The 56,557-nt window shown below is 67.2% G+C and carries 50 protein-coding genes (1 of these 50 cut by a window edge); 22 read left to right on the top strand and 28 right to left on the bottom strand.

Translation table 11 applies throughout. The features are described 5' to 3' along the window. From AC3G88_RS23730 to AC3G88_RS23715, 4 genes are all read right to left on the bottom strand, one after another. On the bottom strand, positions 1–617 hold the 5' portion of the coding sequence (locus AC3G88_RS23730) for a hypothetical protein (RefSeq protein WP_488894059.1). The gene continues 544 nt to the left of window position 1, outside the view; the window shows 617 of its 1,161 coding nt (coding positions 1–617); the start codon lies at positions 615–617; its stop codon lies beyond the left edge, outside the window. A gap of 13 nt (positions 618–630) precedes the next feature. Continuing rightward, positions 631–1,329: a C39 family peptidase gene (locus AC3G88_RS23725; protein ID WP_488774122.1), complete on the bottom strand. Its 699-nt coding sequence runs from the start codon at positions 1,327–1,329 to the stop codon at positions 631–633. Next, positions 1,326–1,739: a hypothetical protein gene (locus AC3G88_RS23720; RefSeq protein WP_400396767.1), complete on the bottom strand. Its 414-nt coding sequence runs from the start codon at positions 1,737–1,739 to the stop codon at positions 1,326–1,328. Before AC3G88_RS23720 ends, AC3G88_RS23725 begins: the two co-directional genes overlap by 4 nt. A 175-nt stretch (positions 1,740–1,914) precedes the next feature. Then, positions 1,915–3,483 (bottom strand): hypothetical protein, encoded by a 1,569-nt coding sequence (locus AC3G88_RS23715; protein WP_488774123.1) that lies wholly within the window; start codon positions 3,481–3,483, stop codon positions 1,915–1,917. A 696-nt stretch (positions 3,484–4,179) separates the two neighbouring features. On the opposite strand from AC3G88_RS23715, the gene AC3G88_RS23710 reads away from it, so the two are divergent. The 4 genes from AC3G88_RS23710 (at position 4,180) to AC3G88_RS23695 (ending at position 7,915) form a co-directional block, all read left to right on the top strand. Further along, positions 4,180–4,962 (top strand): GntR family transcriptional regulator, encoded by a 783-nt coding sequence (locus AC3G88_RS23710; protein ID WP_029050775.1) that lies wholly within the window; start codon positions 4,180–4,182, stop codon positions 4,960–4,962. Positions 4,963–5,061: 99 nt separating this feature from the next. Then, positions 5,062–6,078 carry a tripartite tricarboxylate transporter substrate binding protein gene (locus AC3G88_RS23705; protein WP_488774124.1) on the top strand — a complete coding sequence of 339 codons (1,017 nt, stop codon included), beginning with the start codon at positions 5,062–5,064 and terminating at the stop codon, positions 6,076–6,078. Beyond that, entirely contained in the window at positions 6,075–7,394 is a 1,320-nt protein-coding gene (locus tag AC3G88_RS23700) for a 3-isopropylmalate dehydratase large subunit (protein ID WP_488774125.1), read from the top strand. The genes AC3G88_RS23705 and AC3G88_RS23700 overlap by 4 nt, the downstream gene beginning before the upstream one ends. After that, a complete protein-coding gene (locus AC3G88_RS23695) occupies positions 7,391–7,915 on the top strand; it encodes a LeuD/DmdB family oxidoreductase small subunit (RefSeq protein WP_488774126.1) in 525 nt (174 codons plus the stop codon). Before AC3G88_RS23700 ends, AC3G88_RS23695 begins: the two co-directional genes overlap by 4 nt. On the opposite strand, the gene AC3G88_RS23690 is transcribed toward AC3G88_RS23695, so the two are convergent. Continuing rightward, complete coding sequence (locus AC3G88_RS23690) at positions 7,890–8,645, bottom strand: phosphoribosyltransferase (protein WP_400395336.1); 756 nt, start codon at positions 8,643–8,645, stop codon at positions 7,890–7,892. The two genes, AC3G88_RS23695 and AC3G88_RS23690, sit on opposite strands and share 26 nt — an antisense overlap. 341 nt (positions 8,646–8,986) lie before the next feature. Between AC3G88_RS23690 and AC3G88_RS23685 the strand changes: the two genes are divergently transcribed. Then, positions 8,987–9,151, top strand: coding sequence for a hypothetical protein (locus AC3G88_RS23685; protein WP_194946549.1), 165 nt, complete (start codon positions 8,987–8,989; stop codon positions 9,149–9,151). A gap of 65 nt (positions 9,152–9,216) precedes the next feature. On the opposite strand, the gene cynS is transcribed toward AC3G88_RS23685, so the two are convergent. Both cynS and AC3G88_RS23675 read right to left on the bottom strand, forming a co-directional pair. Beyond that, positions 9,217–9,660 carry a cyanase gene (gene cynS / locus AC3G88_RS23680; RefSeq protein WP_066737728.1) on the bottom strand — a complete coding sequence of 148 codons (444 nt, stop codon included), beginning with the start codon at positions 9,658–9,660 and terminating at the stop codon, positions 9,217–9,219. 59 nt (positions 9,661–9,719) lie between these two features. Beyond that, positions 9,720–9,860, bottom strand: a complete 141-nt coding sequence (locus AC3G88_RS23675; RefSeq protein WP_488774128.1) for a hypothetical protein — start codon at positions 9,858–9,860, stop codon at positions 9,720–9,722. A gap of 564 nt (positions 9,861–10,424) precedes the next feature. Between AC3G88_RS23675 and AC3G88_RS23670 the strand changes: the two genes are divergently transcribed. The 7 genes from AC3G88_RS23670 (at position 10,425) to AC3G88_RS23640 (ending at position 17,194) form a co-directional block, all read left to right on the top strand. Next, positions 10,425–10,550: a hypothetical protein gene (locus AC3G88_RS23670; RefSeq protein WP_029050781.1), complete on the top strand. Its 126-nt coding sequence runs from the start codon at positions 10,425–10,427 to the stop codon at positions 10,548–10,550. A 71-nt stretch (positions 10,551–10,621) separates the two neighbouring features. Beyond that, positions 10,622–10,927: a hypothetical protein gene (locus AC3G88_RS23665; protein ID WP_488774129.1), complete on the top strand. Its 306-nt coding sequence runs from the start codon at positions 10,622–10,624 to the stop codon at positions 10,925–10,927. 835 nt (positions 10,928–11,762) lie between these two features. Further along, a complete protein-coding gene (locus AC3G88_RS23660; protein WP_488774130.1) occupies positions 11,763–12,704 on the top strand; it encodes a helix-turn-helix transcriptional regulator in 942 nt (313 codons plus the stop codon). 195 nt (positions 12,705–12,899) lie between these two features. Continuing rightward, positions 12,900–13,448 carry a cupin domain-containing protein gene (locus AC3G88_RS23655; protein WP_488774131.1) on the top strand — a complete coding sequence of 183 codons (549 nt, stop codon included), beginning with the start codon at positions 12,900–12,902 and terminating at the stop codon, positions 13,446–13,448. 107 nt (positions 13,449–13,555) lie between these two features. After that, entirely contained in the window at positions 13,556–14,746 is a 1,191-nt protein-coding gene (gene gmd / locus AC3G88_RS23650; RefSeq protein ID WP_488774132.1) for a GDP-mannose 4,6-dehydratase, read from the top strand. Continuing rightward, positions 14,739–15,728, top strand: a complete 990-nt coding sequence (locus AC3G88_RS23645) for a GDP-L-fucose synthase family protein (protein ID WP_488894058.1) — start codon at positions 14,739–14,741, stop codon at positions 15,726–15,728. Before gmd ends, AC3G88_RS23645 begins: the two co-directional genes overlap by 8 nt. A 17-nt stretch (positions 15,729–15,745) precedes the next feature. Then, positions 15,746–17,194: a hypothetical protein gene (locus tag AC3G88_RS23640; RefSeq protein ID WP_488774134.1), complete on the top strand. Its 1,449-nt coding sequence runs from the start codon at positions 15,746–15,748 to the stop codon at positions 17,192–17,194. Positions 17,195–17,495: 301 nt separating this feature from the next. On the opposite strand, the gene AC3G88_RS23635 is transcribed toward AC3G88_RS23640, so the two are convergent. Further along, entirely contained in the window at positions 17,496–18,899 is a 1,404-nt protein-coding gene (locus AC3G88_RS23635) for a polysaccharide biosynthesis protein (RefSeq protein ID WP_488774135.1), read from the bottom strand. A 310-nt stretch (positions 18,900–19,209) separates the two neighbouring features. Here AC3G88_RS23635 and AC3G88_RS23630 point away from each other — a divergent pair, with 310 nt between their 5' ends. The 4 genes from AC3G88_RS23630 to AC3G88_RS23615 all read left to right on the top strand — a co-directional run bounded on the left by AC3G88_RS23630 (position 19,210) and on the right by AC3G88_RS23615 (position 23,630). Further along, positions 19,210–20,481: a glycosyltransferase WbuB gene (locus tag AC3G88_RS23630; RefSeq protein ID WP_488774136.1), complete on the top strand. Its 1,272-nt coding sequence runs from the start codon at positions 19,210–19,212 to the stop codon at positions 20,479–20,481. A gap of 116 nt (positions 20,482–20,597) precedes the next feature. Continuing rightward, positions 20,598–21,218, top strand: coding sequence for a putative colanic acid biosynthesis acetyltransferase (locus tag AC3G88_RS23625; RefSeq protein WP_488774137.1), 621 nt, complete (start codon positions 20,598–20,600; stop codon positions 21,216–21,218). 37 nt (positions 21,219–21,255) lie between these two features. Beyond that, positions 21,256–22,401 carry a glycosyltransferase family 4 protein gene (locus tag AC3G88_RS23620; RefSeq protein WP_488774138.1) on the top strand — a complete coding sequence of 382 codons (1,146 nt, stop codon included), beginning with the start codon at positions 21,256–21,258 and terminating at the stop codon, positions 22,399–22,401. A 2-nt stretch (positions 22,402–22,403) separates the two neighbouring features. Further along, positions 22,404–23,630 (top strand): glycosyltransferase family 4 protein, encoded by a 1,227-nt coding sequence (locus AC3G88_RS23615; RefSeq protein WP_488774139.1) that lies wholly within the window; start codon positions 22,404–22,406, stop codon positions 23,628–23,630. Between the two features lie 73 nt (positions 23,631–23,703). Here the strand turns inward: AC3G88_RS23615 and AC3G88_RS23610 are convergent, their stop codons facing one another. After that, the gene (locus tag AC3G88_RS23610; RefSeq protein WP_488774140.1) at positions 23,704–24,462 is read right to left on the bottom strand and encodes a ChbG/HpnK family deacetylase; all 759 of its coding nucleotides are present in this window, start codon (positions 24,460–24,462) and stop codon (positions 23,704–23,706) included. Positions 24,463–24,774: 312 nt separating this feature from the next. On the opposite strand from AC3G88_RS23610, the gene AC3G88_RS23605 reads away from it, so the two are divergent. Genes AC3G88_RS23605 through AC3G88_RS23595 form a run of 3 tightly spaced genes read left to right on the top strand, consistent with a single transcriptional unit; the run spans position 24,775 to position 28,588 of the window. Continuing rightward, complete coding sequence (locus tag AC3G88_RS23605; RefSeq protein WP_487522993.1) at positions 24,775–25,860, top strand: polysaccharide biosynthesis/export family protein; 1,086 nt, start codon at positions 24,775–24,777, stop codon at positions 25,858–25,860. 20 nt (positions 25,861–25,880) lie between these two features. Beyond that, positions 25,881–26,342, top strand: coding sequence for a low molecular weight protein-tyrosine-phosphatase (locus AC3G88_RS23600; protein WP_153948729.1), 462 nt, complete (start codon positions 25,881–25,883; stop codon positions 26,340–26,342). Then, entirely contained in the window at positions 26,342–28,588 is a 2,247-nt protein-coding gene (locus AC3G88_RS23595) for a polysaccharide biosynthesis tyrosine autokinase (protein ID WP_488774163.1), read from the top strand. The genes AC3G88_RS23600 and AC3G88_RS23595 overlap by 1 nt, the downstream gene beginning before the upstream one ends. Before the next feature lie 167 nt (positions 28,589–28,755). On the opposite strand, the gene AC3G88_RS23590 is transcribed toward AC3G88_RS23595, so the two are convergent. Genes AC3G88_RS23590 through AC3G88_RS23575 form a run of 4 tightly spaced genes read right to left on the bottom strand, consistent with a single transcriptional unit; the run spans position 28,756 to position 33,433 of the window. Further along, positions 28,756–30,387 (bottom strand): hypothetical protein, encoded by a 1,632-nt coding sequence (locus AC3G88_RS23590; RefSeq protein ID WP_488894057.1) that lies wholly within the window; start codon positions 30,385–30,387, stop codon positions 28,756–28,758. Positions 30,388–30,430: 43 nt separating this feature from the next. Further along, positions 30,431–30,859 carry a hypothetical protein gene (locus AC3G88_RS23585; RefSeq protein WP_488774142.1) on the bottom strand — a complete coding sequence of 143 codons (429 nt, stop codon included), beginning with the start codon at positions 30,857–30,859 and terminating at the stop codon, positions 30,431–30,433. Further along, complete coding sequence (locus AC3G88_RS23580; protein WP_488774143.1) at positions 30,859–32,802, bottom strand: ricin-type beta-trefoil lectin domain protein; 1,944 nt, start codon at positions 32,800–32,802, stop codon at positions 30,859–30,861. The genes AC3G88_RS23585 and AC3G88_RS23580 overlap by 1 nt, the downstream gene beginning before the upstream one ends. A gap of 49 nt (positions 32,803–32,851) precedes the next feature. Continuing rightward, positions 32,852–33,433, bottom strand: a complete 582-nt coding sequence (locus AC3G88_RS23575) for an SCO family protein (RefSeq protein WP_488774144.1) — start codon at positions 33,431–33,433, stop codon at positions 32,852–32,854. Positions 33,434–33,580: 147 nt separating this feature from the next. Between AC3G88_RS23575 and AC3G88_RS23570 the strand changes: the two genes are divergently transcribed. After that, a complete protein-coding gene (locus AC3G88_RS23570) occupies positions 33,581–34,600 on the top strand; it encodes a glycosyltransferase family 2 protein (protein WP_488774145.1) in 1,020 nt (339 codons plus the stop codon). On the opposite strand, the gene AC3G88_RS23565 is transcribed toward AC3G88_RS23570, so the two are convergent. From AC3G88_RS23565 to AC3G88_RS23555, 3 genes are all read right to left on the bottom strand, one after another. Next, positions 34,573–36,522, bottom strand: coding sequence for a serine aminopeptidase domain-containing protein (locus AC3G88_RS23565; RefSeq protein WP_488894056.1), 1,950 nt, complete (start codon positions 36,520–36,522; stop codon positions 34,573–34,575). The two genes, AC3G88_RS23570 and AC3G88_RS23565, sit on opposite strands and share 28 nt — an antisense overlap. Before the next feature lie 101 nt (positions 36,523–36,623). Further along, positions 36,624–39,011: a polysaccharide biosynthesis tyrosine autokinase gene (locus AC3G88_RS23560; protein ID WP_488774147.1), complete on the bottom strand. Its 2,388-nt coding sequence runs from the start codon at positions 39,009–39,011 to the stop codon at positions 36,624–36,626. A 60-nt stretch (positions 39,012–39,071) separates the two neighbouring features. Further along, positions 39,072–40,634 (bottom strand): mannose-1-phosphate guanylyltransferase/mannose-6-phosphate isomerase, encoded by a 1,563-nt coding sequence (locus tag AC3G88_RS23555; RefSeq protein ID WP_488774164.1) that lies wholly within the window; start codon positions 40,632–40,634, stop codon positions 39,072–39,074. Positions 40,635–40,954: 320 nt separating this feature from the next. Between AC3G88_RS23555 and AC3G88_RS23550 the strand changes: the two genes are divergently transcribed. Continuing rightward, positions 40,955–41,989, top strand: coding sequence for a DUF1839 family protein (locus AC3G88_RS23550; protein ID WP_488774148.1), 1,035 nt, complete (start codon positions 40,955–40,957; stop codon positions 41,987–41,989). Between the two features lie 83 nt (positions 41,990–42,072). Here the strand turns inward: AC3G88_RS23550 and AC3G88_RS23545 are convergent, their stop codons facing one another. The 11 genes from AC3G88_RS23545 to AC3G88_RS23495 form a co-directional block, all read right to left on the bottom strand. Further along, entirely contained in the window at positions 42,073–42,801 is a 729-nt protein-coding gene (locus tag AC3G88_RS23545) for a Crp/Fnr family transcriptional regulator (RefSeq protein ID WP_400397499.1), read from the bottom strand. Between the two features lie 392 nt (positions 42,802–43,193). Then, positions 43,194–45,758, bottom strand: a complete 2,565-nt coding sequence (locus AC3G88_RS23540) for a glycoside hydrolase family 2 protein (RefSeq protein WP_488774149.1) — start codon at positions 45,756–45,758, stop codon at positions 43,194–43,196. Beyond that, positions 45,755–46,741 carry a DUF1839 family protein gene (locus AC3G88_RS23535; RefSeq protein ID WP_488774150.1) on the bottom strand — a complete coding sequence of 329 codons (987 nt, stop codon included), beginning with the start codon at positions 46,739–46,741 and terminating at the stop codon, positions 45,755–45,757. Before AC3G88_RS23535 ends, AC3G88_RS23540 begins: the two co-directional genes overlap by 4 nt. Further along, positions 46,742–47,704: an amino acid--[acyl-carrier-protein] ligase gene (locus AC3G88_RS23530; protein WP_153948706.1), complete on the bottom strand. Its 963-nt coding sequence runs from the start codon at positions 47,702–47,704 to the stop codon at positions 46,742–46,744. 10 nt (positions 47,705–47,714) lie between these two features. Continuing rightward, on the bottom strand, positions 47,715–48,914 hold the full coding sequence (locus AC3G88_RS23525) for an acyl-CoA dehydrogenase family protein (protein ID WP_488774151.1): 1,200 nt from the start codon (positions 48,912–48,914) through the stop codon (positions 47,715–47,717). After that, positions 48,911–49,162, bottom strand: coding sequence for an acyl carrier protein (locus tag AC3G88_RS23520; RefSeq protein ID WP_092603394.1), 252 nt, complete (start codon positions 49,160–49,162; stop codon positions 48,911–48,913). Before AC3G88_RS23520 ends, AC3G88_RS23525 begins: the two co-directional genes overlap by 4 nt. Positions 49,163–49,265: 103 nt before the next feature. Next, positions 49,266–50,669: an undecaprenyl-phosphate glucose phosphotransferase gene (locus AC3G88_RS23515; RefSeq protein ID WP_488774152.1), complete on the bottom strand. Its 1,404-nt coding sequence runs from the start codon at positions 50,667–50,669 to the stop codon at positions 49,266–49,268. 105 nt (positions 50,670–50,774) lie between these two features. After that, positions 50,775–51,434 (bottom strand): phosphatase PAP2 family protein, encoded by a 660-nt coding sequence (locus tag AC3G88_RS23510; protein ID WP_488774153.1) that lies wholly within the window; start codon positions 51,432–51,434, stop codon positions 50,775–50,777. A 427-nt stretch (positions 51,435–51,861) separates the two neighbouring features. Next, a complete protein-coding gene (locus AC3G88_RS23505; protein ID WP_153948710.1) occupies positions 51,862–52,125 on the bottom strand; it encodes a hypothetical protein in 264 nt (87 codons plus the stop codon). 95 nt (positions 52,126–52,220) lie between these two features. Further along, positions 52,221–52,769 (bottom strand): DNA-binding response regulator, encoded by a 549-nt coding sequence (locus tag AC3G88_RS23500; RefSeq protein ID WP_488774154.1) that lies wholly within the window; start codon positions 52,767–52,769, stop codon positions 52,221–52,223. 271 nt (positions 52,770–53,040) lie between these two features. Next, positions 53,041–53,859, bottom strand: a complete 819-nt coding sequence (locus AC3G88_RS23495; protein WP_488774155.1) for a helix-turn-helix transcriptional regulator — start codon at positions 53,857–53,859, stop codon at positions 53,041–53,043. Between the two features lie 509 nt (positions 53,860–54,368). Here AC3G88_RS23495 and AC3G88_RS23490 point away from each other — a divergent pair. After that, the gene (locus AC3G88_RS23490; protein WP_488774156.1) at positions 54,369–56,168 is read left to right on the top strand and encodes a methyl-accepting chemotaxis protein; all 1,800 of its coding nucleotides are present in this window, start codon (positions 54,369–54,371) and stop codon (positions 56,166–56,168) included. Between the two features lie 113 nt (positions 56,169–56,281). On the opposite strand, the gene AC3G88_RS23485 is transcribed toward AC3G88_RS23490, so the two are convergent. Beyond that, positions 56,282–56,557, bottom strand: a 276-nt coding sequence (locus AC3G88_RS23485) for a hypothetical protein (protein ID WP_488894055.1), incomplete at its 5' end; no start/stop codon positions are given.

The raw sequence follows: 56,557 nt of genomic DNA, 5'->3' as shown, positions 1-56,557 counted from the left end.
AGCGCGCCGTTGACGAACACTGCGCGGTCGATGCCGAAGCCCACCTGCAGGCCCCCGGCATCGAAGCCACCACGGGATTCCTCAAGCCGCGCCTGCGCGACCGGCTTCCACTTGGCCATCTGCTTGCGCGCATCGGCCACCGGCGCACCGGGATCCCGCCCGGCCAGTGTCATGGCCACCGCGAGCGGATCCTCAGGGGGGTGATGCCGGGCCACGCTGGCCTTGTCGACCGGAACCACTCGCGCAGGCGCTTCGGCGACCGCTGCGACGACTACAGGTTCTGAAACGGGTTCGGAAATGGATGCTGCCCTGGCGGCGACATGGTCCGGAACAGTCGGCACGCCTGGCAATCGGGCCACCACGGAAGGCGGATCGGCCGCGGGTTCAGCCAGTGGCGCCAGTGCCGCCAGTTCGGTGGCGGCCGGCAGCGCGACCATGTCGATCGCGGTCGGAATCGCCACGGCGGCGCTTTCCGCGACGTCGGTGCGTTCCGTGGCCAGCGCGCCGGCGCCGGCCTGCGCATTGCCAGCGCAGGCCAGGCCCGCGCCCAGCAGCACGGCAGCGGTGGCTTGACCGGCTGTGCGTCTGGGCGCGTTGGAATTGCTTGTCTGGGCCATGATGTTCCTCAACTCAAAAATCAGAGGCGCCATGCTTGGGCATGACGGTGAAGAACAGGTTGTCTCGGGGTACTCCCATCCAGTAAGGGCCGCTCGGCGCGACACGCCAGTCCGCGGCCATGTTGAATCGCGCCTGTTCGGTGCGGTTGTGGATCACGAACAGCAGGCTGCTGTCCCAGATCTGTTCGAAGTGCGCGCGCTCCAGCGCACGCGTGCCGCGCGCCGGATCGCCAATCAGGACACGGTCGCCCTTGACGCCCTTCACGACGACGAAGTGGTGATAGCCGTTCTCGACGATCAGCACGATCGCCGGAATCTGCGCCTCCTCCAGTTTCGACAGCGGCATTTCGTAGCCGTCGGCCTGGAAGCCGCGCGACTCCAGGAACCGCTTCATGTCGAGCAGCGAAAAGCCCTCGGCGCGGATCTTCGCCTGGTCGCCGTTGACGTACATGTTGGCGAAGACCGTCTGCTCCGACGTCGGGACGTTGTACTGGTACGTCAATAGCGTGGCCACTGCCGCCGAGCCGCAGCTGAAGTCGTACTGCTGGCGGATCGTGGTCCGGAAACGCGCCTCGCGCAGGCTGGTCACCGGCACGTAGTACGAGTTGCCCTGGTCGCCCGGCACGCGGATCGTGTCGGCGTGGGCGGCCGCAACGCCGCCCAGCACCGCCATCGCGCAAGCGGTCTTACACAACAGGCGGCGCATGATCATTTGAACTGGACGTTAAGAATGGTCGCGTTCTGGATCAGTACGTTGTTGCCCGTGTTCTGGATCACGGTGGGCAAGCCCGAAGCGTTCGAGAACGATCCTTCCGACACGATATTGCTGCCGGAGAATGTGTTGATGGCCGCGTTGTCGCCAACCGTGCCATGCAGGCGCATGTCGTTGACCACCACTTCGGCGCCACCGCGCACATCGTCGAGTTTCTCGGTCGCCACGGCCGCTGCGGCCGTGCCAAATATGTTCAGTTTCGGACCTGTGGCCGCGCCCGTGTCACGGCTTGCGACCGCTACGGCCGTGGCGGAAGCCTCGGCGCTGGGCGGCCCTGCATTGGCCTGCATGAACGGCCAGGCCAGTAAGGCTGTCGAGAGTGCCACGACAGCTGGGCGATGCGATCGCATGGTGCGTCTCCCCTCGTGCTCCGTGGACATGGCCCCCATCCGGGCCATGACTTCGGACCTGCAGGCTTTCGACATGACAGCGCAAACGCAACCGCGCGCCGCGCTGTCCTGTCATTCGATCCTGGCGGGCCGTGCCGCTCCGTGCGGAGCGGCACAGACCACGCGTCAGGACGGCTTACTTCCCAACTTGCATGTTGGCCTGCACATTGACGCTTTGTTGCACCAGCGATGCCATGCCGCTGTTCTGGTTGGCGATCATGATGCCCGCGGCCGATTGACCGACACTGGTCATGGCGTTGGACATGTTGAAGGTACCGGCATCGACGTAGTTGGTGCCGCCAGAGCCGCCAGCGCCACCGACCGCACCATTGCCGGTACCGCCCGTGCCGCCCTGGCCAACACCGCCAGCACCACCCACACCGCCAGCGCCCGAGGTGGCGCCCACGGCGCCGTTGCCGGCCGTGGCGCTGCCGTTCGAGGCCGAGGTCGATGCACCACCGTTGGTGGAAGTACCGCCGGCGCCGCCGTTGCCGGCCAGGCTGGTTTGCGCACCGCCGTTGCCGCCGGTACCCGAGCCAGCACCGCCCGTGGAGGCGCCTGCCGTGGCGGTTCCAGTACCGCCAGCGCCGCCCGTGCCAGTGCCCGCACCGGCGCTTGCCGTCGCCGCTGCGGCGCCGCCTGCCGCGCCTGCACCGCCCGTGCCCGTGCCGGTTGCACCCGTGCCAGTGCCAGTGCCAGTGCCCGTGCCCGTACCGGTGCCGGAACCCAGGCCGCCAGCGCCGGCCGTTGCCGTACCGGTGCCCGCATTGCCTGCGCCACGGTCATTCGACTGGTTCGATGAGCCGCTGCTGCCACCAGCACCCAGGCCGCCGCCCAGGCCTGCGCCCAGACCGCCACCCAGGCCGGAGCCGCCGCTGCCACGAGCCGAGCCACCGTCGCCGCCCGCGCCGCCACGCGACCCGGAGCCTGCGCTGCCGCCCGCGCCCAGGGCAGAACCGCCACGGCCGCCAGCACTGAGGCTGGCCGACAGGGCATCGCCGCCATAGCCGCGGCCGCCGCTGCCGGCGCCGCCAAGGCCGGACGCCGCGCCGCCGGCGCCGCCGGTGCCAGCCGTCGAGCTGCCATTGCTTGCGGCACCCGCCGTGGCGCTGCCGTTGGTGGCCGAACCGCCGCTGCCGCCAGCGCCGCCATTGCCGCTGGCGCCGCCATTGCCGCCATTACCGCCCGTGCCACCGTTGCCCGTGCCGCCCGTACCATTTCCGCCTGCGCCGCCCGTCGCGCCGTTGGCGCCACCGCTGTTCGTGGCGTAGTTGCCGATGTTCGAGATGGCATTGCCTGACACCGTGCCGCTCAGCCTGCTGACAGCCAGGGCCCGGCTGCTGTTGAACGAGTTGGTGAAGTTGGCGGTTGCGGAGCTGCCGTTGGCGGCAGCCGCGTTACCGTAGCCGGACATGTCCTGGTCGGTACGGTTGCGCGAGTTCGTGGCGGTCGACGTCCGGGTGGACGTCCGGTTCGACGTCAGCGTTGCCGTCCGTGTATCGGTGCTGGTGGTGGTGCTACGGTCGGAGTTGTCCTGAGTCGCAGTGGAATTCTCGTTGGCGTGGTTTCCCGGTCCGGACTGCGTGGAAGTCGCCGTGGCCGTCTGATCGTTGCCGCCTCCGGTGGTGTTGTTGTTCGTCGGATTCGCCCAGGCCGTGCCTGCAAAAACCAGGGTAATCGCCGACGCAAGTAAAGTCTTTTTCATACGAAGCTCCCAGGAAGTTTGTACTGCGGCTCAGCCTCCGGCCGGCGCTCTCGAGAACATCGGCTGGAGGTTCAGGTCCGGCACGGTGACCAGACCAGCCTCCCCTTGCGCATATTCAGTGCCAGCCCGCAAGCACATCGCAGAATTCTGTTGAAATACAACGGCTCCCGGACGCGCTTGAAGGAACTTTCGGGATGGATTCGCGCCTATCGGCCCGCGCCGGCCTGTGCTTGGCAGTAGACATGTCACAGGGCTGTGACACCGGTTCCGGCCGGTAGTCGGCCAGCATCCAACACCCCGCCGAAAACCCGCCTTCATTCAAGGAGTTAGCGCGCACCTTCCCGCCAACCCACATGGCCACGCGGCGTAACGGCCATGAAACAGGCGGCCGGCGATGATCTGTACGCCGCTCTCGGGCCGCCGCGGTCATTCAGGGGTTATCCAGAGGTCATCCATGCGGCGGCACATGGACAGGGGGCCCGCGGGTTGCCCGCACAGGCAACCTGCACGCGACGGGAATCGCATGGATCAGGCAACGTTTCTTGCGGAACCTGGATGCTGCGACGGCCGCCGCCTTTAAATGTGTCGTAACACAGTAGCCGGGACGCCGCAGCGGTGTTTCATGCTAGGCTCTATGTCTGATTTACAGTACATTAGTCGCGTCAACACTTGTTAGCGCATTCGCCAGGGCAAACCATGAGTGAAGCCGTCGTCCCCCTGTATCACCAGATTTACGTGGTGCTCCGCCAGCAGATCGTGGAAGGCCGTTTCGGCCAGGGTCCGCTGCCTGGCGAGATCGACCTAGCCAAACAGTTCCATGCGTCTCGCGTGACGATGCGTCGCGTGTTCGACCGCCTGGTGCAGGAAGGCCTGGTCCGCCGGCACCGCGGTCTGGGCACCTTCGTGAACCCGCACCCGGTCAAGCCGCAGGCCGCCGAGGAACGTGTCACCAGCCTGCTCGGCACCATCATCGACATGGGCGAGAAGACGGCGGTCAAGGTCATCTCGATCGACGAAGTGCATGCCACGCCGGAAGTGGCCGAGGCACTGCAGATCCAGGTGGGCGACCCCGTCATCAAGATCGTGCGCGTGCGCCACTACAAGAGCCGGCCGCTGTCGCACATCACCACGTACCTGCCTGCCGACCTGGGCCGCCCGCTGGCGCGCAAGGACCTCGAGTCCACGCCGATGCTGCGCCTGCTGGAAGCCGCCGGTGTCGAGCTGGGCCGCGCGTCGCAAGTGCTGACCGCGCGCCTGGCCGATGTCGTCGTGGCGCCGCTGCTCGACGTCCCCGTGGGCGGTGCGCTGCTGGCGGTACGCCGTGTGGTGCTGGACAAGGCCGGGCGCCCGGTGCAGCTGCTGATGGGCCAGTATCGTCCCGACCGCTATGAGTACCGGATGGAACTGTCCCCCATGGGCGGCGGCGACAGCGCGAACGTGTGGGTGGAAAACGAAACCCGCACCGGCCTGCGCGACTGATCGCGGCGCAGGGATATCCCCGCGCCCCAAAGCCTTTTCCGGGCCAGACATTTCGGGCCATACTGCGCACTCCAGATCACACTGCGAGGAGCCTTTGTCATGCCAGTCATTCGCCCGGGCGCGCATCATCCGGCCCGCACCCCCACCCGACCAGGCCGCCGCCGCGCGCTTGCGCTGCTGGCCCTGGCATCATTGCTGGCAGTGCCGGCCGCCCATGCGGCCATTGCCGGCGGCAAGCCGATCCGCATTCTGGTGGGGGCTCCCGCCGGCGGCACCACCGACACGCTGGCCCGCACCATCGCGCAGGAACTCTCGCAGACGCTTGACCAGCCCGTGGTGGTCGAGAACCGTCCCGGCGCCGGCGGCAACATCGCCGCCGACATGGTGGCCAAGAGCCCGGCCGACGGCACCACGCTGCTCATGAGTTTCACCAGCCATACGATCAACGCGTCGCTGTACAAGAAGCTGCCGTTCGATCCGATCGCGGACTTCACGCCGATCACGCTGGTGGCCAATGTGCCGAGCGTGCTGGTCGCCACGCCGAAGCTGCCCGCCAACAACATTCCCGAACTGATCAGGCTGGCACGCGCCGAACCCGGCAAGCTCAATTTCGGCATCGGGTCGGTGGGCTCGTCGGTGCATCTGGCCGGCGACATGTTCAAGATGATGACGGGCACGTACATCGTCAATATTCCGTACAAGGGCACCACCCCCGCCATCACCGACCTGCTGGCCGGCCAGGTGGACCTGATGTTCGCCAGCACCATCAACGTGGCGCAGCATGTCAAGGCCGGCAAGCTCAAGGTGCTGGGCGTGACCAGCCCCACGCCGCTACCGCAGTTTCCCGGTGTGCAGCCAATCGGCGCGACCGTGAAGGGCTTCGAGTCGAGCGCCTGGTTCGGCCTGTTCGGTCCGGCCAACCTGCCGCCCGAGATCACACAGACGATCTATCAGGCAGCACGCCATGGCCTGGAACAGCCAGCCGTGCGCAAGCGTCTGGAAAACGACGGTGCCCAGCCCAGCGCCATGCCGCCCGCCGAATTCGCCAATTTCGTGAAGCAGGACGTCAAACGCTGGGCCACGGTGGTGAAGTACTCCGGAGCCCAGCCGGAATGACCCTGTCCAGCGGCAACGCCGTCGACCCCCTGCAGCTGCCGGCGACGCTCGCGCAAAAACTGGTTGCGCGCGCGGCCGGCACGGCCCATGTCACACCGGGCAGCATCGTGATGTGCAAGGTCGACCTGGCGATGTCGCACGACTCCAGCGGGCCGCGCCGCGTGGCGCCGCTGTTGCGGGAACTGGGCGCCCGGGTGTGGGACCCATCGCGCTATGTCGTGGTCACCGACCACTATGTACCTGCTGCGGACCCCGATGCCGAAGCCATCGTGCGCTTCACGCGCGACTGGGTGCGCGAGGCCGGCATCCCCCATCTGATCGACAACCAGGGCATTTGCCATCTGGTGCTGCCCGAGCGGGGCTTCGTGCTGCCGGGCCGCTTCATCGTCGGTGGCGACAGCCACAGCCCCACCGGCGGCGCCTTTGGCGCGTACATGTTCGGCGTGGGCGCCACGGAAATGGCCGGCGTACTGGCCACGGGCGAAATCTGGCTGCGCGTGCCGCAGACCATCCGCCTGGACTGGCACGGCAAGCTGGCCGAGGGCGTCTGCGCCAAGGACATCATGCTGTTCCTGTGCGCCACGCTGGGCCTGGCAGGCGGCCGCTACGAGGCCATCGAATTCACCGGCACGGCGATTGCCGCCATGCCGATGCAGGAGCGCATGACGCTCACCAACATGTGTACCGAACTGGGTGCGCAGACGGGACTGATCGCGCCCGATGCCACGACCATGGCGTGGCTGGCGCAGGCCGGAGTGGCCACGGCAACGCTGGCGGCCATCGACCCGCGCCAGTGGCGCAGCGATGCCGATGCGCCGGTGCTGCTGACGCATCGCTTCGACGCCACGACGCTCGTGCCGTATGTGGCCGCGCCGCACAGCCCGGCCAATGGCGCGCCCGTGACGCAGGCTGCCGGTCAGGCGATCGACATCGCCTATATCGGCGCGTGTACCGGCGCCAAGCTCGAAGACCTGCGCATGGCGGCAAGCGTGCTGCGCGGGCGCAAGGTGGCTGCCGGCATGTCGCTGCGCGTGGCGCCGGCGTCGGCGCGCGACCAGCAACTGGCCCTGCACGAAGGCACGCTCGGCGTGCTGCTCGATGCCGGCGCCGAACTGCTGCCGAACGCCTGTAACGCCTGCGCCGGCTACGGCGCCAGCCGCTTTCCGGCCGGCAGCCGGGCGATAGCCTCGACCGCACGCAATTTCGCGGGCCGCATGGGCGACGCCGGCAGCGCGGTCTGGCTGGCATCGCCGATGACCGTGGCGGCCACCGCCGTCACGGGCAGGATCACCGACCCTCGGACGCTGCTGGCATGACCGTTGCACCCGATTTCTCCCATCCGCCCGCAGGACGCATCTGGCGCTTTGGCGACGATGTGGATACCGACGCCATGGCGCCGGGTCCGTACATGAAGTCCGGCCTCGACGAACTGGCGCGCCATTGCCTGGAGAACCTGCGCGCGGACTTTCCCACGCATGTCCGGCCGGGCGACATCGTGGTGGCGGGCACCAATTTCGGGATGGGATCGTCGCGCGAGCAGGCCGCGCAGGCGCTCAGGCATCTGGGCGTGGCCGCCGTACTGGCCCGGTCGTTCGCGGGCCTGTTCTACCGGAATGCGATCAACATCGGCCTGCCCGTGCTGGTCTGCCAGCAGGCCGATACGCTGATCGATGCCACGCGCGTCACATTCGATCTCGACGGCGCGCAAGTGCGGCTGGAGGACGGCTCCCGCGTGGCATGCGAACCGGTGCCCGACTTCCTGCGCGCCCTGCTGCATGCGGGCGGCCTGGTGCCTCACCTGAAAGTGCGCCTCAGCGGGCAAACGGGCCGTCCCTGAGCGGCAGATCGCCACGGGGCCGTGCCGCCGGGTGCGGCAGCGTGGACGCGCACCGGGCCTCGCGCAGCAGCGTCATGGCCTCGTCGTCCGACGTCTGGGTGAAATCAAGATAGAACGCACCGACCGCGCCGAAGCTGGCGGGCGTGTTGAGGCAGACGACTTCGTCGGCGACTTCGCGCAGCGTGTCGAGCCCCTGCGCGGAGCCCACCGGCACGGCGGCCACGATACGCGCCGCCCGCGCCATGCGCGCGGCATCGAGCGCGGCACGCATCGTCGCGCCCGTCGCCACGCCATCATCGACCACGATCACGCATCGGCCTGCCATTGCCACCACAGGGCGCCCCTGCCGATAACGCTGCTGGCGGCGGCAGATCTCGCCAAGCTGCCGTCCGCGTTCTGCATCGAAGGCACCCGATTCCACCGCCCGCTGCACCCAGGGGTCGTCGTTGATGACCGTATGCGGGCCGTGGCCGCTGTCATCCCCCTCCACCACGGCACCGAGCGCCAGTTCGGGGTAGCCCGGTGCGCCGATCTTGCGGACCAGCAGGATGTCCAGCTTGCCCTCCACAGCCAGCGCCACCTCGTGGGCGACAGGTACACCGCCACGCGGCAAGGCCAGCACCAGCGGCGGATCTCCGTCGGCACGACGCGCATAGCCAAGTTCGACCAGGCGGCGGCCCAGATACTGGCCCGCCTCGCGGCGGTCGGCAAAGCAGGGCGGCAGGCTCATGGCGGGCTCCCGCATCAGATGGCGTGAAAGTGAATGACCGCTTACGAATCGCTTGCGGCGCGCGTTCCACAGCCACTATAGACCCCGGGCGTGCGGGCGGCGGGGGATTTTCTCTGTCCGGGTTGCGTCGGCCGGCTGCGCGGTTTGTTGCGCATACGCCGCTATCACGGCGATAGGCGCCGGCGATTGATCCTGTAACTGGAACAGTCTTTTCAGCGTCCGCCCGATGATCTCGGCGCGATGGTTCCGTACGATTGCTGCGGGGCGACAAATTCCGCCCGACCACCAATCCCGTGCAACGCGGCGGCCCACAAGCCGCCCCCGACTGAGTGAGCGTTATCGTGAATCCGCAACACATCTCCCGCCCTGACGACGTGGCCGATCGCACCGAGGCCGATCTCGACATCCCGTTTGGTTCGCTGGAAGCGGCCGCCATGGCCGAACTGCCCTACACGTTCCGCCCGACGGGCACGTGTGCGCGCTACTACCAGGAATACTTCGGCTGAATCGGGGCTGGCCTTGCGCCGGCAATGGGGCAAGGCCGCGCAAGGCGGCCGCCCCCCGCCAGGCTTCAGTAGGTCTTGTAAGGCAGGAACTTCCCGGACATCTCGATCCGCACGCGGTCTCCGTTGGGATCGGCCTCGCGCTGCAGGTCCATCCGGAAATCGATGGCGCTCATGATGCCGTCGCCGAATTCCTCGTTGATCAACGCCTTGAACGTGGTGCCGTACACGCTGATCAATTCATAGAACCGGTAGATCAGCGGGTCAGTGGGTACCTGCGTCGGCAGAGATCCTTTATAGGGAACGGTTCGCAGCCACGGCTCCGCCTCGGCGGGCAGGTCGAAGATCTCCATCACGGCGCGTGCGCCGGCCTCGTCGAAGGTCATCTGGCCCAGGCAGGCGGCGGTCGTCCATTCCTTGCTTTTGCCCACGCGGTCGGCCACCTGGGCCCACGAGATACCGCGCGTTACCTTGGCTTCGATGATGAGGTCGGTCACGTCCTGGCGATTCATGTCGGTTGCTCCGGTCTGGTGTGAATGGTGTTTCCCGGAGAACCTGCGCGCCGGCGCGGTTAGGGCGACTGCGTGCGCTCGATGACCGCTACGGCATCGGCCGGGCCATCGTCGAACCTTGCCCGTGCGAACTGGGGCACGGTAAGCGGGCTCAGCCCTTCAAGTGCCTGCAGAACCAGCACGATGAACATGACCGGCATGACGTCCTCCCTCCGGGAATACGGCAAACAGACTGGCGCAAGCTTCGTGCCATCGCTCCGGCACGTACTTTGGGATATTCGGCGGGTGCGATGACGCATCGTGGGGCGTTCGACATCGCGCCGCCACCCCCGATGGCGCGGCGCACGCACCGCCACGGGGAACCGGCAACGCATCCGGCATGCCCCAAGCGTACCCGTTTCTGCGGAGAACGTCGCGGACGTCGCTTGCGATGACACGAGCCGCCAAGGCGTGCGAGGCGCCCTCGCAAACGGATACGGCAGCGGCCGACACCGCAGCGGACATCGCCGAATCTTTGCAGGACTCATTTCCGATGTAACGCCACATTACCTGCTGCTGACCCGTCAGACATCTTTCGGACGCCTACGTCACATTCCTGCAAACCCTTGCCCTATAAGCCTTTGCGGGTGGCATCGGCGTGCACGGGGAAACTGGCCGGGACCGGACCGCATGTGAGACAGGCTTACAAGTGCAACCGCGTTCGCACAGTGTGCGCCGCTAGAGTGAACCCGTGTTCAACGCGAACCGGATACGGAGTCCCTCTCATGAAACGCGCAATTGCCCTGGCCATCCTGCTGACCACCACCAGCGCCCTGCTGTCGGCGTGCATCGTGGTGCCGCCGCGTGGCCCGCACTATCACCACGACTACTACCGCGGCGGGCGCTACTAAGTGAATCGCGCCTGACGATCGACCGCTTGCTTCCCTCATATTTCCGGCGCCCTCGCCTCAAGGAGATCCACATGAAACGCCAGATCCTGCTTGCTGCCACCGTCCTTGCCACGGGTGGCGTCTTTGGACTGCTGTCCCCTGCCGCGCAGGCCCACGGGTACTACGACAACCCGCCCCCGGCCCCGCGCCACGAGGTACGGCCGGCACCGCGCCCGGGACAGGTCTGGGTGCCGGGACACTACGACCGCGCCAGCAACGGGTATGCGTGGCGTGGCGGCTACTGGCAGTCGGCGCGCCACGGCCAGCGTTATGTGCCGGACCGCTGGGTGCATGGCCCGCACGGCTGGTACAAGCGCCCCGGCTACTGGGGACGCTGATGTCCGGCAACGCCGGATAAGTCCGCGCATGCGCGTGCCCGACCGTTGATGCCGCGGACGATCATGGCAACCGATACGGCATCAAGACAGCGAAGCGGGCCGGACCCACGGGCATGGGGTCCGGCCCGCAACGCTTTCCGGAACGTGCCGCAGCAGCCACCCCGGGCAGGTTGAAGGCCGGGAGACCGCAACGGTACAACGCGATTTTCTTTCGTGCCGAGGCACGATCCGCCCTTCATCCTTTTGCACTAGTCCGACGGAATCCCCACCAAAGTCGCAGCGGAAAATACTGACATCCGGAACATTTTCGAGGGGTTTCAGCAATGCGTCACCAAACACCATTTCCGTTAATGCCACACCCCCCAAGCGGGTGAGTTTTTGATATTCACCACACCATTTTCATTCCGATCGGTTGCATGCGTGAAACAACTTGCCGGCATGATGTATCAATCGTGAAACCCCTGTGGCAGAGCCGGCTGGATGGCTTTGCAAATACTTCTCCAGCCATATGCACGATCCAGGCAATGGATTATGAGGTGGAGTGCATTACATCTCCACATCAACCCCAACCCGTGCGCTTGCATTCGTACCAACCAGCCCATAAGATGAATTTAAGTTTCGATTTAGGAGCGAGATTTTCTTTCGGGTTAAGGTACGGGTCATACTTCTGGTCGCGCGGACAAGCCCTTCTAACAAGCGGGCGTCGACAGACACGGAAGCACGGGGTTACAGCTGAAGCAAGCGGTGCCATCCACGGTGGTCCGCACAGTGCAGCGGTGTAGTTCCCACACGCAAAGCGTCCCGCATCTCACCCACAAACGGGGAGTCAAGAAGAATGAACGCCTTGCTGATCGAGGAGCATCCGCTGCTCCGGCTCGGGCTGCTGCAGATGCTCGAAACCATCCAGGAATCCGGACATGTACTGGCGCTGGCGCCAGCCGACATCAACCGCCTGGAGATCCCGCACCGAAACGCCGACCTGTTGGTCTTCGGCATGCCTGCCGACCAGGCCACCGGCTGGGAACAGCTGGAACAGGCCCGGGAACGGCTGACGCCACAGCGCATCCTGGTTCTGTCCGACAGCCTTCCGCTGCATGTGCCATCGCCCGACGCCGCACGCGGCATCTGCGGCTGCCTGCCCAAATCGGCATCGCTGGCCGTGATCGAGGCCGCCATCCGGCTGGCCATATCCAGCGTGCAGGGACTGATGTTCGCCGGTGACGCCGCGGCACCGCCCGTGGCCTCGCGGTCGGCCATGCCGGCCACCACGTCGCTGGCGTCTGCGGCCCCGCTGCCGCTGTCGCCAGTCACACCGCAGGACGCGGCTTCGCCATCGGCCTGCGCCAGTGCCATGCGTGCCGCAGTGGCAGTCCGCGACCTGACCAGCCTGCGCCCTGGCACACCCATCGCCGCGGCGCCCGTCGCGCCCGCCCACGGCCTGCCGATGGCCGAGGAAGAGCCCAGCTACGACGAAGCGGAGATGCTCAAGATCACGCCGCGCCAGTACGAAGTGCTGGTGCTGCTGGCGCGCGGCTATCCGATCAAGACGGTCAGCCGCATGCTCAATATCTCCGTGGCCACGGTGAAGAGCCACGCCTGCACGCTTTACCAGCGACTCAAGGTGCGCAACAAGGGCGAGGCGGTCTATGCGGCTCTGCAGCGCGGCGCGACGCTGGAGTGGGTCAATGGCGACCCGCATTCCGCACGCGCGGCCAGCGCACGCAAGCCGCTTTCGCGCCTCGATGACGCTTCCTTCGAGACCGGCCTGCCTCTCTAGAAGACGCCGTCGCGCTACCTCAACAGTCGGGCGCCGGCATCACGCGGCGCCCGCTTTGTTTTGGGACCACGCATGGCGCGGCGTTTCGCCGACGGTCCTGTTTCATGCGTGCGTTTTCGCACATTTCCACCTGGCGTGATCGGCAACGATTGCCTCTCGCCCCCACGGCGGCCCAACGTGACAGGAGGAACTTCCATGCTCGGCAGCCCCAAAGCCGATCCGCGACATCTCCCACACTCTGGCGTCTTCGGCCATACCAGCGCCATGCCGGACCAGCCGAGCCCGATAGAGCCCACCTGGATTCGTGCTGGCACGCCCGTCACCCGCTGCCGCGATCACTCCGCGACGCACGACGGCGGCGCGTGGACCACGATCTGGGATTGCACGCGCAGCAAGTTCGACTGGCACTATCAGTTCGACGAAGTCGTCGTCATCCTCGAAGGCAGTGTGCGGGTCACGGACTGCCATGGCATGAGCCGCACCCTTTGCCAGGGCGACGTGGCGTATTTTCCGTACGGCTCCTCGTGGGTGTGGGAGGTTGACCACTACGTGCGCAAGATCGCCTTTTGCCACGCCTCGATTCCGCCCGGAATGCGGCTCCCGGTCCGCGTGGCGCGCCGTCTGGCGCGTGGGCGGCACGGCAAGGCCGGGCTGCTTGCGCGCTTTGGCGATCGGCTGGCCCCTGTGCTGCGTCGCACGGGACGCGTGGCCGCCACCGTCGTCCTGATGGGAGTGCCGCTCTGAGGCCGTACTGCGCGCGGGAGGGCCGGCCGACTATGTGGGATACCAGACAGTGACACCCCTGCGCCGCCCATAGAGTCCATCCCATCCGCAACCAACATGTGACGGTCATGGGCGCAAGCGATCTGGAAAAACTCGACAATCAGGCGGCGCAGCTGCCGCGTGGACGCAACGGTACCCGTCGCGCGCTGATCACTGGTATCACCGGCCAGGACGGCTCGTACCTGGCGGAATTCCTGCTGGAGAAAGGCTACGAGGTCCACGGCATCAAGCGGCGCAGTTCGCTGTTCAACACGGATCGCATCGACCACCTTTACCAGGACCCGCAGGCGGACAACCGCCGGCTTATCCTGCATCACGGCGACATGACCGATACGGCCAGCCTGGTGCGCGTGGTGCAGCAGTCCCAGCCCGACGAGATCTACAACCTGGCCGCGCAAAGCCATGTCCAGGTGTCGTTCGAAGAGCCCGAATACACCGCCAACACCGATGGCGTCGGCACGCTGCGGCTGCTCGAGGCGATGCGCATCCTGGGGCTGGAAAAGGACACGCGGTTCTACCAGGCGTCCACGTCCGAACTCTACGGCCTCGTGCAGGAGATCCCGCAGAAGGAAACCACGCCGTTCTATCCGCGCAGCCCGTATGCGGCCGCCAAGCTGTACGCCTACTGGATCACGGTGAACTACCGCGAGGCCTACAACATGTACGCCTGCAACGGCATCCTGTTCAACCACGAAAGCCCGGTGCGCGGCGAGACGTTCGTCACGCGCAAGATCACGCGCGCGATCGCCCGGATTGCGCTGGGGCTGCAGGACACGCTTTATCTGGGCAACCTGTCCGCGCTGCGCGACTGGGGCCATGCCCGCGATTACGTGGAGATGCAATGGCTGATGCTCCAGCAATCCGTGGCGGAAGACTTTGTCATTGCTACCGGCGAACAGCACAGCGTGCGCGAATTCGTGGCATGTGCGGCGCAGCGCCTGGGCATCACGGTCACGTTCGAAGGCAGCGGCGTGGACGAGGTGGGCATCATTTCGGCGATCCACCACGATGGCCGGCAGTTGTCGTCCCGCTGCAAGGTGGGCGATGTGATCGTGCGCGTTGACCCCCGATACTTCCGGCCCACGGAGGTGGAAACGCTGCTTGGCGACGCCACGCGGGCTCGCGAAAAACTGGGCTGGACGCCGCGCATCAGCTTCACGGAGCTGGTCAATGAAATGATCGAGGCGGACTTTCTTTCCGCCCGCCGCGATGCGCTGGTCAAAATGGCAGGCTTCAGGACATACGACCACCATGAATAAAGATATCCAGAGAATCTTCATCGCAGGCCACCGGGGCATGGTCGGCTCCGCCATTGCCCGTGCACTTTCCACGCGCGATGACGTGGAACTTGTCTTGCGCACGCACAGTGAACTCGATTTGACCGACCAGCTGGAGGTCCGGCACTTCTTCGCGACCGAGCGGATCTCCCAGGTCTACCTGGCGGCCGCCCGCGTCGGGGGCATCCACGCGAACGATACGTACCCCGCCGAATTCATCCAGCAGAACCTGATGATCGCGGCCAATGTGATCCACGAGGCGTGGAGCAGCGGCGTCAACCAACTGCTGTTCCTGGGGTCGAGCTGCATCTATCCGAAGCTTGCGGCGCAGCCCATCCAGGAATCGGCGCTGCTCAGCGGACCCCTGGAGCCCACCAACGCGCCGTATGCGGTGGCCAAGATCGCCGGGATAATGCTGTGCGAAAGCTATAACCGCCAGTACGGCTCCGACTATCGGTGCGTGATGCCCACGAACCTGTACGGCCCGGGCGACAACTACCACCCCGAAAACAGCCACGTCATCCCGGCACTGCTCCGGCGCTTCCACGAAGCCAAGCTGGCGGGTGCTTCGGAAGTCAGCATCTGGGGCTCGGGCACGCCGTTGCGCGAATTCCTGTACGCGGACGACCTGGCGCGCGCATGCGTGCACGTGATGACGCTGTCGAGCCAGGTCTACCGCAAGCATGCGGGCGCACCAGGCTTCCTCAACGTGGGCACCGACGAGGAAGTGACGATCCGCGACCTGGCACTGCTGGTTGGCAAGGTGGTCGGCTTCGAGGGGAACATCCGGTTCGACACCACGCGCCCGGACGGCACGCCGCGCAAGCGGCTCAACAGCAGCCTGATCAATGCCACCGGCTGGCGACCCCTCATGGCGCTGGAGACGGGCCTGCGGATCGCGTACCAGGATGCCCTGTCGACCAAACGGCTGCCGGAATTCCTCGCAATGGAAACCCCCGCATAGCAAGTAGGGAGGACATCATGCGCCTGTCGGCCGGGTCCCTCTGGGACATGTTGCTGGCGACGACGCTGTTCGGGATCGTGGGCTATTGCCACGCGATCTCGAACATCGATTCGCCGATGCTTCTGCTGTCCACCCTGTTGCTGGCGGCGACCGTCGTCATGCACTGGATGGTCCACGCGCGCGAGCGCGAGCCGTCGCTGGGAGACTCGGGGGTCCTGCTGTTCGAGATCCTGTTCCTGGTCGTGGCGCCCGCGGTGCAGCGCGCCTACTTCGACGGGCAGATGGTGAACACCGCCACGCTGTCCGAGGCGCCCGCCGTGGCCACCAACCTGCTGTGCACGCTGTTTATCATGGTGTATGTCGGCGCGCGCTGCTACATCGCCAGGCGCGACCGGTACCAGCGTCCGCGCCCGGGCCCTCGCCAGGCGCACCCCGCCCACCACGGCTACGCGGCACGGTTGACCGTGCCGCGCGGCTTCGTCCTGGCTGGCGTGGCCGCCGTGGCGGCAGCACTTTCCTGGCAGTCGATCGACCTGCGGGCGCAGTCCGAAATCATCGAGGCTACGCCGCAGTACCTGCTGCAGCAGAAGTTCCTGTGCTTCCTGCCCGTTCCCGCTTTGCTGATGCTGGTGAACGTAAAGGGCTGGAAACTGCTGCGCCAGCCGTTCTGGCTGCTGTTGGCCCTGTTCCTGCTGGTCTGCGTGTTCTTCGCGCAGAATCCGCTGATCGAGAAACGCAACGCCATCGGCCCAGTCTACCTGGGGCTCATGCTGCTGGTGGTGCCGTGGTTCTCGCGCACGTCACGCCGGCAGGCCGCCACGCTGTTGTTGCTGACCGGCGTCTTTTTTCCGTTGCTGTCGGTCTTCACTCACGCGGACATGACGTCCTGGCGTCCTACCGACGTGCTCGACCCCTGGATATACTTCGAGCACTTCATCGATCTGCATTACGACGCCTGGGCCAATATCTCCACCGTGCTCGAAATGGTGAACATGAACGGCGTGCGCTATGGCGAACAGCTGCTGGGCAGCCTGTTGTTCTTCGTGCCCCACACGCTATGGGAAGCCAAGCCGCATGCCACCGGCATCGATATCGGCCAGTTCCTGATGGTCTACTACAAGCTCGAATTCGATAACCTGTCGGCGCCGCTGATCGCGGAAGCCTATATCGACTTCTCCGTGTTCGGTGTCATTGCCTACGCCGTCGGCCTGGCGTGGTGCGTGCGCCTGCTCGACCGCCTGTACCGCGCCGATGGCCCCGTGGCCCGGCCCGCCGGTATCTATTTCGCCCTGTTCCTGATCTTTGCGCTGCGAGGCGCCTTGATGATTGCGGTGGCCTACGGCAGCGGCGCCGTGCTGGCGTTCATGACGATCGGCTGGTTCGTCGGCGGCAGGCGGAAGCGTCGTGTCCCGCGCAGCCAGCGCGTGCAACTGCCACGAACACAGCCGGCCCGCGCTGCTCACTGACATCGGCCGGGCGGTTCGCTGCCCGGTGGCTTCGCCAGCCTCGCTGCACCCAGACAAACAAAACGCCCCGCGGCATTCGGCACGACGGGGCGTTCTGCATTGGCTCTGGGGTGTTTCGTTGCGAATGGCGGATCATGACCGGCCACACCGGCCGACCGTTCCCGGCCGGCCATTCGCGACGGCACTGGCGCCGAATACCGTGGCGGGCGGCTCCTGCCGCTCCTCCCGCTCCTGCTACACGGGACCCGGGCCTACGACTGGCCTGGCGCCCTCCTCTCTGCGCCTTGCGCTCGCCGCCAGATCAGTGCCTTCCGGCAAGTCGGCCGCGACGGATCAGGCCCACGGCCCGCGTCGGCGTCATCCAGAGCGCGGTCACCGCATTGGCGGCGATCAGGATGGCAACGATGTTCGGAAAGTTCACGGCGTGGCAGGCGTAGAGCACGATGCAGCCCACGGAGGCGGCCACGAACTCCATCGTGCCGATGTTGCCCAGGCTGCCGAATGCCTGGCCGCCCATCAGCACGGGCGTGCTCGCGGCCGAGGTCACCAGCACGGCAAAGTACACGGCACACAGCGCCGCCAGGCCATTGGAGATTACGTACTCGTGGGCGGTCCACAGCGATACCGCCGCGCTTCCGGCCACGGCCGCGACGGCAATGGCCAGCAGGCCGTAGCTGATGTAGCACGTGGCCAGCCTGCGGTACGTGCGCGACACCCAGCGCCAGTCGCCCGCCAGCATGTTGCGATGGATGATGGGCCAGAGCGGCTGGTTGATCATGAAGACGAAGCTGTGCAGCAGCATGATGGCGCGGAACAGCAGGGCCAACAGCGCGGCGTCGCGCGGCATGCCCATTTCGTAGCAGAGCAGCACGGTGCCCTGCTGCAGGAACGCCACCGCAAGCTGGGCCTGCACCAGCGCACGCGTGTTGCCGGCCAGTTCCCGGGCGAACGATTTCCCGGGATACGAGTGTGGCCGTCCGACGCGTATCAGCACGGTCGTCATATTGAACACGCGCAACAGGATGAAGCCGAGCTGGCTGGCCACGAACAGCAGCGTCACGTCCACATGTTCCTGGCCGGGTTCACGCGCGAACGTCACCAGCAGGATGAACACGACGTTCAGCACGCTGCCCCCCGCCGTGATCAGGTTGTTGACGTGCTGGCGATGCTGCCCCTGGTTCACGGCTTCGCCCACGGACAGCACGGTCAGCATGGCGTAGCAGATCAGCGCCGCCGTGAACAGACCGTAGTGACTGGCGGAGAACAGGTTAACGCCGCTGGACTCCAGCGTCGGCCGCAGGATCAGCACCAGCGCCACCACCGATGCGAAGATGGCCGACAGGCCGCCGACCGACACCGCCAGCACGCCCGGAAGCAGGCCCCCCTTCTTGTCATCGGCGGCGATCGACGTGATCGTGGGCCAGACGCCGATCGCCACGAGCGACAGCCATGCCGAGATGCCGAAATAGACCATCATCGCGCTGAAATCGTCGGGGGCCAGCACCTTGGCAAACAGCGGGATACTCACCACCTGCAGCCCGATGCTGCACGCTTTGGACACCATCGAGCTTGCGACGGCCAGGCGCAACGCCCGGGTAGCCTGGCGCGCCCGTTCGGTCGCGCCCTGATCGCGGGAATCGCTTCCCTGAGGCGATATACCCATGGTCGTATCGCTCTCGAGCAGCCCGCCTTTTGTTGTCGTCACGCACGCCTCCGCATTGCCAGCAACCGTTGCACGCCCGCCCCGAATGGCCTGTGCGGCACATGCTGGAGCGTGGACTTCCGCAACGATGGAAAGTCCCGTCGCAGTGGAGGGTAGCCGCTTGCACCTCACATCTCTGTTCGCTCCCCCACAGGTGCGCAGCGCCGGGCACAGAGCGTGCGGCCTCGAACATTGCCGACGGCATGCGCTGCGTAGACTGCGAAGCTGGCTCGCCGAGCGGGGGTAGGCGCGCCCGGCGCAGTGCCATCCACGCCCCCCGCGTCCGCCGCACGGCGCCAGGACAGAACAAGCGATGAAAATCCTGCTCTATTGCCTCAACTATGCTCCCGAACTGACCGGCATTGGCAAGTACACCGGCGAGCAGGCGGAATGGCTGGCCGCCCGCGGCTACGACGTGCGGGTCATTACCGCACCGCCCTACTATCCCGCCTGGAAGGTCGATCCGGCCTACGCCGGCCTGCGTTACCAGCGAGAGATGCGCAATGGCGTCGACGTCATGCGGGCACCGCTCTGGGTTCCCGCGCGCCCGAGCGGCCTGAAGCGCGTGCTGCACCTGGCGTCGTTCGCGCTGACCAGCATCGGCTGGCTGGTGCGCCAGGCAAAGTGGCGCCCCGACGTGATCTTCATCGTCGAGCCGCCGTTGTTCTGCAGCCCCGCGGCATTGCTGTTCGCACGGCTGACCAATGCCAGGATCTGGCTTCACATCCACGACTACGAAGTCGATGCCGCGTTCGAACTGGGCCTGCTCAAGGGCAAATGGCTGCGCCGCATGGCCACGGCCCTGGAACGCTTTGTACTGACGCGCTTTGACCATGTCTCGTCGGTCTCGAACGCGATGGTGGCCCTGGCCAGGCGCAAGGGCGCCGACGAAAGCCGCCTGACCATGTTGCCGAACTGGCTGGACCTGCAGGGCCTTGCACGCCGCAGCGACGCCGACTACCGCAAGCGGCTCGGCATCCCGGCCGATGCCGTGATCGCCCTTTACTCCGGCACCATCGGCGCCAAGCAGGGCATCGAAATCCTGGCGGAGGCGGCGGAGCACCTGCGCGAACGGGAAAACCTGCATTTCGTCTTCTGTGGCGAGGGGGCCGGCGTCGAGGACCTGCGCACGCGGTGCAAGGGCCTGCCGCGCATCCACTTCCTGCCCCTGCAGCCGTGGGCGGACTTCTCCGCACTCCTGGCGGCGGCCGACATCCACCTGATGCCCCAGCGCGCCGACGCGGCGGACCTGGTGCTGCCGTCCAAGCTCGCGGCGATGCTTGCCAGCGGCAAACCCGTGGTGGCCACCGCCGCGCCGGGGACCGAACTGGGCAAGCTCGTCATCCAGTGCGGCATCGTGGTGGAACCGGGCGACAGTCTGGCGCTTGCCGAGGCCATCGTCACCCTTGCCGACGACCCGCTGCGCAGCCGCATGCTTGGCGCGGCGGGCAAGGCGTGGGCCGAGGCGCACCTGGACCGGGACGCCGTGCTTGCCACGTTCGAGGAAACGTTGCTGCGCCTGCTTTCCGCCGACACGATCGCCGCCACCGCCACCGCCACGGTCGACTCCGTCGGCGACTCGTGACGGTGCAGCGAGCTGGCGTGCGCCACGGTTCTGTGGGCTTCCGTACTGTAGATGCGGCGCTGCAGCGCCAGCATCGGGACATCGTTTCCGGTCCGCCGGATGAAGGGAGCCCCAACATGTTTCAGGATCTGTCGACCTTCCGGATGCCGCCCGGGTTTCGTGGCCGCTCGGCGCTGGTCGTGCAGCTCTGGTGGTGTGTGCAGAGCCTGCTGTTCCATCGCTCGCCCCAGTTTGCCAACGGCTTCCGCCGCTGGCTGCTGCGCTGCTTCGGCGCCCATGTGGGTCGCGACGTGGTGATTCGCCCGAGCGTACGGGTGACCTACCCGTGGAAGGTCAGGATCGGCGACTACGCGTGGATTGGCGATGGCGCCGAGCTGTACAGCCTGGCCGAGATCGAGATCGGCAACCACGCCGTGGTATCGCAGTACACCTACCTTTGCGCCGGCGACCACGACTACCGGCGCAGCGACTTCGCCATACGCGGCCGTCCGATACGCATCGCCGATGAAGCCTGGGTGGCCAGCCACTGCTTCGTCGCGCCGGGCGTCACGATTGGCCGCGGCGCGGTGATCGGCGCCCACAGTGCCGTGTTCCGCGACATGCCTGCCGGCATGGTCTGCATGGGAAGTCCGTGCCGCCCGCGGCGTCCGAGGCTGGACGACGCGCCGCCCGGCGACACATCGCCATCGCTTTCGGCCGGAGCGCCGCTGGACGTGGAAGCACTCCACGCCGACTAGACGGCCGCCAGGTCATTTCGCAGCCCAGGGACTGACGATGATCGACATCTATCACAACATGCTTTGGCCCAAGTACAAGGGCGCCGTGTTCACGGAGGCGTTTTCGCACGCGCGCGGCAAGGGGCAGGACGTACGCTTCTTCCACATCTCCGCCACCGGCTACGGCCGCTCGGCCTACAGCAGTGTCGACACCAGCTACCACCGGTACCCGTACCAGATCCTGTTCGACGCACCCTACGAGACCATTCCGGCGTGGAAGGTATCGCTGCGGCTGATGCGCGAGGTGTTCCGCTCGCGCAGCCGGCTGATCCTCATGCCCGGCTACCACCGGGTGGAGTTCTGGGCCATGCTGGCCGCCTGCATGCTGGCGGGCAAGCGCCGCGGCGTGTTCTGCGATTCGACCATGCGCGACCAGGCCGATCACCCGCTCAAGCGGCAGCTCAAGCGCTTTTTCTTCCGCCAGTGCGACGGCATCTTCGTCTACGGCCAGCGTTCCGCCGAGTACGTGATCGCCATGGGCGCCGATCCCGCGCGCATTGTCTACCGCTGCCAGGCCGCCGCACTGCCGCACACCTACAGCGCCGAGTCGGCCGCCAGCATGCGGCTGGCCAACGCGCCAGCGCCGGATCGTCCCCGCTTCCTGTTCGTGGGGCTGGTATGCCGCGCCAAGGGTATCGAAGACCTGTTACGCGCCTTTGTCGACGTTCGCCGCCAGCAGCCGGCGGCCACGCTGGTGCTGGCGGGGCCGGTCGTCGAGTCCGAACAGATGCCGCAGCTTGCCGAATCGCTAGGCATTGCCGATGCGGTGCAGTTCCTGGGGGCCATGGATATCGACCAGCTGGCGCAACAGTATTGCCGGGCTACCTGCCTGGTGCTGCCCAGCCACACCGAGGCCTGGGGCCTCGTCGTCAACGAGGCACTGAGCTTTGGCTGCCCGATCGTGGTGAGCGATTGTTGCGGCTGCATTCCCGAGCTGGTCCAGGACGGACTGACCGGCCACACCTTTGTCACGCGCGACGTGGCCGACCTGAGCCGTACCCTGCTGCGCGCCACCCGGAGCTTTGCCGACGTCGCCGTGACGATGCGGCGCTGCCTGGACGTGGCCGCGCAATACTCGCCGGAGTGCGCCGGCCGCTCGATCATGGAAGGCTGCCTCAAGATACTGGAGGATGCACGAGCATGACCATGCCCAACGCTTTCGGGCCGATTGCCAAACAGCCCGCCGAAGCCGGCACGCCAGCCGCGCCCACGCCGCGTATCGAGTCCGACCGGCCGCCTGCGGCACTGGCCCGGCCCGTGGTCTTCCTGGGGCCCTTGCCGCCGCCGCACAACGGCTTTTCGGCATCGAACCAGCGCATGCTCGACCGCATTCGCGAACATGCGCCGGTGGAGGTGCTCGACGTGGCCAAACGGGCCTCGGGGCGCGCGGCAGGCCTGAAGGCGCTTGCCAACCGCGCACGGCAGTTGTGGCGCCTTAGCCGCCTGATCGTGAACGAGCGGCCCCACACGCTGTATCTCGGTCTGTCCGGCGGCTTCGGGCAGTTGCTCGACGCACCGTTCGTGGCGCTGGCAAACCTGGCGGGCATGGCCATCTACTTCCATCACCACAGCTTTGCCTACATCAACCGCGCCACCTGGTACACCCGCCTGATCATGCGTTGCGCGCCGCGCGCCCGGCACCTGGTTCTGTGCGACACGATGGGCGCCGAGCTGTCCCGCATCTACGGGCTGCCGCCAGGCAACGTCCAGGTGCTGTCGAACCTGAGCCTGATCGACCTGCCGGCCGCGTCCGCGCTGGCGTCGGCCGAGGCCCCGCCCCCGGAAGCGGCCGACGAGGCGATCCGTGTCGGCTTCCTGTCGAATATCACGGCGGCCAAGGGCATCTTCACGTTCTTCGAGGTCGTGCGGCTGGCGCAGGAAATCGGCATGCCGGTCTGCGCGCGTATCGCGGGGCCCGTGGCGCCCGACATCCGCGCCCGGTTCGATGCCGAGCTGGCCCGCACCCCGTGCGTGCGCTACCTGGGGCCGGTGCACGGCGCACAGAAGGAAGCATTCTTCCGCCATCTGGACGCGCTGCTGTTCCCGACGACCTACCACAACGAGGCCGCGCCGCTGATCCTGCTGGAGGCGCACAGCCACGGCGTGCCCGTGATCACCAACGATCGCGGCTGCATCGGCTCGATGATCGATGACTGCAACGGGGTGCTGGTGCCGCGCGACGCCGACTTCGCGGAGTACGCCATCGCCTGGCTGCGCAAGCTGATGACACCGGACGGCCACGCCGAGGCCCGGCGCGCCGCGCTGCTCATCCATTTTCAGGCGCAACGGCAGCGCGCCGAGGACGTGCTGGACCGCACGATTGCCGCCATCAGCGCGCACAAGGCGAACAGCAACGCGGCCCACAACGCGTGACCCAATGACGGCCGGCCTCGAAGTTCGAGGCCGGCGACGTCGCTGGACAAGGGAACGAAGCCCGGATGGGACCTCAGATGTCGTGGTAGCGCATCAGGGTGATGCCGGCATCCTTAAGCACGGTGTGGAGCGGGCCCGGGTCCATCAGCGGCGCGCCCTCTTCCTGGCGCCACGTCTCGGTGTAGCCCGGATGCACCGACATCTCGGTGACTCCCTCCGGCAGGATGGCGGGCAGTTGCAGCGCCCAGCCGCGCTGGCGCGTATCGGCGCCGACATAGAAGTCCGGGCTGCGCAGGCCGCCAAAGTGTCGCAGCAGCAACACGTTCATGGCGCCGCGCACGTGGTTCTTCATGAAGTAGCAGTTCTGGGGCCGCCGCACCCGCGAGATGCCGGCGCGCAGCATTTCATCGCGCAGCACGCGCATGATGGCCGGGTACTTGTGCATGTGGCCATGGCCATCCACGTGCGACACATCCACGCCCTGGTCGCGCAGTTCCTCCAGCTGCAGCCGGAATTCGCGCCGGATATCGGCCGCGTCGATCAGGCCGGCCATGGCCCGCGCGCGCTGGATCTTCGGCGGGAACAGCGAGCCGTCCTTGCGGCACAGTGAACTCGACGCGGGCGGGCGCCAGCCTTCCACGATGTTGAAATGCAGCCCGAAGGACTTGCGGTGCTGGTTGTCCCGGGCGTACCTGCAGGCCTGCGCCGTGGCGGGCCGGCCGGCCAGGATCGTGGCGCTGGTCAGCAGACCGGCCTCGAAGCAGGCGACCGTGGCCCTGAAGGTATCGTCGTCGTAGCCAAAATCGTCGGCATTGATGATCACGCCCCTCATTGGTCTCTCCGTGGTTGTGCAACGCCAAATGCCCATGGCGGATGCCGATCCGCCGCTTGCAGCCACGATATGCGGCACCGCAGCGGGCACTCGGTGCGATACGCAACGTTAGCCGGGCGCGCTTCTGCACCAATGTGCGAGAGCGCACCGATAGTGCACTTTGCAGACTCCTACGATGCATTCAGTCGCGATGCACAGCGATGCGCGTCTCGTTTAATCGACTGGGGAGAGGATGCCGTGAAGACTAGCCATTACCACACAGTCAGCCGGTGCAACGCCAGATCGCCTCGATCACTGGCCGCCACGCTGGCCATGGTGTGTGCCGCATTGCTGCTGGGCGCCTGCGCGGCGTCCCCGGGTATGAAATTCAGCGCCAGTCCGGTCGGCGGCGTCAGCCCCGATTCGATGCCCGAGGTCACGCCGATCACACTGGAACTGGTCCGCGAGCAGCAGGCCCATGCCAAACCGGCCAATGCCGGCGTCGAGGAACTGTTCGGCACGCCGGCGCCATACCGCATCGGCGCCGGCGACATCATCTCGGTGGTGGTCTGGGACCACCCCGAACTGGTGTTCCCGACGCAGACGTACAGCATTGGGGCCGCGTTCGAGATTCCGACTTCGAGCGGTGGCTCGAACATGCCGGGCTACGTTGTCAGCCCCTCGGGCGATATCCAGTTTCCCTATGCCGGCGTCATGCATGTCGCCGGCAAGACCGCCAACGAAGTCCGCGACGAGATGGCCCGCATCCTGTCGCGCGTGGTGCGCGATCCCCAGATGACGGTGCGCGTGCTGGGCTTCCGCAGCCAGCGCGTGTACGTGGACGGCGAAGTCAAGACGCCTGGCATGCTTGCCATCGACGATGCGCCAATGACGCTCGTCGAAGCGCTGAACCGGGCGGGCGGGGTGCTGAACCTGACCGGCGACAACAGCCGCGTGCGGGTCACGCGCGGCGAACGCAGCTGGTACGTCAACATGCCGGCGCTGCTGGCCAGGGGCATCGATCCGTCGCGCATCATGCTGCGCTCCGGGGACATCGTGCGCGTGGAGCAGCGCGAGGACAGCAAGGTCTTCGTGACCGGCGAAGTGGTCAAGCCGTCGTCGCTGCTGATGCGCAACGGCCGCATGACGCTGAACGAAGCCCTCGGCGACTCTGGCGGCGTCAGCCCGCAGACGGCCAACGCCGAGCAGATCTTCGTCATCCGCAAGACCACCGATGGCAAGCCCAAGGTCTACCACCTCGACGGCACCTCGCCGGTGGCCCTGGCCATCGCGGAAAGCTTCGAGCTGGAGCCGAAGGACGTCGTCTACGTCGATGCGCGTGACCTCGTGCGCTGGGCCCGCGTGATGACGCTCCTGGTCCAGCCGGTTGTGGGCACGGCCAGCATCGCGCGGCCATGATCGTCATCAGCGGACGCGACATGGTCAGGTCGATCCTCGTGATCTGCATTGGCAACCGGTGCCGCAGCCCGATGGCGGCGGCACTGCTGAGCCGGGCGTTGCCCCACTGCAATGTGCTGTCGGCCGGCCTGGCCCCGCCCGTGGGTGCCACCGCGGACCCTCGCGCGGTGCGCCTGCTGGCCATCGAGGGCGACGACCTGAGCCAGCATCGCGCGCGCGCCGTGGACCAGTCGCTGGTCACCGACGCCGACCTGGTCCTTGTGATGGACGAGGAGCAGCGCGACGCGATCGAGACGCTGTACCCGCAGGCGCGCGGCAAGACGCATCGCCTCTGCGAACAGCAGAAGGCCGATGTGCCGGACCCTTTCGGCGGCTCGCAAAACATGTTTGTCATCGTACTTGGTTTGATCAAGAAGGGTGTTGAATCCTGGTCGGCACGAATCCATGCGGCAGAGCCGGCCCATCGCCACGGAGAGGCATGATGAGTATCGTACGGAATTTCCGGGACACGGCTCCTGATACATGGGAAGACAACGAGAAGCCCATGGACATGACGTCGTACGTCGACGTGCTGGTCCGCTACCGGTGGACATTCGTGACAGTCGCCGCGACCATCCTCTGTGCGGGGCTGCTGTATGCGTTCCTGGCGCGCCCCGTCTACCGCGCCGACATCGTGGTCCAGGTGGAGGACACCACCCCGGGCAACTCGGCCAGCAAGCTGGCCGCGAACATCTCGCCCGTGTTCGACGCCAAGCCGGCGGCCTCGGCCGAAATCGAACTGCTGCGCTCGCGCATGGTGGTCGGCAAGGCCGTGGACACGCTGCGGCTCGATGTCGAGGCGGTGCCCCGCTACCTGCCGCTGATCGGCGCCGCGATCGCCAGCTACAACCGGGAACTGTCCACCCCCGGCCTGTTCGGCTTTGGCGGCTACGCGTGGGGCAGCGAATCGATCGTGGTCGAGCGCCTGGACGTACCGCCCCAGATGGAAGACCGCCGCATGGTGGTCACGGCGCTGGGCGACGGCAAGTATCGGCTGGCGTTCGCCAGCAGCGACCAGACCGCCGAAGGCGAGGTCGGCCATCCGCTGACGGTGGCCACCGGCAGCGGCTCGGTGACGATCGACATCAGCCGCCTGGACGGCCGTGCCGGCGCGCAGTTCTACGTCCGTCGCGTGCCGCGCGGCATTGCCATCGCCAGCCTGCAGGACCAGCTCATGATCAGCGAGCGCGGCAAGCAGAGCGGCGTGATCGGCGTGGCGCTGGAAGGCACGTCGCCGGCGCGCACCGCGTCCACCCTGAACGAGATCGGCAACGAGTACGTGGAGCAGAACCTGCGCCGCAAGGCGGCCGAGGCCGAGAAGTCGGTCAACTTCCTGGAAAGCCAGCTCCCACAGCTCAAGCAGCAGATGGAAACGGCCGAATCGCGCTACAACGCGATGCGTAACCAGCGCGGCACCATCGACCTCAGCGAGGAATCGAAGCTGATCCTCTCGCAGTCGGTACAGATCCAGACCAAGCTGCAGGAGCTGCGCCAGAAGCGCCAGGAACTGATCGCGCGCTTCACGACCAATCACCCGACCATCGAGATCCTGGACAACCAGATCGCCGGTCTGACCGGGCAGCTGAACGGCGTCACCGGCAAGATCCAGAAGCTGCCGGACGTCGAGCAGAACGTTCTGCGGCTGATGCGGGACCTGAAAGTCAACACCGAGCTCTACCAGTCGCTGCTGAACGACGTGCAGCAGCTGCGGCTGGTCAAGGCCAGCAAGGTCGGAACGGCGCGCCTGATCGACGGCGCCGACGTCCCGCTCAAGCCCGTACGCCCGAACCGCATGCTGATCGGCGCGACGTCCGGTGTGCTGGCCATCGTGATCGCGCTGATCGTGGTGGCCATCCGGCGCGTGTTCGATGGCGGCGTGACCGATGCCGACGAGATCGAGTCGCAATGCGGCATGACGGTGTACGCGACCATCCCGATGAGCGCCCAGCAGGCCCGGCTGTCGCGCGTGAAGAGCGGCGGCGGCGATGTGCTGGCCATCGGCGAGCCCGACGATCCGGCCATCGAAAGCCTGCGTGGCTTCCGTACCGCGCTGCAGTTCGCGCTGCTCGGGGCCCAGCGCAACAACGTCGTGGTGTTCACCGGCCCGGCCCCGGAAGCCGGCAAGTCGTTCCTGAGCGCGAACTTCGCGGTGGTCGCGGCGGCAGCCGGTCGCAAGGTGGTCCTGGTGGATGGCGACCTTCGACGCGGCGCGTTGAACGAACGCTTCAACGTCACGCGCAAACCCGGACTGACCGAGGCGCTGACCAGCGCGCGCCTCGACGACGTGATCCAGCGCGACGTGGTGCCGGGACTGGATTTCATCGCCACGGGTGCCGAGCCGCCTCTCGCCGCCGACGTGCTGCAGAGCCCCGTGATGGATAGCCTGCTCGCGGAACTGCGGTCGCGGTACGACCTGGTGCTGATCGACACCCCGCCGGTGCTGGCCGCCGCCGACGCCGGCATCCTGGCGCCGCGAGCCGGTGCGGTGTTCCTGGTGGCACGCGCCGACAAGACCACCGCCGCCGAACTGACCGCCGCGCGCCGCGTGATCGAACAGGCCGGCGGCGAGGTCAAGGGGGTGCTGTTCAACGGCCTCGAGGTGGAAGGGCGCTGGTACCGTTCGCACTACCACTTCGGCAAGTACCGCTACCTGAACCGCTACGGCAGCGAACAGGCAAAACGGGCCTGATCCTGCAAATCACCGCCCCGCCTTGCAGGCCGCTTCTTCCGAAGCGGCCTTTTTCATTTGCCGCTGTGTGCGTGCTTTCAACGGGCGGCGGTGAAACGACAAGGCGCCCCCTGGGGCGCCCTGCGGTCATCTTCGGATGTGTTGGGGAACTTGCGGGCCCTTTAGGCCTAGCCGATGTACTCGATCAGGGCGACCGCCTCGGCATTGGCCGGCTGCTCGGTGCCGGCGCCGGGAACCAGGCTCAGCGTGCAGCGCTGGCGCGTACTGCAGCGAAACAGCACGCGTTCGTCGGCCTGCCGGGTGGCCTTCAGCAACGTGGTGGGAGACGACTCGCCCGTCACGATCGAATAGTTGCCGGCGCCGCCGGCCACATCGACGATGACCCGCGTGACGATCGCATTCAGCGGCAGGATCACTGTCGGCGCGCCATCGGCACGGGCCGGCAGCCGCCCGAAGGCGTTGCGCAGCGATACCACCTTGGTCCTGACCGTCGCCGATGCGGCCACGTTCCAGCCGATTTCGGCGTCGGCATAGACGCCGGCGGCGCTATTGCCCCGGCAGCCCTCTAGCGTCACGACGCGCCTTCGGCCGAGCTGGTTGCCCGACTCGGAAAACATCAATCCCTCGTCCGGATGCGCGAAATTCACGAAGTCGCAGTTGCGGTACACGGCGCGGCCCTGCGCGGTGGGACCCTGGCCCGAGACATACTGGTGCCGCCCCATGATCTGGCAGTTGTCGAACACCACCTGCGCGCCGGCCGTGTTGCCCGGCGAAAACACCGCCGACACCGTGCCCGCCGCAAACTGCTGGTAGCCCTGCGAGCCGAAGTCGCAGTCCTTGAAGCCGATATTGCCCTGCTCCCACTCGCAGAACATCACGCCGGCCTGGCGCGACTTCTGCTCCACGCGCAGGCCCTCCGCCTTGAACGAGCAGACGCCCATGGCGTGGTTGTTGCCGCGCAGGTTGAACAGGTGGGTCTGCACGGTCGGCTCGTAGCCGCTTACGTCGCAGTCGGTCAGCTTGATGCTGCCGCCGCGATGCATGTCTATCCACGCGCTGGAGCACCAGTACTTGCAGTGGTCGAACCAGTAGTTCAGGAACTGGTCGGACGTCCGTTTGTCGCCGACGTACAGGAAGGCCTTCCACTGCCCGGCCCAGGCGCAGCGCCAGAACTTCCACTCGCTGTTGCAGTTGTCGCCCGTCAGGTTGACGCCGTAGCGCCACTGGCCCGTGAACAGGCAGTCGTCGAACGCATAGTCCTGGGCGCCGCCGCTGCTGACGCTTTCGATCAGGTCGCAGTTGGGGGCATTGCCGTGGAACTGCAGGTTGCGCAGGCGCACCACCAGCGCGGCATCCTGGTTGCGGAACAGCGCACCGTCGCCGCGTGGTTCGTAGATGATGACGACGGTGCCGGAAGGGCCGTCCCCTTCGATCATCAGGCCCTGCGCCCTGCCCTGCAGCAGCGCGCTGTCGAACAACGCGCCGGGTCTGGTCAGCCGGTAGGTGCCTGGCGGCACGATGATGCGCCTGCCGCCGATCTGGTTCGAGTTCTCGCCGAACTGTGCCTTGCGCACCTGGCGCGCCATGGTGCGCACCGCGCTGGCGAATGCCGCGTCGGACGGTGTCCTGCCGGTGGGGTCGCATCCGTCGAAGTCGGCAATGGAGACGGCTCGCTCGCGCGACGCCGGCAGCGCTGCTTCGCCGGCCTCGCGCCCGGCGGCCCCGGCGGCCGCGGAGGCGACGCTCGCCCCGGTCAGTACGCCCAGCCGGGCCAGGAAACTGCGTCGAAGATTGGGCATGGAAAGCCTCCGTTGGCAGTGTTGGCCCGGCGCGTGCCTGGCGCTACTGCGTCAGCAGGAATGACCAGATTGCCGTGCACTCTGGTTCGGATAACGGGTACTGGGGCATCGCCTTGGACAGCATCACGCCGGTGTTGTCGACGCCCTCGCTCACGACGCGGCAGAAGCTGTCGCGGTCATACGCCGATGGCGGCCCGCCGCGTCTGGGTGCCAGCGTGAGCAACGAATCGGCGGTCAGGCGCGGACCGAAGGGCTCGGCGCCCCTGGCCGCGGCGTGGCAGTTGGCACAGCGCGCCGCCGAGGCGGGCAGCGCGCGCTCTTCCCAGCGCAGGCGTGCCGGCGTGCCGGTGGGCATCTGCCCATAGTAGAGCGACCGCCCGAGATCGACGAAGTTGGGCGTGGCGCCCTGCGCCAGCCCGGACAGGGGGCTGCCGACGGCCAGGACGGCCGCCAGCAGCATGGCCGGGCGCATCAGCGCACCCGGATGGTGGCCGCAACGCTGGGCACGCCGGCCGCGTTCATCGCGAACAGCATGTAGTACCCCGGCACGGCCACGCCCGGATCGGCGGGGATCTGCAGCTTGTACTCGCCCGACGTGCCCACGGTGAACGTCAGCGGCACGCGGCGCTGTTCGTTGTTGACCGAGTGGGTCACCGACGACATGCGGACCATCGCGAACGACTTCATGCTGGCCGTGGCATTGACCGTGATCGTCGTCCCCAGGTAAGCCTCGGTGGGCGCCGACGTGATCGACGGGCGCGTGGCCGAAGTGCCGTCCGCATTGAGCAGGTAAGGCGGCGTCAGGATCTCGACGTTGGCGTGGTTGGTCGTGCACGCACCGCACAGCCCGCCACCGCCGCTGAGCACCCGGCCGTCGGGCAGCAGCAACGCCACGCTGTGATACGTGCGCGGCGTCTGCATGGCAGCCAGGCGCGAGAACTTCTCGGTGGCAGGGTCCCAGAGCTCCGCCACCATGACAGCGCCATCGTCGCTGAACGTCACCGGCCACGCCTGGCCGCCGACCACCACGACCTGGCCATTGGGCAGCACCACGCTGTTGTGGAAGGCGCGGGCGTACGACATCGACGCCACCTTGCGTACCGTGGGCGTGGCGGGGCGGATGTCAATGACGTGGGCGTTTGAGGTGGCGGCCGCGTTCTCGTAGTCGGGCGCACCGCCCACCGTCAGGATGCGGCCAATGTCGTACATCACGGCATTGCCGTTCATCGCGTCGCCATCGGCCGCGCGCGTGCCGACCGGGGTCACCGAACCGTCGCCGGTCGTGTCCACCCAGTTCATCTGCTTGCTGGGGCCGGCGTGGAAAACGCGTCCATTGGCGGCGGCGAACAGCCAGGCATGGTTGTCCGATCGATAAAGGCCGGCCGAGTCGCCGGTCAGGAAGTAGTCGTCCCAGACGGCACTGTTGAGCCGCCAGCCCGTATTGGCGTGCCAGGTTTCGCCGTCCTTGTCGCCGATGTCGCCGCTCCACGAGCCGCCGACCGTGAACACGCCACCGTCGGGCAGCGTCACCGCGCCCTGGTAGCCGCGCCCCTTGACCATCTCCGCCGCGACCGTCCAGGCGTTGGTCGAGGGATTGTAGATACTGGTCTTGGTGCTGCTGCTGCCGCCATTGACGAGGATGCGGCCGTCCGGCAGGTTGGCCGTGCCCGGACAGAACATGTCGTGGCCCGTATTGGTGACCAGCTTCTCGGTCGATGCGCCCGTCGTCGGGTTGAACAGCGCCGTATAGGTCCGGCCGTTGTCGCCGCCGAAGTTGTTGCGCTCATACGCGGACCACACCAGCACGCGTCCATCGGGCAGGTTCGCCGCGGCCACCGGGATCACGGTCAGCGCCTTGGGTGCGGCCCATTTCGACGGCAGTACCGTGGTTTGCGCCACGGTGATGTTCCAGGTCTGTGCCGCGCTGCCGTTACAGGTCTTCTGCACGACGGCCTCGCCTTCGACCGCAGACGCCGGCACCAGGCACAGCCCGCTGTGCGCCGCGATGATGGCGTAGCCGCCATTCTGCGCGCGCAGGGTGAAACGCTGGTTCGTTGCACCGGTGCATTGCCACTGCAGCGCAGGGGCACCCACGTCGGTGCTGGCGTACTGGATGTCCAGGCACTTGCCGCTGTGCTGGGGCGACATCTGGTACTGGCTGCCGAACAGCGTCAGCCCCCACAGCTGGTTCAGATCTCCGTGGCAGGTCCAGATGATTGCCGGCGCATCGTTGTCCACCACGGCGCCGCTGATATCCATGCAGAAGTTCGTACCGCTGAGCTTGATGGTGGTGGTGGTCTGCGCCTGGGCGGGCGTGGGTGCGGCCCACAGCCAGAGTGCCAGCAGGCACAGGCCCACACACCTCGACAGACGCACCAGCGCACGCGCCGGGTGCGATCCCGGGATGAGTTTCATGATGGACTCCCTTGAAGATGTTCTCTTTATTCGATCGGACGCCTCCGCGTCACGCCCTGGCGAGGAAAGCCATGATCGCGACCACATCCTCGGGCTGTGGCAGCGCCTGACTGCGCCAGCACATCTGTGCCGACGCATTGAAGAAGTAAACCTGGGTAGCATGCTTGTCGAGGTTCTCCGACGGCGGCCGGCCGGCCAGCCTGGAGCGCAGCGCCATGACATCGCCGGAAGGGATCACGCCTTGCCATGCGCGGCCGGCGCCCATCTTCTTCAGCCATGCCTGCATGGCTTGCGGCGAATCGCCCAATGGGTCGATGCTCAGCGACAGCAACTGCATCGGATAGCGGCCTGTCTTGCCGGCCAGCCCACCCTGCACGGCGCCGAACATGGCGCCTTGCAGCGGACAAACGGAGCTGCACCCCGTGAACATGGTCTGGAGCGCGGTGACCTTTCCCTGCATCAGCGCATCGAGCCGCCTGCGCTGCCCCGCCGCATCGACGACCCAGGCATTGGGCGCGGGCACGAGCGGTTCCACCGCTCCGGCGCTGACATGCGCCATGGCACCCCGCGACGCAGTCGCCACCACACTGGCGGATAAGGCGCGCATCCACGCGCGGCGAGTCCAGCTCATCAGTACGCTCCCTCCCAGGCATCCCGTCGATCGATGACCCTGACAAGCTCACGTATGCCAGACCATCCATGACATCTTGCGATCACACGACGGCGCCCTCCGTACGGCAACGCACGAAGCCCCAGGGCGGAAACGGCCAGCATCGGCATGAACGTCTGCGTTGGAAAACACACCGAACGCGCACCGCTGACGTTCCTATACTCGAGCCAGCAGAACCGGGCGCAGCACAACAAGAAAAGGGAGGGCCGCGTGATACCAGAACATCTTCAGGGTGCGCCGAAGGCGTGCCGCGTCGCAGTCATCATTGCCACCAAGGGACGCCCCAAGGCTGTCTCGCGCGTGCTGCGCCTGCTGGAGCAGCAGACCTTGCAGCCGTCGATCGTCGTGGTGTCGGCCAATACCCGGCTGGACGTCGAGGACGTCGAGGACTTCGCGACGCAGCACCTGCCCGTCGAGTATGTGTTCGGCCCGGCCGGCCTGCCCGCGCAGCGCAACCGCGGTCTGGATCGGGTGATGGGCCAAGCCGATATCGTGGTGTTCTTCGACGACGATTTCGTGCCCGCGCCAGGCTGGCTCGCGCGATGCGTCGAAGCGTTCGCCGCGCGCCCGCGTGTCGTCGGCATGACGGGCGGCGTGGTGGCGGACGGCGTGCGGGGCGATGCCATCGACTGGGACGAAGCCGGCGAACTGCTGGCGGACGACGCCGCGCGCACGCAGCCCGGGGGCCTGGTGCCGGTCCAGAAGCTGTATGGCTGCAACATGGCTTATCGCGTCAGCGCCATCGGCGACCTGCGCTTCGACGAGCGGCTGGTGCTGTACGGCTGGCTCGAGGACATGGACTTCTCGCGCGCGATGAACGGCAAGGGCCAGCTGCTGCACGTGCTGGCGGCACGCGGCGTGCATCTGGGCCTGCGCTCCGGCGGCCGCACATCGGGCCGGCGCTTCGGCTTCTCGCAGATCGTCAACGCCTGGTACCTGTACGGCAAAGGTGCGCTGTCAGCGCGCGAGGTCTGGGAAAACACCGCCAAGGCCCTGCTGGCCAATGGCGCCAGGTCCCTGTTCCCCGAGCCGCACATCGACCGGCGCGGACGCCTCGCAGGCAACCTGCTAGGCGTGCGCGAACTGCTGCTGGGACGCTGTCAGCCCGAACGCGGCGGCGAGCTCTGAGCGAACGGCTCGGCGCCGCCCTCGGCACCGCGGGCGCCCTTCCTCCCGGACGGCTTCGGCGATTTCGTTTCGGACTTCGTCGCGGCCATTCCATGCTGGGACTTGCGGGCAGGTTCCGGCTGCCGGCGCGGCGCCGGCGGCGCCACCGGCTTGAACGAAGCCAATGCCTGCGGCATGGTGCGCAGATGCGCCAGCAGCTGGGCGGCGAACGCTTCGCGGCTTTCGGTAAGGAACAGCGAGTGGTCGAGTAGCGGCATCGTCTGCAGGCGCACATGCCGCAGGCCGTCGATGGCCTCGAAGCGCCGGCCCAGCCCAAGATGCGCCTCGTGCAGGCCCACGTCGCTGGCCCCATAGAGGAACAGCGTGTGCACGCCGCGCCGTTCCAGCGCCGTCACGGCGGCGCTGGCGAAGTCCTGCGTGGTCTGGCCGGCCTGGCCCTGCGCGCCCGGCGTTGCCGTCGGAACATCGTGCTCGCGCAGGCGTACGACAATCCTGCGCGACATCGCCGCCAGCAGCCGCTTGAGGCCGAGCTCTCCACGAAACAGCCTGCGCCAGTTTTCCCACCGGCAGGCCGCGGCCAGATACACGCGGCCCGGCCGCAGACGATCCGACGCGATGGCCTGGTCGGCGGCATCCCAGCGGAATTTCACCAGGTTGACGAGCATGAGCCCGTTGACGCCCCGGTTATCCAGCGCGGCGTGAAGGCTCAGGAACGCGCCCGAGCAGATGCCGGCAAGCACGATGCAGCGGAAGCCGCGCGCCCGCAGCCAGCCCACCGCAGCCCCGAGATCGCGCCGGGGCGCGGTGCCATAGATGGTGTTGAGGTCCATCTGCCGCGCGGCGTGGGGGCTGTCGCCGATCGATGACACATCGAGGCGCAAGGCGGCAATGCCCTGCCGCGCGAGCTGCCGCGACACCGTGACGAACAGCCGGCCATCGCCGACATGGTGATTGCCGCCCGTATTGGGAAAGATCACCGCCGTGGCCGGCCGCGCCGGCGTGGCATCGCGCAGCGGCGGCATGCAGAGCACGCCGAACAGCCGCGCGTGGTCGATCCACACCGGCGACTCGACGACGTCCGCGGCGGCCAGCGCATCGTCGGGCGCGCCGGCCGAGCCGGGCGCAAACGCCGCCGCCCGGCCGGGCGGTGTGACCTGCATGCGTGACGTGATCCAGCCGATGACGCGCTCCCAGGCGCGCACGGGCACATCGGCAAACTCCGCCGAGCGCATGACGTCGGGATACTCGCCAAACCCTTCCAGCGCGACGTCCGCGCCGGCCTGGGCAAGTCCGCCCGCCAGCGCCGCAACCGGCGACGACGGATCGGGCCAGGCGTCGAGCAGCAGTACGCGCGGCAGGGGCAGGCTGGCATCGAGCCGGATCGACTGGATGCCAGCGACCGCGGCAGGAGACAGGCGGAAGCTCAGCACATCCTGCACGCCGGCGGGCGCCGGCGGGACATCGAGTTCGGGGATGGCGCTATGGCGCCAGGCGGCGTGCAGCGCGCGCAGTTCCCGCAGGTACAGGCGGCCATCGATGACCGGCGCCAGCATGACCACGCCGGCCAGTTGCGGCACCCGTGCGGCCGCCAGTGCCGCCAGCGAGGCGCCGAGCCGCAGGCCGCACAGCACGACCTGGCTGACCTTGGCCATGCGGCGCAGCGCAGCGCAGGCCGCCACGATGTCGTCGATGGCCGATGCCACCGGATCGTTTCCATCGTGAAGGTCGTCGGCGTCGCCAGTGCCCCGGTAGTCGAACCGCAGTACGGGGAGCCCCGCCTGCGCCATGTCGTCCGACAGATGCCGCCATGCCCGATGCGACCACATCATCTCGTGGCCCTGGGGAGCACACATCACCACGCCGACATTGCCCTGCGAGCCGTGCAGCCAACCTGCACAGCCTCCAAACATGACCCATTTCATCCACGCGTCTCCTGATAACGCCGACCGGGCAGCCGATGCCGGCACCCGCAGAAACGGGTACGCCAGCACCGGTGGCCGGTTCGATCAGTCGCCGGTTTTTCTTATGCCGCCGGGGTATGACCGATCTGCTTGAGTGAGGGTGCCGTCACCGGCATGCCGAGGTAGGGATTCATGGCGGTGAAGTCCGTGCGGTTGCTGCGCTTGGGCACGACGCCATTGAGAATGCCGCCTAGCAGCGTGGCGTTGGCACGCGCCAGGCGCTTCAGCGATTCATCGACCTGCGAAGGCAGCGTGGTGTCGGCGCGCAGCACCAGCAGCGTCGCGTTCACGCAGTTGGCCACCAGCGCCGCATCCGCGACGGCCATGATCGGCGGGGTGTCGATCATCACCAGGTCGAAGCGCTCCGCGCACGCCTGCAGGGATCTTGCGAACGCGGGGCTCATCAGCAGTTCGGAGGGATTGTCGGGCGGCGCCCCGGCCGGCAGCACCGACAGCCCGTTCACGGCCGTCAGCTGCACGGCATCGGGCAGCGACGCACGGCCGGACAGCACGTCGGCCAGGCCGGGGCCGGTATGCAGGTCCATCCAGTTCGCCACCTTGCCACGCCGCAGGTCGGCATCGATCAGCAATACCCGCTGGCCGGCTTCGGCGAACAGCACGGCAAGATTGACCGACGCGAACGTCTTGCCGGCGCCCGCCGTGGGGCTGGTAACGGCCACCACGCGTTGCGGCGTGTCGCGCAGCGAGAAATGCAGCGCGGCGCGGACGTTGCGCAGGCCTTCCACGGCCATCGAATGCGGGGCGTTGCGCGCCAGCAGGAACTGGTCGTGCAGCCCGAGCCTGAGCAGCCGTTCGGCGCCGTCGATATCGTCGTCTGCATGCTCGGCCAGTTCGTCCGGATCGACCAGCGCGTGACCCGACTGCGGTGACTGCTGCGATTGCTGCGCCAGCAGCCCCGCCACCTCGCCGTCCGGCCAGGCTGACCTGGCTCGCGCGTCGACCAGCCGCTCCAGTTCCACCTGCTCCTGGCTGAACACGATGTCGCCGAGCATCGCCAGGCCCAGGCGCGCCTCGGCTTCGTTGACGTTGTCGAGCGTGGGCCGCACGCGCTGGCGCACCGCCACGCATGCCATGGCCAGGCAGAGCCCCATCAGCGCGCCGGCGATGGTGGCCGGCCACGGACCCAGGCCGACCGGCCGCATCGGCAGCAGCGCGCTGTCCAGCACCCGCACCTGTCCGGTGCGGTCCAGTTGCAGCAACGACAGCTGTTCGGCCTTGTTGCGCAGGGTCATGTACATGTCCTCGGCCACCTTGACGTCACGCGTCAGGGCCACGGACTCCCGTTCGGTCGACGACAGGTTCTGATAGCGCGAATCCATGTCCTTGCGTTCGCGCACGAGCTGTTGGATCTGGTTGTCGACGGTCTTGACCTCGTTGGCCTCCTCCGTGAAACGCTGCAGCAACTTCATGCGTTCGAGCTTCAGCACGGCAATCTGGCGCTGGTAGTCCATGCTGCCGGTCAGGTACGACTGCGCGTCCTGGGTCGGTGCGATAGACCCCGCCTTCGAGCGGTACTTCGTCAGCGCGGTCTCGGCACGCTCCAGCTCGGCCTTGACGCGCGGGATCTCGCCGGACAGGAAAGCCAGCGTCGCGGCGGTGTCGTCGCGACGCTGCATCGCCTGTTTGCCGATGAACGACTCGGTAATGCCGTTGACCAGCGCCGCAACCGCCGTGCGGTCGGCATTGCGCCAGGCAATGCTGACGGTGCCGGCGTCGCCCGGCTGCATTTCGATGCGCAGCCCGTTGGCCACGGCGTCGACCGTCTGCACGAGATCATGGCGCGTGACCACGAACCGGGTGCCCGGGCGCGCGTCGATGCTCGCGACCTGCATTGCCACGCCGTTGGCTTCCGCCGGGTTTCCGACGCGGCCGGACAGCAGTTCGGTGTCCTGGTCATAGAGCCGGTAGCCGCCATTGGGCAGCACCTGCAGCGTCAGCGGCACGTTCAGCAGTCGTTCGGGCACGGCGAGCCGCTCCACGGACAGCTGCTCCCCACCCCAGGCATAGCCGAGGCTTTCCGGCCACGGCCCGGACAACCGCCCCGGCGTGGCGAAGTGAGCGGCCAGCCCGCCTATCAGCGGCGCGCGCAGCGGCCGGGCCGAGATATCAAGATGAAGGCGCTCGACCACGGGCGCCACCACGGTCCGGCTGCGCAGCAGGCCGACATCGAATGGCATCGGCGTCGCCGTCATGCTCAGCGCGTTGGTTCGCGCCGTGGCCGCGTTGTCGCGCGGCTGCTGCACCTGCACGAGCGCGCTGGCACTGTACTCATGGGGCTGCGATACCGCGAAGACCCATGCGATGGCGCCGCCCGCCAGACCCGCGCCGAGAATCCATCCGGCACGATCGAGCATCGCACGCCACGGGTTGCCGCCCGCTTGCGCCGCTGTTGCCGGCGCGGCCGGCGCGGCCCCGGCCGCAAAAGACATGTTGGTCACAACGTCCCCCTATTGCTTCGAATGCCCGCCGGCGCCTGCCGGCGCGCAACGCTACTTGCGCCCGTAGTTGTCATCGAACCGTACGATGTCGTCCTCGCCCAGATACGAACCCGATTGCACCTCGATGATCTCCAGCGGCGTCTTGCCCGGGTTCTCCAGGCGGTGCTGCGTGCCGATGGGGATATACGTGGACTGGTTCTCCGACAGGATGCTCACCGTATCGCCACAGGTCACGCGCGCGGTCCCGCGCACCACGACCCAGTGCTCGGCGCGGTGGTAGTGCATCTGGAGCGACAGGCTGGCGCCCGGCTCGACCACGATCCGCTTGACCTGGAAACGGTCGCCGTGATCGATCGAGTCGTAGCAGCCCCACGGCCGCTGCACCTTGCGATGGTTCACCACCTCGCTGCCATGCTCGGCACGCAGGCGTTGCACCACGTTCTTCACGTCCTGGACGTGCGCCTTGTCGACCACCAACACCGCGTCGGCCGTCTCCACCACCACCACGTCCTGCACGCCCACGCAGGCGATCAGGCGGCCTTCGGAATGCGCCAGGCACGACGAGGCGCCGTCGAACACCACACGCCCGCGCGCCACGTTGCCGGAAGCATCCTTCTCGGCGATGTCCCAGATCGCTGCCCACGATCCCACGTCGGACCAGCCGGGGTCCATCGGCACCAGCATGGCCGGCACGTCGGGCAGCGCCTCGATCTTCTCCATGACCGCATAGTCGATGGAATCCGACGGGCACGCCTCGAAGGCTTCCTTGCACAGGCACAGCGCATCGCCCTTGGCGGCGCGTTGCGCCTGGTCGTAGGCCGCCTGGCATTGGCGCATCATGTCGGGCTGCAGTTGCGCTAGCGCGCGCAGCCATACCGAGGCCCGCACCACGTAGACGCCGCTGTTCCACCAGTAGTCGCCCGATTCCACATAGGCGGTGGCCAGTTCCAGGTGCGGCTTCTCAACGAAGCGCTCCAGCGTCAGCGCGCCTTCCTGCGACAGCTTGCCCGTGCGGATGTAGCCAAAGCCGGTTTCCGGCGTGCTGGGCCGCACGCCGAGCGTCACGATCGCGCCACGGTCGGCATGGCGCACGGCGACGGCCAGTGCGGCGCGGAACGCCTCGGTGTCGAGCACCGCATGATCCGCCGGCGTGGCCACCATCACCACATCGCCCGCTTCGCCGGCATTCGCGATGGCATGCAGCGCGGCCATGGTCAGTGCGGGCGCGGTGTTGCGTCCGCAGGGTTCGGCCACGATGTGCGCCGGCTTGCCCGAGCGTTTCATCATCGCCGCGATCATGAAGCGATGCTCCTCGCCGCAGACGACGATCTGTGGCGCCTCGACGCCAGACGGCCGTCCCGCCATCAACGCGATGCCTTCGAGACGGCGCGCTGTGGCTTCCAGCAGGGTGTTCTCCGCCACCAGGTTCAGCAGCTGCTTGGGATGCTGCTCGCGCGACAACGGCCAGAGCCGGGTACCGGCGCCGCCCGCCAGGATGACCGGCTGGATCGCCGCCAGCCGCACCGGCGCCGCGGAGGCTCCCTGACTGGCGGCTTCCACCATGGTGGGGACGGGGGCGGAGGGAACATTGCTCCCTCGGGTCGGAATTCTCATCATGCCTCCTGCTTGGGACTGTCCGTTTTCGGCTCGGATCCGGGATGACCCGGGCAACCTGTGCTGTCGCGACAGACGCCTCGGGCAAGCATCCACGCTACGCGCCAGAGTGGATGGAGCCAGTGTAGGAAGCTGCTCTGGCACGGCTCTGTTCGATTCCGCACATGCTCGACGCGGCACCGTACGCGTTGCCCGACAACGCCGGCTTTGTTGGAAAACGTACCGATTTGCCCGGTCCGAACGGCTCCAATTCGGTGGACCGCGCTTCTCGCATGGCCGGCCTGGCGCCGTTGCCGCCCCAACCCGGAGAACTGAAACAGATGGTTCAACGCACAGCGAATGCCCCGGAGTCGGCGACGCCCGAACCGGCGGCCGCCCGCCCCATCGTGGCGCCCCAGCGCCTGCTGCATGGCGAATCGGCGATCTGGCCGGAATCGAACTGCTACATGGACCTGTGGATCGAACTGCTGTATGGCTGGCACCTCGACCCGCGCGCGGCGCTGCCGTTCACCGTGGCACAGGATTTCGAGGGCGACCATTTCACCTTCTTCAAGTATCCGCAGGCGGATCTCGAACAGCTGTATGGCACGGTGGTGCAGGAGTGCGCCGTCTACGACACGCTCGAAGCGCACGTGGCCGAGCAGGTTTCGCGCGGCAAGACCATGCTGGTGGAGGTGGACAGCTTCTACCTGCCCGACACGCGCGCCACGGCCTACCGTGCGAATCACGTGAAGACGACAGTGGCGATCGACGGCATCGACACGGCGCGGCAAACCCTGTCCTACTATCACGGCCTGGGCCACTACACCGTCGATGGCGACGACTATCGCGGCCTGATGCGGCTCACGCCAGACCTGCGCGACAACGGCAATATCCTGTTCCCGTACGTCGAGTCCGCCGCGCGCGTGCGTCCGGCGCTGCAGGGACGCGAGCTGGCCAACGCGGTGGCACGGCTGATGCGCAGACACCTGGGCCGCCGCCCCGCGCAAAGTCCCATCGTGCGGTGGCGTGCCGAGTTTCCCGCGCACGTCGACAGGATCCTTGCGCGTGGCGACGCGTACTTCCACCACTACGGTTTCAATCTTCCCCGACAGCTCGGCGCCAACTTCGAAATGCTGCAGCATTGCCTGAACTGGCTCGACGAGCATGGCTACCGCGTCCCGGCGGCCCTGCGCGCGCTGCCCGGCACCATCGCGGCCGAATGCAAGGTGCTGCAGTTCCGCCTGGCGCGCGCCGCGGCACGCGCGCGGCCCGACCCCTGCACCGAGTGCCTCGACACGCTCGAATCGGCCTACGACATGACGATGGCTGGCCTGGTGTCGTCGTTCGGCAGCACGGATCCCGCCCACGGCTGAAACCCGCCAGCGCATGCCACAAGCCCTGGACGCCATCGCCACGCGGCGGGTGGCATCCGGTGCATGCGGCATGGGCGCCGCGGTCAGACCTGCGCCAGCGTCAGGGCCGGCAGCAGGCGATCGTACTCGCGCTTGACCAGCTTGTAGCACTCGCACGAATGATGCTCCAGGCCGCAGCGGTCCAGCACGGTGATATGGCCGCGGCTGTGGTGGATCAGGCCCAGGTCTTCCAGCTTGCCGGCCGCTTCCGTGACGCCCTCGCGGCGTACGCCGAGCATGTTGGCGATGACCTGCTGCGTGATCACCAGTTCGTTCGAGTTCATGCGGTCGATGGCCAGCAGCAGCCAGCGGCACAGCTGCTTGTTCAGCGAGTGATGGCGGTTGCAGGCCGCCGTCTGCGCGATCTGCGTGAGCACGGCCTGCACATAGAGCAACGTCACGCGCTGCAGCGCCGGTAGCTGGGCCAGCTCCGCACGCAGCACACGGGCCGGAATGCGGTAGGCGAAGCCGGGGCTGCGCACTTCCACGCGGCTCGGCATCGTGTCGCCGCCGGTCACCACGGGGATGCCCACCAGCCCTTCGTTGCCGACCGCGGCGAATTCCACCGTGGCGCCGTCTTCCAGCAACGACAGCAGCGAGACCACTGACGTGGTGGGAAAGTACACGTGGACGATGCGCTGGCCCGAGTCGGTCAGCAGCTCCCCTGCACGCAGGCGGACGAGTTCGAAGTGGCGCGACAACGCGTCCCATTCACGACGCGGGAGTGCATTGAGCAGATGATTGACATGCAGGTCCGACCGTTGCGTAATCATTTCTTCCTCCGTGTGACCCCGGAGCAATGACGTCGGAACGCCGCAGTACCTGCGAGACGCGTGACCCGACATCGCCGCTCCGCTTTTCTATTAGCAAGCTTGCTGGCGAATGCCCGGCGGCCCTGAGGCCGCCACCCGTGAACCCTGCCGGAGCGTGTTGCCGTGGGCGCTCCGGTTTCGTCTTCGTTGTTGGCTGTATTAAGTGCCATGGAGCACAGAACTGACAGTAGGCAGACGGATAGTTCAGGGCGTCATCCATGGGTAGGTTGGATGTAGGAAAACGGGTGAGGCGTGGCGGCGGCTGCACGGGCGTGCATACCATCCGGCGGGAGGGGGGAAATGTGTCCTGCCGCGCCAGAAGCGGCCTGGCGGGCAGGTGGAGAAGGATGAGTTCAGCCGTCGTAGCTGACCGGGCGAGACGCGTTCAAGGCAGATACTTCACCCGAAGGGATGGCTCCCGCCCGGGTGGCATCCGCCCCATCGTGCATCAGGCGGATACGGCGCGACTCCCCGGGCCCCAGGTGGAACCAGTTGGTTTCAGGCAACCAGGCGTAATCGTCGACATGGACCCAGCGCGCAAAGCGGCGGGCGCTGACGGTCAGCCACCAGACGCCGTCCTCGCACGCCACGCTGGCGGCGAGGCCCGGGTCCAGCAGCGCGTCGGCGCGGCGGTCCGGCAGGTACGCCGACTGGCTCAGCAAGAGGCTCGCCGTCGGGTCGGCACCGGCATCGGGCGACGCGTCGTGCAGCGTAGCCAGCACCACGTCGTGCGCGGGCGGCCCGAACCGGTAGGCGTAGGTGAAATCGAAAAAGTGATCGAGCAGTTCCGCCGCCACCAACCGCCGGGTCTCGCGCGGCGCCAGCGTCAGCGTCTGGTCGGCCTGCGCGACCACGGCCTCGCCGTCGCGCAGGCAACGCAGTGCCAGCCGCACCGTGCGCGGCACCGCGGTCTCGTTGACCAGATGGATGTGCAGCCCGTTGAGCCCCTCATCCGTCAGGATGACCTGCAGCGGCTGCCAGACCTGGCGCAGCGCATGCCAGGCCGATTTGGGCCGCGCATAGGCATCGACGATGCCCCATCCCGCGCCGGGCAGCAGATCCTGCAACTGCCAGACCAGCCCGCCCCGACAGCTGGAGCCGGCGCGGCGCCATTCGCCGAACACGTCGGTCATGATCTCCGCCACCACGGCGCGCGACAGCTGCAGGTAGCGCGCCGGCCGTTCGTACCGCAGGCGCGGCGGATCGACGTCGAACAGCGCGCGCAGGTAGAAGTCGCGGATATCCTCGAAATCCCAGCCGGCGCCGGCATCGCGCGGCACGCGCGCCTTCCAGCGCGGATCGTGGTACGGCTGCGACATGGCCGCATCGGCCAGCGTGCGCGTGCATGGCACGTTGGCAAAGGCCAGGCATTCCGAGGTGAAACGGACATTGGCCAGGCGCGCATCGCTGAGCGGACGCTGGTAGGCCCCCACGCCGTAGTAGTGCGATACGCCGGTATCGGCCTGGAACGGCCAGGCGCCTCCACTGGGCGAATTGCGCACGTAGATCACATCGGGCCGATGCTCGGCCACCAGCCCCGGAATCAGTGTGTCGAACAGCGGCTGGCGCCATGCGCCGCGCGGCACGCCCATCATCGCCGCCTGCTGTTCGGCCTCGCTGCCGCCGCACAGCACGGCCAGGCTGGGGTGGGCGCCAGACGATGCGAGCCATTGCGAGACTTCGCGCCGCGCATCATCCATCCACGCCGCCCCGGTGTCGCCGCCATAGTCGAAGTTGGCGAACATGAAGTCCTGCCACACCAGCAGGCCCAGTGCGTCGCACTGCCGATAGAACGATTCGCCCGGGTAACAGGTCACGCCGCTGACGCGCACCATGTTGGCCCCGGCGTCGCGCGCCAGCCGCAGCCAGCGGGCCACGGCCTCGTCGGTGTCCGCCAGGCCGGGCAGGTCGTGGCTGGACACGCAGGCGCCCCGGCAGAACACGCGCTCGCCGTTGACGCGCAGCCCGAACGCGCCCGGCTCGCCATCGCGGTCCTCGGTAATCGTGCGGAAGCCGACATTGCCGCAGGCCAGGACGTGACCGTCCATGCTCGCGTCCACGCGATACAGTGCCGGGTCGCCGTGGGTATGCGGCCACCAGCGCCGTGCGTCGGGTACGCGCAGCGTGCCCGCCAGCGTGTGCGGACCGGTGCGATGCAGATCGCCACGCCAGATGGCATGGTCGGGGCCGATGGCCGAGAACGCACCGTGCGCCGGCGCGGCGCCCGGAAAATGGAGCTGCAGGTCCACCACGCCCTCGGTGCCGTCGATCCGCCCCGACATCTCGGCGCGTACGCCATGCGTGGGATCGGTACCGAGCGGGTCCAGCAATTCGATGTCGCGCCATGGCCCCACCGCGTGCACCGGCGGGCACCAGCCGGGCATGTGCCCGAGCAGCGTGGTACGCACGGTACGCAGCGACGGCGGCTGGATCATGCGCGGCTTCCAGCGTACGGGCCCGCGCTGGGTGCGCAGCCACGGATACAGCGCGCGAAAACAGATATGGAGCACGTTGTCGTCGCCGGCCAGCTCCACCTCCACCTGGTGCGCGGCGAACATGTGGCGCGTGGTCAGCACGTGCCGGCCGTTGAGCCAGACCTCGGCAATCGTCGCCAGGCCGTTGAAGCGCAGCAGGCGGCGGCCGCTGCCCGCGAAATGCAGCCGATACCAGTAGTCGTGCTGGTGCAGCGGTGGCGGCGATGCATCGTCCCAGCGCCCGGCCGCGCCCAGCGCGCTGGCCACCGTACCGGGCACCGTTGCGGGCAGCCAGTGCCCGGTCTCCGACAGTTCGCCCGGATGCGCGGCGGCGTTGGCGAAGGTTTCGAGGAAGGTCCAGTCGCCTTCCAGACGCGCCCGGCCCACGGCCACACCGGGCCGCAAGATGGGCAGGAGCGCCGGTTCCGGATCGCGAGCGGTCATGTGACGGTTTCTCCGAAGTGGGCCGCCAGCGCCGGAACCGTGCCCTGGTAGGCCAGTTCCAGCTGCTCCAGGCAGTCCTCGCAGCTGTCGGCCTTGTGGCTGATCACCGCCCGCATCAGGCGGAACTGCATCACCATGGCCTCGGACGCCATCGTGTAGCACGCCTCGGCCACGGAGTCGGGCAAGGTCTCTCCCTGCATGACCAGCCAGCGTACATAGCGACCCAGCAGCTCGAAGTTCGCGCCAAGCTGGCGCAGCACGCTGGCCGCGTAGATCTGGAAGTTGGGCTCGCCGCGCGCCATCAGTTGTTCCAGATGCGCCGGAAACGCGGCCCGGAACGCCTGGATCGGATTCTCCCGCGGGCGCCGCGCCAGATGGCCACGCAGCAGATCCAGCGACGCGCGCTGCAGCGCATCCTCGGTCAGCCCCGGAAAGCGCCGGCGCACCACCTCGGCTTGCGGAAAGGTGGCCACGCCCCACATCGTTTCATGGGCCGGCATGCGGAAGATGGCCAGGTAGTCGTCGCCACTCGCCGTGTGATAGCCGTCATGGTGGTAGTAGCCCACCGCGGTGGCCTCAGGCACCAGTACGTCGATCGCGATGCACGCCCGCGCGTGCTGCCGGCGATAGGCGCCCGCCGGCTGCGGCAGCTGGAAGCTGTCCACCTCCAGCAGTACCGCGTTGCCGCGATTGGTCTGCGCGGCCACATGCGATTCCAGCCGGCCGTAGGTCGACAGTTCGTCCTTGACGATGCCGTACAGGCGCTCCAGGTCTATCGACGGGATGTTCGAGGACGTGAACTGGTCGCCCTCGAAGTCGAGTGTGACGGTGAACGGCAAGGCGGCAATGGGTTCGAAGTCCCATCCATGCAACAGTTCGACCCACAGGTCGATATGGCGGTTCGCATGCGACCACACCGGATTGCCACCGTGCAGCGCATGCGCGCCGCCGCGCGCCCGTACCGCCTTGCCGTCTCCGTACATTTACACGCCTCCCAGCGTCTCGCGCACCGCTTGCGGCCACTGTGCCGGGTTTAGTCCGTGGTGCTTGAGCAGAGCCAGCGTCAGCCGCTCGATGCCAAAGCCCACGCACCCCGTGTGGGCCACACCGCCATCGGCCAGGCCGATGTGCCACAGCGCTCCGAAATGGTCCATGTGGTAGTTGAAACTCATGCACGCGGTGGGTGGCGCGCCATCGTTGACCGGAATCAGCAGTTCGAACTTGAGCTTCAGCTCGCGCTGGCTGTCGGCCACGATCTTGCCGCCGCGGCCGAAGAACGGGTCGTTGGCCACATCCACTTCCACGGGCAACTGCAGTGCCTCGGCCAGTGCCTGGCCGCGCTCCATCCACAGCTGGCGGAACGCCACGATGCGCTCGGCCGACCCCAGGCACACGTACTCGCGCTGCCGGAACAACTGCATGCGCGTGGGCTCCAGCGACGGCTCGTGCCGGTAGCAATACGACAGCACGTCCACCACCTTGCCGTCGGGCGGCAGCGGGCCGCGTCTGGCCACGACCGGATAGATCGGATAGCAGGCGGCCGGCGTCAGCACCACGCCCGTGAATTCCTGCTGGTCGGTCCAGTCTTCCTTGTCTTCCAGGCGCGCCAGCAGCCGGCGGTGCGCGCGGTCGTCGCCGCAGAAGCTGTGAATCGTGCCGGCCAGTTGCGGAAAGTTCTTCAGGTATTCGCTGGCTTCGAAATCCTGCTGCCCCAGCGCCGGCGGAAAGCGCAGCACTTCGGCGCGCTGGTCGGCACCGATCCGCGTGATGGCCAGGTTCAGGCCGTCCGCAATCGCCTCGAACTGCGCGCTGCGGCCATACAGGCCCTTGACGCCGGTCTCGATCAGCAGGCCGGCAGCCAGCAACTGCTGCAGATAGGTGGGTGCGGCGGTCAGTCCGCCGGCGCCGCCTCCCGCGACGGCGTCGGTCAGTGCGTGGGCATCCATCGATGGCTCCTTACGAACGGTCGGCCAGCAACAGATTGGCCGTATTGGTCTGGATGCGATCGTTGTTGATCATCAGCGGCGCCGACCACAGGTCGCGCAGGTGGCGGCCCAGGCTGAACGGCGTGCCGTGCTTGTAGCCAGCCATGCCACAGACCAGCAGCGCCTGCTGCACGACGTCGAGCGCCATCGTCGACATGGCAGTCTTCAGACTGTTCATCTCGGCCGCCAGCGCGAAGGCGGCCGAGACCGAAGCGCCGGCGTGGCGCGCGCGCTGGCGTTCCAGCGCCATGTCGACGCGGGCTTCCATCATCTGCAGCTGGCTCACGGCCTCGGCCACGCGCAGCGCCGACGGCGGCAACTGCCCTGGCCGTGCACGCGCCTGGCCCTGGAAGAAGGTCTTGGCCCGCGACACGGCGTCGGTGGAAATGCCCAGCCATAACGCGCTCCACAGGATGTGCGACACCGGCGTCATGGTGGCGTCCGCGATCTCGCCGAACGGCACCGGCAGCACCTGATCCACCTGGCCGGTGGCCTCCAGCCGGAATCCGTTGCTGCACGTGCCGCGCATGCCCAGCGTGTCCCACGCGTTCAGGCTCTGCAGCGTGTAGTCGCCCTTCAGCGCGCAGACCAGGACCTGGTCCGACGGCGATGCATCGGCGTGGCGCCGCGCGGTGATCAGGATGCCGTCGGCGTGCGCCCCATAGGAAATCGTCGGCGCCATCTTCAACAGATGAAAGCGGTCGCCTTCCACGTTGACCGCGCAGCCACTGCTGCGTAACGCGCCGCCAATGGCTTCCTCGGACGTGGCCGAGGCCAGCAGCAGCTGTTCTCCCGCCACGCGCGCCAGCATCTGCTGATGCCACGGGCTGCCCGTGCCATGTTCGAGCAGGCAGGCCACCTGGATCTGGTGCATCGCGTAGATCATGCCGGTGGATGCGCACGTCTCGCCCAGCACCCGGCAAATGGCCGCAATGGTGGCCAGCGGCGCCCCGCTGCCGCCCAGCACCGCCGGCACCATCGCGCCGAGCAGGCCCTTCTGGCGCAGCACTTCGAAGGCCTCGTGCGGAAAGCGCGCCTCGTGGTCCACGGCGTCGGCAAATCGCTGCGCCACCGCGGCGACCTCGCGGGCGGCCGCGATCAGTTCGTCGCCCGCCATGGCGCTGCCCCCGGCCGGGTTGGCATGCGCCAGCGCGACCTTGGCGGTGCTCATGCTGCCTCCTGCTGCCGGCGAATGGTTTCCACCGCCGCCGCAAGCGAATCGACGCTGCGGAAGAGCTGACGCGTCAGCATTTGATCCGGAATCTCGATATCGAACGCATTTTCCAGCGCCAGCATCACATGCACGGTGGCCAGCGACGACAGGCCTGCTGCGTACAGGTCGTCGTTATCGGCCAGCGTGGCCAGCGGCACGTCGAGGCGGGCCACTTCTCCCAGGATGTTGCGGATTGTTGTTTTCATTCGAAGTCTCCGATTCGGAAGGCTTGATGCGGCCTCCATTCCAGATGTTTTGGACGTCGGGCTCGGTGCGATGTCGCACCAACCAGACGCCGTTGCGCGGCGCTCAGTAGGCGGCCGTGCCTGTCCAGCCGTGCAGGGCCGTACGCAGGATGATCCGAAGGTCCAGCTGGAACGACCAATGCTGGATGTAATAGATATCGAACTCGATGCGCTTGCGCATCTTGTCGATCGTGTCGGTCTGTCCGCGCAGGCCGTTGATCTGGGCCCAGCCCGTGATGCCCGGCTTCACGCGATGGCGCAGCATGTAGCGATCGATCAGTTCCTTGTAGAGCTCGTTGTGCTCCATCGCGTGCGGGCGCGGGCCGACCACCGACATCTCGCCGCGCAGCACATTGAAGAACTGCGGCAGCTCGTCCAGGCTGGTGCGGCGCAGGAAAGCGCCGATGCGCGTCACGCGCGGGTCGTCGCGGGTAGCCTGCGTCACGCCGTGGTCCTGGTGCATGCGCATGGTGCGGAACTTGTAGACGCTGAACGGCTGCCCGTCGATGCCCAGCCGCTTCTGGCGGAACAGCACCGGCCCCGGCGACGACAGCTTGACCATCAGCGCGATCAGCAGCAGCACCGGGCTCAGGCCGAGTATCACGGCCAGCGCGAATACGCGGTCGAAGCTCGCCTTGACGATGCCGGTCACGCCCGATACCGGCGGGCTGTTCAGGTCGATCACGGGCAGGCCCATGAAGTCGGTGAACCTGTGCCCCAGCAGTTCGACCGACGCCACATCGGGCACCCAGCGGATGTCGATCAGTTCGTTGCGGAACTGGCGCACCACGTCGGACAGGTCGCGGCAGGCAGCCATCGGCAGCGTGAGCCAGATCTCGCGCACGCCCTGGCTGCGCACCATCGCGCTGACTTCGTCCATGGTGCGCAGCGGCTCGACGCCGGCCGGGATGTTCTGGCCGTCTTCGTCGTAGATGCCCACCACGCGATAGCCGGCGGCGCGAATCTGCTGCACGCGCAGGAACATCTCGCGACCCAGCGGCCCATACCCGCAGATCACGACGCGCTTGGCGTTGATGCCCTGCTCGCGGACGTTAGCAAGCATGCGGAACATGATGGCGCGCGACACCAGCAGCAGCACCATGGAGCTGATGAACCAGCCCAGCGACCAGACACGCGACACCGCGGCGATCTGGTGGATCAGGAACGCGCCCATCAGGCCGGTCAGGAACACCGTCGCCCACGCGGCGCAGGCCCGCAACGCCAGCACGGCCTGGCTGCGGCCGCGCCAGGATTCGTAGAGGCCGAACGCCGGAAACACGACCAGCGCGCCCAGCGCGCACAGCATCGTCAGAAAGCCGTTGACGGGCGCCGCCTCGCGAATGCCACCCGGAAAGTAGATCGCGCCCATGCCGATGCCTGCCGCGGCAATCAGCAGCGCATCGCAGAGTCTGTAGAGATAGTGAAGCGCCGAATTACGCTCGGCTGCCACATTCCAGTTCGACGCCATGACCACCCCATGCCCCTCGCGGGAAGCTGTTTCGGGTCATGGTTGCGCAGCGGGTCGACAACGTCTGTTGGGCGGCGCACACAGGTCCGGGGCGCCTTCGGCGGCCTACCGGGAAGCGTGCTGGAAATCGCCGGCGGCGCGCATGCCAGCGCCGGGCAGCGCCGCCCACTCGCCGCGGTGGTACAGGTGATCGCGCCCCGAAAGGAACATGGCAAGCTCCTGCACCATCACGTCGGTCGCGCCGGCCAGGCCGCCGGTGGGCAACACCATCAGCGCGGCCAGCATGGCGCACATCGCCAGCATCGTCCGGGGGCTGCGGGGCACGCCGTGCCGCACCACGATCGGCAGGCTGACCAGGAAACCAAGCGTCAGGCCGCTGGCCACCTCGGATAGCGAATGCGCATGCAGCGCCAGCCGCGACACGCCCACTGCCAGCGCCATCAGCACACCGCCCAGCGCGGCCAGCAGGCCCAGGCCTGGCCGCCTGTCGGGCACGGCGATGTAGCAGGCCACTGGCAGGATCGACGCCGCCATCATCGCGTGGCCGGAGAACCCCGTGAAGTTGAGCGATGCACTGCCGATGCCCCAGCCCATGAAAGCAAGCTTGGAAGCCAGCACCACGAGCGCCGTGGCGGTGAACGCGAGCATCCATTGCCGCGCCACGCCGGTGGCGCCGTGCCAGCGCATCCACGCGTAGAGAAAGCACGCGCAGGGCAGCAGGAAGGCGGATTCGCCAAAGTGGGTGATCAGTTGCCAGCGGTTCATCGGGATCTTCGGTGGTGCCGCGAAATTGCGGTGGAAAGGTGCGTGGCGGCAGCGTAGCACCCCTGCGGCAGGTGCGTACGCCAAATCATTTGATGGATCATCCCCCGCCGTCCATCCCGAAGCATGAGGGCCGCACGCGGGTGCCGGATGCCCTGCGCCGGCGGCCGTGGTCCGCACGGGCGCGCCAGCACTGGGGCCGCCTTCGCGCGCCGCCCGCAAGCCCAGGGATGAGATGCCGGGTTGCCATGCGTCTTCTGGTTGATACTGTCCCGCACGACGATTCGATATGGTCCATGCAATGGTCGCGCACCACGTGTGCGGCCATTTCAAAGCCCGCATGGTCCCCCGGTCGGCGGGCTTCTTTTTTGGAGCCGCCGGATCGACCGGACGCGCATCGCACAGGGTGGCGGTCACGGTGGGACGGGTGTCAGGTGGGCGGCGGCGTGCGTGTCAGCGCGACGAACAGCGCGCGGGCGGTGTCCAGGTGACGGCTTGCTTCGCGCTCGCCGATTTCACGCGCGGCAACGATGGCGGCATCCTCGGTGGCAAAGCATCGGCCATGCAGTTCGCCCCGATACAACAACGGCCCGCCAATGATGGCGAGCCGTATCTCATAGCAGCATGCCCACTTGCCACGGCCTTCGCGCACGGCGAACCCGCGGACAATCAGGATATCCAGACTGTGTTCCATACGACCCCCTGCTCCCCGCGGCGGCCGGCCTCTCCGAGGCGCCGGCTTCTGGCCGTGGGCAAATCCAGCATAGTCGTATCAACGCGCGGACGCCCTCATCCGATGGCAGTAGTCCCATCGGGACTTACCCGCGCCGCAGGGATGAAGTGAGTGGCCGGCGTGGGCGCTGCCTGCGTGCCGTGCGGAGCCAGCGATCTCAGCAGCGTCAGCGCGCTGCGCGGAAAACACTGTCCGCCCGCCCACACCAGCGTGGCGGCAGCGCACACCAGTTCCACCGGCGCCGGCACCGCCAGGCATCCGTTGGCACCAAGCAGCGCGGCGTGCGCCATCAGCCTGGCATCCAGCGCATCGGACAGCACCAGCCAGCGCCGGGGCGCGAGCCGCTCGCGCACACGGTCCAGCAGCGCGCGCGGGTCGCCCGGCACGCCGCTGCAGTCCACGAGCGCCATTTCCACCGGCTCTTCCGGCAGCGGTTCGGATGCATCGGGATTGTCGATCGACGGCATGCGCATCGTGACGGGATCGTCGTCGAGCAGCCATTCGGGGCCGTGCCAGCGCACCGGTGTCGGAATATCCTGGCCCTCCATCCGGCGGGCGAGGATACGGCACATCATTTCGTTGCTGGCGATGAGATAGGTCGTCATCTATTTGCCATCCGCGCATTGTTGCGCGCGTGTATCCGCGGGGTGTGGTGCCCCCGCGGGACGCCCCTGGAGGGGCGCATCGTATTCTTGTGGAATGATGGCGAAGAGGAGTGCGTGCCGGAGATTTCGATGATCTCCGCGGCAGCCCCCGGCGCCGCGCCTGCTTACAACCTAGCAATCACGGCAGCCCGCCGCCTCATGCTTTTGGATGAGGGGCGGGCCGGCGAATGGTGGAAGCGTGCCGTTGGCCGGCAACGCGCAATGACTTCCCTTATGCGGCCTCACAGGCCTCCCGTGCGCTCAATGACGACATCGGGATATGCGTGGGCCTGGCCGGCGTGGGGCCAGGCCAGTTCAGCGTGGCCCCGCGTTGCAGCGCCACGTACACCGCCTCGCCCTTGTTGCGCACATGCAGGCGCTGGTAGAGCGTGCAGGCGTGGGTCTTGGCGGTGGCCACCGAAATGTTCAGCAGCCGGCTGACCGTCTTGACCGGATAGCCGCGCGCCAGCAGGGCCAGCACTTCGTACTGGCGTTCGGTGATATTGAGCAGATGCGCGCCGGCGGCTGGCGTTTCCAGCGGCACCGCCTGAGCGTGCGCTGTGGCATCGCTCAGTTGAGCCGGCACGCCATGCAACGGCACCACGATCGGCGCGGCATCATGGCGCGCTTCGGCGGCGCCGGGTTCGGCGTGACGCGTCGGGGGCAACTGGGACGGAAAGCATTCGCCACCGGCCAGCACCAGCCGGATGGCGGCTTCCAGCGCATCGGCCGAACAGGTCTTGGCCAGCAGACCGCGCACGGCTTCCGGCATGCCGGCCTCGGGCAGTGGCACCGGGAGCTGGTCGGCCAGCACCAGCACGCGCAACGGGGTCAGGCGTCGGCACAGTTCGGCTAGCGTGTGCCAGCCCTGTTCCGCATCGGCCGGCAGGCCGAAGACGAGCAGATCGGCGTGGTGGATCCACGGATCGGGGTCGTGCAGGACGGCGGGATCGAGATCGACGAGATCGCCCGGAACATGCGCCTGCGCCAAAAGGTGGCGCAAACCGAGACGCAACAATGGATGTGGCTCGAGCAAAAGAATGGTGGCCATGGCCGCTCACTTCTTATTGGCGCGTCGCTGCGATGGTTGGCTGTCCGCATGGCGCGCTGTTGGAGGCGCTCCGCTTATTGGCGCGGTTGCACTTCCATACGGTCTGCATCACCTCCTGAGCCTTCGCAGCGTTTCCCGTCCTGGCTTGCTGCCGACTGCTTCGGCCCTCCCTCGGAGGATGTCAGACCGCCCCGTTTGCGTATGTAACGCGTTAGATGCTTCTCAACTCAGATACAAATTAAATCTAATTCTGGTGTTCAGCATAGGCAGCACGCCCTGCGATTGCAAGTCGATGCTGCAGTGCAACGGGTTTTCCCTCGGTTGTATGGCAGATGTCCTGTATTGATATGGCAGGCGGCCGACGGGCCTCGAACGATCGTTCGGAGCGGCAGAAAGTGACGCCGGAACCTCTATGGTGCGCCGCACTAAAGTCGGCCCCGCGCGCGCCGTCAATGCGATGGCAATGCAATCGCCCGGACCCGGGCCAACCTGAGAGAAGAGTTCATCACATGCTTTCCTCGCTTCGCGCGCGAATCGTGGCCCTATCGGTGGCCATCGTCATCGTGGCGCTGGCAGCCAATGCCATCGTCAACCAGTTTGTCGCCCGTGCCTATAACAACGAGGCCATCGACAACAACCTCGCCGCCGTGCAAACCGGCCATGTGGACGCCATTGCGGAATGGGTGTCCAGTCACACGCAGATGATCGCGTCGCTGCAGGACGCCGCGCTGCAGGACGATCCCATTCCTGCGCTGCGGCTGGTTTCAAGCGCCGGCGGCTTTATCAAGACCTACGTCGGCTATCCGGACAAGAGCCACCGCTTTTCTGACGCGGCCGGCCTGAAGCCCGACTACGATCCCACCGCGCGGCCCTGGTACAAGCAGGCCGTGGCAGCGGGCAAGCCCATCGTCACGCCGCCCTACATCGCGGCCAGCAGCGGCAAGCTGGTGGTGACATTTGCCGTGCCGGTGATCCGCGACGGCGGCGTCAAGGCCGTGATTGGCGGCGACGTGGCCATGGATGCCGTGGTGGCCAACGTCCGGTCGATCCATCCCACACCCGCCAGCTTTGGCATCCTGGTGGCGCGCGACGGCAAGATCGTCGCGCATCAGGACGACAAGCTGACGCTGAAGCCAATTGCCGATCTGATACCGGCGCTGGACGGTGACAAGCTTGGCGCGCTGGTGTCGGCCACCGTGCCGTTGGACGTGAGCGTGAGCGGCACCAGCAAGCTGCTGCGTGGCCGCGAGATCGCCGGCACCGACTGGGTGGCCGTGATCGCGCTGGACAAGGCCGAGGCCACGGCCGGCATGCGTTCCGTGCTGATCGCATCGCTCATCTCGCTGGTCATCGTGGCCTGCGCGGCGGCGCTGATCGTGGCAGGCGTGACAGCGGTCTCGTTCCGCCGGCTGTCGGGTATTCGCGATGCCATGGTGGCGATCGGTTCCGGCGATGGCGATCTCACGCGCCGTTTGCCTGCCGAGGGCACCGACGAGGTGGCGCAGATCGCGCGGGCCTTCAATGCGTTTGCCGACAAGCTCGTGCACGTGATGCGCCAGATCCGGGACGCGAGCGAATCGGTACATGTGGCCGCCAACGAGATTGCGGAAGGCAATGCCGATCTGTCGCGCCGTACCGAATCGGCCGCCGCCAGCCTGGAACAGACCGCGGCGTCGATGGAAGAAATCACCGCCACCGTGGGCCAGTCGGAAAGCGCGGCCCGCCAGGCCGACGATACGGCCACGCAGGCGCAGCAGGTGGCCACCCAGGGTGGCAGCGCCATCGCCGGGGCCATCGACACGATGGGCGACATCGAGCGCGCCGCCGTGAAGGTGTCGGACATCATCGGCGTGATCGAGGGCATCGCGTTCCAGACCAATATCCTGGCGCTGAACGCTGCCGTGGAAGCGGCCCGCGCCGGCGAGCAGGGCCGCGGCTTTGCCGTGGTGGCGGGAGAAGTGCGCGCGCTGGCCCAGCGCAGTTCGCAGGCCGCCAAGGAAATCAAGACGCTGATCGAATCGACGGTGGGCAGCGTCAATGCCGGTTCCGGCCAGGTGCGGCTGAGCGGCGAAACAATGCGTGAAATCGTCGGCAACGTGGGCCGCGTCACGCAGATCATTTCCGAGATCACCAGCGCCGCACGCGAACAGACGCGCGGCATTCAGGAAGTGAACGTGGCGGTCAGCCAGCTCGACCAGATGGTGCAGCAGAACGCCGCCCTGGTGGAACAGTCCACCGCTGCCGCTGCGGCGCTCCAGGGCCAGGCGGCCACGCTTGCGGACGTCGTGCGGACCTTCCGCCTGGACTGACGTCAGCCAACGCCAGCCCGGCTCACTGCCGGGCCCCCTCCTCGCGCGGCCCGGCGCGCCCTGCCTAGGGGCGCGCCATCGGGTTCCTCCCCCTGGTACCTCGCGCACCACAGTCAATTCCCCTCGGTACTGAACGCTCGGACTTGCGGTCTGCCACGGCGCGCAAGCGGGATGGGCGTCGGCCGCTGCAAAGGCGTTTCAGGTTTCTCATCGGCCGGGATTCTTAAATTCAATAATTTTGAATAACTATGACGACGATAGCCCACTTTGCGCAGGTGGCCGGTCGCTATAGTTCTGCACATGGACAGCGCAGCAACGCAGCGAAACGAACGAAGCGAAGCCAGCGCCGCCCGATAACACCTCAAACTTATTGAATCGTTTTTAATACC

The sequence above is a fragment of the Cupriavidus sp. 86D6 genome, from assembly GCF_057815095.1.
Note: the sequence above shows the minus strand (reverse complement) of the source record. Positions and strands in the feature narration are given on the sequence as shown.

Excerpts from the sequence above, each read along its gene's own strand:
- AC3G88_RS23695 (WP_488774126.1), top strand. The coding sequence starts at position 7,391 with ATGACCGTTGCACCCGATTTCTCCCATCCGCCCGCAGGACGCATCTGG.
- AC3G88_RS23645 (WP_488894058.1), top strand. The coding sequence starts at position 14,739 with ATGAATAAAGATATCCAGAGAATCTTCATCGCAGGCCACCGGGGCATG.
- AC3G88_RS23725 (WP_488774122.1), bottom strand. The coding sequence starts at position 1,329 with ATGATCATGCGCCGCCTGTTGTGTAAGACCGCTTGCGCGATGGCGGTG.
- AC3G88_RS23615 (WP_488774139.1), top strand. The coding sequence starts at position 22,404 with ATGCCCAACGCTTTCGGGCCGATTGCCAAACAGCCCGCCGAAGCCGGC.
- AC3G88_RS23675 (WP_488774128.1), bottom strand. The coding sequence starts at position 9,860 with ATGCCGGTCATGTTCATCGTGCTGGTTCTGCAGGCACTTGAAGGGCTG.
- gmd (WP_488774132.1), top strand. The coding sequence starts at position 13,556 with ATGGGCGCAAGCGATCTGGAAAAACTCGACAATCAGGCGGCGCAGCTG.
- AC3G88_RS23720 (WP_400396767.1), bottom strand. The coding sequence starts at position 1,739 with ATGCGATCGCATCGCCCAGCTGTCGTGGCACTCTCGACAGCCTTACTG.
- AC3G88_RS23580 (WP_488774143.1), bottom strand. The coding sequence starts at position 32,802 with ATGAAACTCATCCCGGGATCGCACCCGGCGCGTGCGCTGGTGCGTCTG.
- AC3G88_RS23545 (WP_400397499.1), bottom strand. The coding sequence starts at position 42,801 with ATGATTACGCAACGGTCGGACCTGCATGTCAATCATCTGCTCAATGCA.
- cynS (WP_066737728.1), bottom strand. The coding sequence starts at position 9,660 with ATGAATCGCCAGGACGTGACCGACCTCATCATCGAAGCCAAGGTAACG.
- AC3G88_RS23525 (WP_488774151.1), bottom strand. The coding sequence starts at position 48,914 with ATGAGCACCGCCAAGGTCGCGCTGGCGCATGCCAACCCGGCCGGGGGC.
- AC3G88_RS23640 (WP_488774134.1), top strand. The coding sequence starts at position 15,746 with ATGCGCCTGTCGGCCGGGTCCCTCTGGGACATGTTGCTGGCGACGACG.
- AC3G88_RS23505 (WP_153948710.1), bottom strand. The coding sequence starts at position 52,125 with ATGGAACACAGTCTGGATATCCTGATTGTCCGCGGGTTCGCCGTGCGC.
- AC3G88_RS23655 (WP_488774131.1), top strand. The coding sequence starts at position 12,900 with ATGCTCGGCAGCCCCAAAGCCGATCCGCGACATCTCCCACACTCTGGC.
- AC3G88_RS23705 (WP_488774124.1), top strand. The coding sequence starts at position 5,062 with ATGCCAGTCATTCGCCCGGGCGCGCATCATCCGGCCCGCACCCCCACC.
- AC3G88_RS23565 (WP_488894056.1), bottom strand. The coding sequence starts at position 36,522 with ATGAAATGGGTCATGTTTGGAGGCTGTGCAGGTTGGCTGCACGGCTCG.
- AC3G88_RS23510 (WP_488774153.1), bottom strand. The coding sequence starts at position 51,434 with ATGAACCGCTGGCAACTGATCACCCACTTTGGCGAATCCGCCTTCCTG.
- AC3G88_RS23715 (WP_488774123.1), bottom strand. The coding sequence starts at position 3,483 with ATGAAAAAGACTTTACTTGCGTCGGCGATTACCCTGGTTTTTGCAGGC.
- AC3G88_RS23575 (WP_488774144.1), bottom strand. The coding sequence starts at position 33,433 with ATGAGCTGGACTCGCCGCGCGTGGATGCGCGCCTTATCCGCCAGTGTG.
- AC3G88_RS23700 (WP_488774125.1), top strand. The coding sequence starts at position 6,075 with ATGACCCTGTCCAGCGGCAACGCCGTCGACCCCCTGCAGCTGCCGGCG.
- AC3G88_RS23690 (WP_400395336.1), bottom strand. The coding sequence starts at position 8,645 with ATGAGCCTGCCGCCCTGCTTTGCCGACCGCCGCGAGGCGGGCCAGTAT.
- AC3G88_RS23600 (WP_153948729.1), top strand. The coding sequence starts at position 25,881 with ATGGTCAGGTCGATCCTCGTGATCTGCATTGGCAACCGGTGCCGCAGC.
- AC3G88_RS23550 (WP_488774148.1), top strand. The coding sequence starts at position 40,955 with ATGGTTCAACGCACAGCGAATGCCCCGGAGTCGGCGACGCCCGAACCG.
- AC3G88_RS23570 (WP_488774145.1), top strand. The coding sequence starts at position 33,581 with ATGAACGTCTGCGTTGGAAAACACACCGAACGCGCACCGCTGACGTTC.
- AC3G88_RS23630 (WP_488774136.1), top strand. The coding sequence starts at position 19,210 with ATGAAAATCCTGCTCTATTGCCTCAACTATGCTCCCGAACTGACCGGC.
- AC3G88_RS23625 (WP_488774137.1), top strand. The coding sequence starts at position 20,598 with ATGTTTCAGGATCTGTCGACCTTCCGGATGCCGCCCGGGTTTCGTGGC.
- AC3G88_RS23535 (WP_488774150.1), bottom strand. The coding sequence starts at position 46,741 with ATGTACGGAGACGGCAAGGCGGTACGGGCGCGCGGCGGCGCGCATGCG.
- AC3G88_RS23540 (WP_488774149.1), bottom strand. The coding sequence starts at position 45,758 with ATGACCGCTCGCGATCCGGAACCGGCGCTCCTGCCCATCTTGCGGCCC.
- AC3G88_RS23610 (WP_488774140.1), bottom strand. The coding sequence starts at position 24,462 with ATGAGGGGCGTGATCATCAATGCCGACGATTTTGGCTACGACGACGAT.
- AC3G88_RS23490 (WP_488774156.1), top strand. The coding sequence starts at position 54,369 with ATGCTTTCCTCGCTTCGCGCGCGAATCGTGGCCCTATCGGTGGCCATC.
- AC3G88_RS23515 (WP_488774152.1), bottom strand. The coding sequence starts at position 50,669 with ATGGCGTCGAACTGGAATGTGGCAGCCGAGCGTAATTCGGCGCTTCAC.
- AC3G88_RS23605 (WP_487522993.1), top strand. The coding sequence starts at position 24,775 with ATGGTGTGTGCCGCATTGCTGCTGGGCGCCTGCGCGGCGTCCCCGGGT.
- AC3G88_RS23660 (WP_488774130.1), top strand. The coding sequence starts at position 11,763 with ATGAACGCCTTGCTGATCGAGGAGCATCCGCTGCTCCGGCTCGGGCTG.
- AC3G88_RS23670 (WP_029050781.1), top strand. The coding sequence starts at position 10,425 with ATGAAACGCGCAATTGCCCTGGCCATCCTGCTGACCACCACCAGCGCC.
- AC3G88_RS23595 (WP_488774163.1), top strand. The coding sequence starts at position 26,342 with ATGAGTATCGTACGGAATTTCCGGGACACGGCTCCTGATACATGGGAA.
- AC3G88_RS23560 (WP_488774147.1), bottom strand. The coding sequence starts at position 39,011 with ATGTCTTTTGCGGCCGGGGCCGCGCCGGCCGCGCCGGCAACAGCGGCG.
- AC3G88_RS23520 (WP_092603394.1), bottom strand. The coding sequence starts at position 49,162 with ATGAAAACAACAATCCGCAACATCCTGGGAGAAGTGGCCCGCCTCGAC.
- AC3G88_RS23665 (WP_488774129.1), top strand. The coding sequence starts at position 10,622 with ATGAAACGCCAGATCCTGCTTGCTGCCACCGTCCTTGCCACGGGTGGC.
- AC3G88_RS23500 (WP_488774154.1), bottom strand. The coding sequence starts at position 52,769 with ATGACGACCTATCTCATCGCCAGCAACGAAATGATGTGCCGTATCCTC.
- AC3G88_RS23710 (WP_029050775.1), top strand. The coding sequence starts at position 4,180 with ATGAGTGAAGCCGTCGTCCCCCTGTATCACCAGATTTACGTGGTGCTC.
- AC3G88_RS23530 (WP_153948706.1), bottom strand. The coding sequence starts at position 47,704 with ATGGATGCCCACGCACTGACCGACGCCGTCGCGGGAGGCGGCGCCGGC.
- AC3G88_RS23585 (WP_488774142.1), bottom strand. The coding sequence starts at position 30,859 with ATGCGCCCGGCCATGCTGCTGGCGGCCGTCCTGGCCGTCGGCAGCCCC.
- AC3G88_RS23620 (WP_488774138.1), top strand. The coding sequence starts at position 21,256 with ATGATCGACATCTATCACAACATGCTTTGGCCCAAGTACAAGGGCGCC.
- AC3G88_RS23590 (WP_488894057.1), bottom strand. The coding sequence starts at position 30,387 with ATGCCCAATCTTCGACGCAGTTTCCTGGCCCGGCTGGGCGTACTGACC.
- AC3G88_RS23555 (WP_488774164.1), bottom strand. The coding sequence starts at position 40,634 with ATGAGAATTCCGACCCGAGGGAGCAATGTTCCCTCCGCCCCCGTCCCC.
- AC3G88_RS23495 (WP_488774155.1), bottom strand. The coding sequence starts at position 53,859 with ATGGCCACCATTCTTTTGCTCGAGCCACATCCATTGTTGCGTCTCGGT.